This is a genomic window from Acinetobacter sp. (assembly GCF_045628685.1).
Lineage (GTDB): Bacteria > Pseudomonadota > Gammaproteobacteria > Pseudomonadales > Moraxellaceae > Acinetobacter.
The window spans coordinates 1-57,671 of the sequence record NZ_JAZQPV010000117.1; the positions used below are offsets into that span (position 1 = coordinate 1).

General features: G+C 38.9%; 58 protein-coding genes and 3 pseudogenes (1 of these 61 running past the window's edge). 33 read left to right on the forward strand and 28 right to left on the reverse strand.

Translation table 11 applies throughout. The features are described 5' to 3' along the window. On the reverse strand, nucleotides 1-916 hold a 916-nt coding region (locus ACKI4H_RS14815; protein WP_407307059.1), incomplete at its 3' end, for an AraC family transcriptional regulator. Between the two features lie 192 nt (nucleotides 917-1,108). On the opposite strand from ACKI4H_RS14815, the gene ACKI4H_RS14820 reads away from it, so the two are divergent. Beyond that, on the forward strand, nucleotides 1,109-2,332 hold the full coding sequence (locus tag ACKI4H_RS14820; RefSeq protein ID WP_407307061.1) for an alkane 1-monooxygenase: 1,224 nt from the start codon (nucleotides 1,109-1,111) through the stop codon (nucleotides 2,330-2,332). Nucleotides 2,333-2,426: 94 nt separating this feature from the next. Here the strand turns inward: ACKI4H_RS14820 and ACKI4H_RS14825 are convergent, their stop codons facing one another. Continuing rightward, on the reverse strand, nucleotides 2,427-3,020 hold the full coding sequence (locus ACKI4H_RS14825; RefSeq protein ID WP_407307063.1) for a DUF4142 domain-containing protein: 594 nt from the start codon (nucleotides 3,018-3,020) through the stop codon (nucleotides 2,427-2,429). 684 nt (nucleotides 3,021-3,704) lie between these two features. On the opposite strand from ACKI4H_RS14825, the gene ACKI4H_RS14830 reads away from it, so the two are divergent. From ACKI4H_RS14830 to ACKI4H_RS14865, 8 genes are all read left to right on the forward strand, one after another. Beyond that, complete coding sequence (locus tag ACKI4H_RS14830; RefSeq protein ID WP_086194801.1) at nucleotides 3,705-3,815, forward strand: hypothetical protein; 111 nt, start codon at nucleotides 3,705-3,707, stop codon at nucleotides 3,813-3,815. 351 nt (nucleotides 3,816-4,166) lie between these two features. Next, the gene (gene ybaK, locus ACKI4H_RS14835) at nucleotides 4,167-4,637 is read left to right on the forward strand and encodes a Cys-tRNA(Pro) deacylase (RefSeq protein ID WP_407307065.1); all 471 of its coding nucleotides are present in this window, start codon (nucleotides 4,167-4,169) and stop codon (nucleotides 4,635-4,637) included. A gap of 371 nt (nucleotides 4,638-5,008) precedes the next feature. After that, nucleotides 5,009-6,238 (forward strand): MFS transporter, encoded by a 1,230-nt coding sequence (locus tag ACKI4H_RS14840; protein WP_407307067.1) that lies wholly within the window; start codon nucleotides 5,009-5,011, stop codon nucleotides 6,236-6,238. Between the two features lie 193 nt (nucleotides 6,239-6,431). After that, complete coding sequence (locus ACKI4H_RS14845) at nucleotides 6,432-7,061, forward strand: 2'-5' RNA ligase family protein (RefSeq protein ID WP_407307070.1); 630 nt, start codon at nucleotides 6,432-6,434, stop codon at nucleotides 7,059-7,061. Beyond that, a complete protein-coding gene (gene cobU / locus ACKI4H_RS14850) occupies nucleotides 7,058-7,579 on the forward strand; it encodes a bifunctional adenosylcobinamide kinase/adenosylcobinamide-phosphate guanylyltransferase (protein WP_407307072.1) in 522 nt (173 codons plus the stop codon). Before ACKI4H_RS14845 ends, cobU begins: the two co-directional genes overlap by 4 nt. Beyond that, on the forward strand, nucleotides 7,576-8,628 hold the full coding sequence (gene cobT, locus ACKI4H_RS14855; protein WP_407307074.1) for a nicotinate-nucleotide--dimethylbenzimidazole phosphoribosyltransferase: 1,053 nt from the start codon (nucleotides 7,576-7,578) through the stop codon (nucleotides 8,626-8,628). The genes cobU and cobT overlap by 4 nt, the downstream gene beginning before the upstream one ends. Before the next feature lie 29 nt (nucleotides 8,629-8,657). After that, nucleotides 8,658-9,287: a histidine phosphatase family protein gene (locus ACKI4H_RS14860; protein WP_407307076.1), complete on the forward strand. Its 630-nt coding sequence runs from the start codon at nucleotides 8,658-8,660 to the stop codon at nucleotides 9,285-9,287. Further along, nucleotides 9,284-10,039, forward strand: coding sequence for an adenosylcobinamide-GDP ribazoletransferase (locus tag ACKI4H_RS14865; protein WP_407307078.1), 756 nt, complete (start codon nucleotides 9,284-9,286; stop codon nucleotides 10,037-10,039). The genes ACKI4H_RS14860 and ACKI4H_RS14865 overlap by 4 nt, the downstream gene beginning before the upstream one ends. A 61-nt stretch (nucleotides 10,040-10,100) precedes the next feature. Here ACKI4H_RS14865 and ACKI4H_RS14870 read toward each other — a convergent pair whose 3' ends face one another. Together ACKI4H_RS14870 and ACKI4H_RS14875 are read right to left on the reverse strand one after the other, a co-directional pair. Then, on the reverse strand, nucleotides 10,101-10,793 hold the full coding sequence (locus tag ACKI4H_RS14870) for an LrgB family protein (RefSeq protein ID WP_407307080.1): 693 nt from the start codon (nucleotides 10,791-10,793) through the stop codon (nucleotides 10,101-10,103). Between the two features lie 4 nt (nucleotides 10,794-10,797). After that, nucleotides 10,798-11,235 (reverse strand): CidA/LrgA family protein, encoded by a 438-nt coding sequence (locus ACKI4H_RS14875; RefSeq protein ID WP_407307082.1) that lies wholly within the window; start codon nucleotides 11,233-11,235, stop codon nucleotides 10,798-10,800. A gap of 96 nt (nucleotides 11,236-11,331) precedes the next feature. Between ACKI4H_RS14875 and ACKI4H_RS14880 the strand changes: the two genes are divergently transcribed. Beyond that, on the forward strand, nucleotides 11,332-12,231 hold the full coding sequence (locus ACKI4H_RS14880; RefSeq protein ID WP_407307084.1) for a LysR family transcriptional regulator: 900 nt from the start codon (nucleotides 11,332-11,334) through the stop codon (nucleotides 12,229-12,231). Between the two features lie 209 nt (nucleotides 12,232-12,440). Next, a pseudogene (locus tag ACKI4H_RS14885) lies at nucleotides 12,441-12,910 on the forward strand (winged helix-turn-helix transcriptional regulator). A 17-nt stretch (nucleotides 12,911-12,927) separates the two neighbouring features. Here ACKI4H_RS14885 and ACKI4H_RS14890 read toward each other — a convergent pair. From ACKI4H_RS14890 to tusD, 4 genes are read right to left on the reverse strand one after another with little or no spacing between them, the layout of a single operon-like run. Next, on the reverse strand, nucleotides 12,928-13,239 hold the full coding sequence (locus tag ACKI4H_RS14890; protein WP_407307197.1) for a TusE/DsrC/DsvC family sulfur relay protein: 312 nt from the start codon (nucleotides 13,237-13,239) through the stop codon (nucleotides 12,928-12,930). Between the two features lie 13 nt (nucleotides 13,240-13,252). Further along, nucleotides 13,253-13,537, reverse strand: coding sequence for a hypothetical protein (locus ACKI4H_RS14895; protein WP_407307086.1), 285 nt, complete (start codon nucleotides 13,535-13,537; stop codon nucleotides 13,253-13,255). A gap of 20 nt (nucleotides 13,538-13,557) precedes the next feature. Further along, nucleotides 13,558-13,908, reverse strand: coding sequence for a hypothetical protein (locus ACKI4H_RS14900; RefSeq protein ID WP_407307088.1), 351 nt, complete (start codon nucleotides 13,906-13,908; stop codon nucleotides 13,558-13,560). A 43-nt stretch (nucleotides 13,909-13,951) separates the two neighbouring features. Further along, the gene (gene tusD / locus ACKI4H_RS14905; protein ID WP_407307090.1) at nucleotides 13,952-14,320 is read right to left on the reverse strand and encodes a sulfurtransferase complex subunit TusD; all 369 of its coding nucleotides are present in this window, start codon (nucleotides 14,318-14,320) and stop codon (nucleotides 13,952-13,954) included. A 71-nt stretch (nucleotides 14,321-14,391) separates the two neighbouring features. Between tusD and ACKI4H_RS14910 the strand changes: the two genes are divergently transcribed. From ACKI4H_RS14910 to ACKI4H_RS14925, 4 genes are all read left to right on the forward strand, one after another. Next, the gene (locus ACKI4H_RS14910; protein WP_407307092.1) at nucleotides 14,392-15,399 is read left to right on the forward strand and encodes an SDR family NAD(P)-dependent oxidoreductase; all 1,008 of its coding nucleotides are present in this window, start codon (nucleotides 14,392-14,394) and stop codon (nucleotides 15,397-15,399) included. 116 nt (nucleotides 15,400-15,515) lie between these two features. Then, nucleotides 15,516-16,910: a class II fumarate hydratase gene (gene fumC / locus ACKI4H_RS14915; RefSeq protein WP_407307094.1), complete on the forward strand. Its 1,395-nt coding sequence runs from the start codon at nucleotides 15,516-15,518 to the stop codon at nucleotides 16,908-16,910. Between the two features lie 101 nt (nucleotides 16,911-17,011). Continuing rightward, a complete protein-coding gene (locus ACKI4H_RS14920; protein ID WP_407307096.1) occupies nucleotides 17,012-17,503 on the forward strand; it encodes a hypothetical protein in 492 nt (163 codons plus the stop codon). A 281-nt stretch (nucleotides 17,504-17,784) separates the two neighbouring features. After that, nucleotides 17,785-18,387: a nitroreductase family protein gene (locus ACKI4H_RS14925; protein WP_407307098.1), complete on the forward strand. Its 603-nt coding sequence runs from the start codon at nucleotides 17,785-17,787 to the stop codon at nucleotides 18,385-18,387. Nucleotides 18,388-18,500: 113 nt separating this feature from the next. Here ACKI4H_RS14925 and ACKI4H_RS14930 read toward each other — a convergent pair whose 3' ends face one another. Together ACKI4H_RS14930 and ACKI4H_RS14935 are read right to left on the reverse strand one after the other, a co-directional pair. Then, nucleotides 18,501-19,706: an MFS transporter gene (locus ACKI4H_RS14930; protein ID WP_407307100.1), complete on the reverse strand. Its 1,206-nt coding sequence runs from the start codon at nucleotides 19,704-19,706 to the stop codon at nucleotides 18,501-18,503. Continuing rightward, nucleotides 19,703-20,143 carry a MarR family winged helix-turn-helix transcriptional regulator gene (locus tag ACKI4H_RS14935; RefSeq protein WP_407307102.1) on the reverse strand — a complete coding sequence of 147 codons (441 nt, stop codon included), beginning with the start codon at nucleotides 20,141-20,143 and terminating at the stop codon, nucleotides 19,703-19,705. Before ACKI4H_RS14935 ends, ACKI4H_RS14930 begins: the two co-directional genes overlap by 4 nt. A gap of 714 nt (nucleotides 20,144-20,857) precedes the next feature. On the opposite strand from ACKI4H_RS14935, the gene ACKI4H_RS14940 reads away from it, so the two are divergent. From ACKI4H_RS14940 to ACKI4H_RS14965, 6 genes are all read left to right on the forward strand, one after another. After that, a complete protein-coding gene (locus ACKI4H_RS14940) occupies nucleotides 20,858-22,297 on the forward strand; it encodes a cytochrome ubiquinol oxidase subunit I (RefSeq protein WP_407307104.1) in 1,440 nt (479 codons plus the stop codon). Beyond that, a complete protein-coding gene (cydB, locus tag ACKI4H_RS14945; RefSeq protein ID WP_407307106.1) occupies nucleotides 22,294-23,298 on the forward strand; it encodes a cytochrome d ubiquinol oxidase subunit II in 1,005 nt (334 codons plus the stop codon). The genes ACKI4H_RS14940 and cydB overlap by 4 nt, the downstream gene beginning before the upstream one ends. Nucleotides 23,299-23,307: 9 nt before the next feature. Then, entirely contained in the window at nucleotides 23,308-23,418 is a 111-nt protein-coding gene (locus ACKI4H_RS14950) for a DUF2474 domain-containing protein (RefSeq protein ID WP_407307108.1), read from the forward strand. 133 nt (nucleotides 23,419-23,551) lie between these two features. Beyond that, entirely contained in the window at nucleotides 23,552-23,836 is a 285-nt protein-coding gene (locus ACKI4H_RS14955) for a hypothetical protein (protein ID WP_407307110.1), read from the forward strand. Nucleotides 23,837-23,917: 81 nt separating this feature from the next. Further along, nucleotides 23,918-24,388: a hypothetical protein gene (locus ACKI4H_RS14960; protein WP_407307112.1), complete on the forward strand. Its 471-nt coding sequence runs from the start codon at nucleotides 23,918-23,920 to the stop codon at nucleotides 24,386-24,388. Nucleotides 24,389-24,608: 220 nt separating this feature from the next. Continuing rightward, nucleotides 24,609-26,069, forward strand: a complete 1,461-nt coding sequence (locus ACKI4H_RS14965) for a PLP-dependent aminotransferase family protein (protein ID WP_407307114.1) — start codon at nucleotides 24,609-24,611, stop codon at nucleotides 26,067-26,069. A gap of 78 nt (nucleotides 26,070-26,147) precedes the next feature. On the opposite strand, the gene ACKI4H_RS14970 is transcribed toward ACKI4H_RS14965, so the two are convergent. Continuing rightward, nucleotides 26,148-26,759 carry a thermonuclease family protein gene (locus ACKI4H_RS14970; protein WP_407307116.1) on the reverse strand — a complete coding sequence of 204 codons (612 nt, stop codon included), beginning with the start codon at nucleotides 26,757-26,759 and terminating at the stop codon, nucleotides 26,148-26,150. Nucleotides 26,760-26,915: 156 nt separating this feature from the next. Further along, entirely contained in the window at nucleotides 26,916-27,845 is a 930-nt protein-coding gene (locus ACKI4H_RS14975) for a LysR family transcriptional regulator (RefSeq protein ID WP_407307118.1), read from the reverse strand. A 94-nt stretch (nucleotides 27,846-27,939) separates the two neighbouring features. Here ACKI4H_RS14975 and ACKI4H_RS14980 point away from each other — a divergent pair, with 94 nt between their 5' ends. The 4 genes from ACKI4H_RS14980 (at nucleotide 27,940) to ACKI4H_RS14995 (ending at nucleotide 31,903) form a co-directional block, all read left to right on the forward strand. Then, nucleotides 27,940-29,178: an acyl-CoA dehydrogenase family protein gene (locus ACKI4H_RS14980; RefSeq protein ID WP_407307120.1), complete on the forward strand. Its 1,239-nt coding sequence runs from the start codon at nucleotides 27,940-27,942 to the stop codon at nucleotides 29,176-29,178. 131 nt (nucleotides 29,179-29,309) lie between these two features. Further along, on the forward strand, nucleotides 29,310-30,437 hold the full coding sequence (locus ACKI4H_RS14985) for a phosphotransferase family protein (RefSeq protein ID WP_407307122.1): 1,128 nt from the start codon (nucleotides 29,310-29,312) through the stop codon (nucleotides 30,435-30,437). Continuing rightward, nucleotides 30,434-31,132, forward strand: coding sequence for a histidine phosphatase family protein (locus ACKI4H_RS14990; protein ID WP_407307124.1), 699 nt, complete (start codon nucleotides 30,434-30,436; stop codon nucleotides 31,130-31,132). The genes ACKI4H_RS14985 and ACKI4H_RS14990 overlap by 4 nt, the downstream gene beginning before the upstream one ends. A 27-nt stretch (nucleotides 31,133-31,159) precedes the next feature. Next, nucleotides 31,160-31,903: an SDR family oxidoreductase gene (locus ACKI4H_RS14995; protein ID WP_407307126.1), complete on the forward strand. Its 744-nt coding sequence runs from the start codon at nucleotides 31,160-31,162 to the stop codon at nucleotides 31,901-31,903. 197 nt (nucleotides 31,904-32,100) lie between these two features. Here ACKI4H_RS14995 and ACKI4H_RS15000 read toward each other — a convergent pair whose 3' ends face one another. After that, nucleotides 32,101-32,412 (reverse strand): hypothetical protein, encoded by a 312-nt coding sequence (locus ACKI4H_RS15000; RefSeq protein ID WP_407307128.1) that lies wholly within the window; start codon nucleotides 32,410-32,412, stop codon nucleotides 32,101-32,103. A gap of 465 nt (nucleotides 32,413-32,877) precedes the next feature. Here ACKI4H_RS15000 and ACKI4H_RS15005 point away from each other — a divergent pair, with 465 nt between their 5' ends. Next, complete coding sequence (locus tag ACKI4H_RS15005; RefSeq protein WP_407307130.1) at nucleotides 32,878-33,588, forward strand: SGNH/GDSL hydrolase family protein; 711 nt, start codon at nucleotides 32,878-32,880, stop codon at nucleotides 33,586-33,588. Nucleotides 33,589-33,618: 30 nt separating this feature from the next. Beyond that, nucleotides 33,619-34,212 (forward strand): uracil-DNA glycosylase family protein, encoded by a 594-nt coding sequence (locus ACKI4H_RS15010; protein ID WP_407307132.1) that lies wholly within the window; start codon nucleotides 33,619-33,621, stop codon nucleotides 34,210-34,212. A gap of 6 nt (nucleotides 34,213-34,218) precedes the next feature. Here the strand turns inward: ACKI4H_RS15010 and ACKI4H_RS15015 are convergent. The 3 genes and pseudogenes from ACKI4H_RS15015 to ACKI4H_RS15025 all read right to left on the reverse strand — a co-directional run bounded on the left by ACKI4H_RS15015 (nucleotide 34,219) and on the right by ACKI4H_RS15025 (nucleotide 37,190). Continuing rightward, nucleotides 34,219-34,647, reverse strand: a pseudogene (locus ACKI4H_RS15015) (pyridoxamine 5'-phosphate oxidase family protein). A gap of 264 nt (nucleotides 34,648-34,911) precedes the next feature. Further along, nucleotides 34,912-35,349, reverse strand: coding sequence for a hypothetical protein (locus ACKI4H_RS15020; RefSeq protein ID WP_407307134.1), 438 nt, complete (start codon nucleotides 35,347-35,349; stop codon nucleotides 34,912-34,914). Nucleotides 35,350-35,636: 287 nt separating this feature from the next. Next, nucleotides 35,637-37,190, reverse strand: coding sequence for a phospholipase D family protein (locus tag ACKI4H_RS15025; protein ID WP_407307136.1), 1,554 nt, complete (start codon nucleotides 37,188-37,190; stop codon nucleotides 35,637-35,639). A 121-nt stretch (nucleotides 37,191-37,311) separates the two neighbouring features. Here ACKI4H_RS15025 and ACKI4H_RS15030 point away from each other — a divergent pair, with 121 nt between their 5' ends. Next, on the forward strand, nucleotides 37,312-38,427 hold the full coding sequence (locus ACKI4H_RS15030; RefSeq protein WP_407307138.1) for an S-(hydroxymethyl)glutathione dehydrogenase/class III alcohol dehydrogenase: 1,116 nt from the start codon (nucleotides 37,312-37,314) through the stop codon (nucleotides 38,425-38,427). 53 nt (nucleotides 38,428-38,480) lie between these two features. Here the strand turns inward: ACKI4H_RS15030 and ACKI4H_RS15035 are convergent, their stop codons facing one another. Both ACKI4H_RS15035 and ACKI4H_RS15040 read right to left on the reverse strand, forming a co-directional pair. Beyond that, nucleotides 38,481-39,686, reverse strand: coding sequence for an aromatic amino acid transaminase (locus ACKI4H_RS15035; protein ID WP_407307140.1), 1,206 nt, complete (start codon nucleotides 39,684-39,686; stop codon nucleotides 38,481-38,483). 32 nt (nucleotides 39,687-39,718) lie between these two features. Then, nucleotides 39,719-40,618: pseudogene (locus ACKI4H_RS15040) on the reverse strand (aromatic amino acid transporter AroP); the annotation flags it as partial. 667 nt (nucleotides 40,619-41,285) lie between these two features. On the opposite strand from ACKI4H_RS15040, the gene ACKI4H_RS15045 reads away from it, so the two are divergent. Next, complete coding sequence (locus tag ACKI4H_RS15045; RefSeq protein WP_407307142.1) at nucleotides 41,286-42,347, forward strand: 3-deoxy-7-phosphoheptulonate synthase; 1,062 nt, start codon at nucleotides 41,286-41,288, stop codon at nucleotides 42,345-42,347. Nucleotides 42,348-42,634: 287 nt separating this feature from the next. Beyond that, nucleotides 42,635-43,831: a PilT/PilU family type 4a pilus ATPase gene (locus tag ACKI4H_RS15050; protein WP_407307144.1), complete on the forward strand. Its 1,197-nt coding sequence runs from the start codon at nucleotides 42,635-42,637 to the stop codon at nucleotides 43,829-43,831. Nucleotides 43,832-43,926: 95 nt separating this feature from the next. Here the strand turns inward: ACKI4H_RS15050 and ACKI4H_RS15055 are convergent, their stop codons facing one another. The 5 genes from ACKI4H_RS15055 to ACKI4H_RS15075 form a co-directional block, all read right to left on the reverse strand. Then, on the reverse strand, nucleotides 43,927-45,105 hold the full coding sequence (locus ACKI4H_RS15055) for an MFS transporter (RefSeq protein ID WP_407307146.1): 1,179 nt from the start codon (nucleotides 45,103-45,105) through the stop codon (nucleotides 43,927-43,929). Nucleotides 45,106-45,424: 319 nt separating this feature from the next. Beyond that, nucleotides 45,425-45,799 (reverse strand): glycine cleavage system protein GcvH, encoded by a 375-nt coding sequence (gene gcvH / locus ACKI4H_RS15060; RefSeq protein ID WP_407307149.1) that lies wholly within the window; start codon nucleotides 45,797-45,799, stop codon nucleotides 45,425-45,427. 71 nt (nucleotides 45,800-45,870) lie between these two features. Beyond that, nucleotides 45,871-46,899, reverse strand: coding sequence for a helix-turn-helix domain-containing protein (locus ACKI4H_RS15065; protein WP_407307151.1), 1,029 nt, complete (start codon nucleotides 46,897-46,899; stop codon nucleotides 45,871-45,873). A 110-nt stretch (nucleotides 46,900-47,009) separates the two neighbouring features. Then, the gene (locus ACKI4H_RS15070) at nucleotides 47,010-47,459 is read right to left on the reverse strand and encodes a MaoC family dehydratase (protein ID WP_407307153.1); all 450 of its coding nucleotides are present in this window, start codon (nucleotides 47,457-47,459) and stop codon (nucleotides 47,010-47,012) included. After that, nucleotides 47,459-49,312 carry an ABC transporter ATP-binding protein gene (locus tag ACKI4H_RS15075; RefSeq protein WP_407307155.1) on the reverse strand — a complete coding sequence of 618 codons (1,854 nt, stop codon included), beginning with the start codon at nucleotides 49,310-49,312 and terminating at the stop codon, nucleotides 47,459-47,461. The genes ACKI4H_RS15070 and ACKI4H_RS15075 overlap by 1 nt, the downstream gene beginning before the upstream one ends. Before the next feature lie 876 nt (nucleotides 49,313-50,188). Between ACKI4H_RS15075 and ACKI4H_RS15080 the strand changes: the two genes are divergently transcribed. Then, a complete protein-coding gene (locus tag ACKI4H_RS15080; protein WP_407307157.1) occupies nucleotides 50,189-50,713 on the forward strand; it encodes a hypothetical protein in 525 nt (174 codons plus the stop codon). 455 nt (nucleotides 50,714-51,168) lie between these two features. Next, nucleotides 51,169-51,330, forward strand: coding sequence for a hypothetical protein (locus ACKI4H_RS15085; RefSeq protein WP_407307159.1), 162 nt, complete (start codon nucleotides 51,169-51,171; stop codon nucleotides 51,328-51,330). Nucleotides 51,331-51,587: 257 nt separating this feature from the next. Here ACKI4H_RS15085 and ACKI4H_RS15090 read toward each other — a convergent pair whose 3' ends face one another. Further along, the gene (locus tag ACKI4H_RS15090; RefSeq protein WP_407307161.1) at nucleotides 51,588-52,859 is read right to left on the reverse strand and encodes a mechanosensitive ion channel family protein; all 1,272 of its coding nucleotides are present in this window, start codon (nucleotides 52,857-52,859) and stop codon (nucleotides 51,588-51,590) included. Between the two features lie 349 nt (nucleotides 52,860-53,208). Between ACKI4H_RS15090 and ACKI4H_RS15095 the strand changes: the two genes are divergently transcribed. Continuing rightward, nucleotides 53,209-53,856, forward strand: coding sequence for a ParA family protein (locus ACKI4H_RS15095; protein ID WP_407307163.1), 648 nt, complete (start codon nucleotides 53,209-53,211; stop codon nucleotides 53,854-53,856). 75 nt (nucleotides 53,857-53,931) lie between these two features. On the opposite strand, the gene ACKI4H_RS15100 is transcribed toward ACKI4H_RS15095, so the two are convergent. From ACKI4H_RS15100 to ACKI4H_RS15115, 4 genes are all read right to left on the reverse strand, one after another. Continuing rightward, entirely contained in the window at nucleotides 53,932-54,468 is a 537-nt protein-coding gene (locus ACKI4H_RS15100; protein ID WP_407307165.1) for a DUF2058 domain-containing protein, read from the reverse strand. Between the two features lie 14 nt (nucleotides 54,469-54,482). Next, nucleotides 54,483-55,157, reverse strand: coding sequence for a YoaK family protein (locus ACKI4H_RS15105; RefSeq protein ID WP_407307167.1), 675 nt, complete (start codon nucleotides 55,155-55,157; stop codon nucleotides 54,483-54,485). A 33-nt stretch (nucleotides 55,158-55,190) separates the two neighbouring features. Next, nucleotides 55,191-56,384, reverse strand: coding sequence for a serine/threonine transporter SstT (gene sstT, locus ACKI4H_RS15110; protein WP_407307169.1), 1,194 nt, complete (start codon nucleotides 56,382-56,384; stop codon nucleotides 55,191-55,193). 313 nt (nucleotides 56,385-56,697) lie between these two features. Next, nucleotides 56,698-57,671, reverse strand: partial view of a SulP family inorganic anion transporter gene (locus ACKI4H_RS15115; protein WP_407307171.1) — the 3' portion only. It continues 760 nt past the right edge of the window; the window shows 974 of its 1,734 coding nt (coding positions 761-1,734); its start codon lies beyond the right edge, outside the window; its stop codon occupies nucleotides 56,698-56,700.

Below are 57,671 nucleotides of genomic sequence, written 5' to 3' on the forward strand. Positions count from 1 at the left end.
ATTGTTGCCGATACTGGCTGGGAGTTAAATCAAATAGCCGTTTAAAGGTTTGGCTAAAAGCCGTTTCAGAAGAATAGCCAACGCGATGGGCAATTTGTTGAATTGATAATTGTCCTTCGCGTAAATGCTGCGATGCCAGACGAAAACGATATTGCTGTAAATATGCCAACGGTGTTTCACCCACAATATTGCTAAATAAAGGGGCAAATTTCGAGCGCGACATAAAGCATTGTTCTGCCAAGCTTTCCACTGTCCAGGCCTGTTCTGGTTTACCGTGAATAGCAGCCAAAGCATTCGCCAGTTCGGTATGTGCCAACGCTCTGAGCCAATTATTGGAATCTTGAAGTTGGGTAATATAGTCACGGACACATTCAATAAATAGAATACTCACCAGATGGTCGAGAATTTTGTCGCGACCCGGCCGAATTTGATAGGCTTCAACTGCCAAAAAATGTAAGCCTATTTGTAGCCATTCTGGTGCGGTACTGCCAGTAATATGGTGAATATGAATATAGTCGGGCAGGGCATTGAGTAAAGGACGCGCCATAATCGTATCGATATGGCAGCGGATCGCTAAAATGAGCGCAGGCTCACCGCTAGAACTTCCAAACTCGACAGTTTCCTGTCTTTTTTGATCAAAAAGTTCTGTAATATTTAAGGCTTCAACCAAGTTGTTTTTATTATTGCTATGGCAAGAGTGGTTTTGTCCTGAAGGAATCAGCACCAGATCACCCGCTTCGACCTGAAGTTGGGTGTGTGGATTCAGTTGAATCGTCATATTACCCACCAGAACCACATAGCCAATCATGGCATCTTGTTTCTGATAAGAATATGCCCAGTCACCTTGCGGTTTTAAATAAATATATTCAGATTTATTAAGATGAATATCATCAAAAATTTTACTTAAGGCATCCATGTCTTATCGTACTGTCATCATCTAATAAAAATTATAAAAAGCTTTGATTCACTCAAGCATGTGTTTTCAGGTCAAATATTGGCTATTGATGCCAAGGACGTTTGCATAGCTTTTTTGGACGTTTAAAACTGTTCTTGATGACCCATTTCTAGAAATATAACGGTAGAATAGAAAATAGGGAAGATCGCCAGCATGAATGCGCCAGTAAATTTAAATCAAACAACAATTCAAACCCTTCCAGCAGCTTCAGGTTTAGCCCTCGATAAAAAACGTTATTGGTGGTTATTAAGCCCCGGTTTACCTGTGATTGGCATGGGTATTTTGTCAGGCTATCAGTTTGGTCCTAAAGCAACGAAAAAAATATTTGCTTTGGGTGGTCCTTTATTATTACACGTGATTATTCCCAGTCTTGATTCAATTGTAGGTAAGGACAATAATAATCCTAATGATGAGCAAGTTACATCCTTAGTCAACGATCCTTATTATGACCGTATTGTGAAATTGTTTATTCCTTTGCAAATGGCAGCCAATCTATTTGCAGGCTATGTGGTGAGCCGTAAAGAAACGTCTTTCGTCGATCAGATCCTGTTAGGAATATCCATGGGTGCCATTAATGGTATCGGGGTAAATACTGCACATGAGTTGTCGCACCGACCGAATAAAAAAGATCACTATCTTTCACATGCCACCTTAATGCCGTTATTTTACAATCATTTTAGGGTTGAACATCCTTATGGACATCATAAACGTGCTGCAACACCTGAAGATCCGGCATCTTCTAAAATGGGGGAAACTTTCTATGAGTTTTGGCCTAGAACGGTGTTTGGTGGTCTTAAATCTGCCGTAGAAATTGAAAAGAACCGTTTAAAACGCAAAGGTCTATCATTTTTTAGTCCAGAAAATGAATTGTTTCAAGGCTGGGCGATGAGTGCAGCTTTTCATGCCACCATGTTGAAGCTATTTGGTAAAGAGGTGATTCCATATTTGGCGACTCAAGCTTTTTACGGAGTAAGCTTATTTGAAGTCATTAATTATATTGAACATTACGGTTTAATGCGCGATAAAAAACCAGATGGTTCTTATGCGCGTACCATGCCAGAGCATAGCTGGAATAATAATAACATTACGACTAACCTGTTTTTGTACCAGTTGCAGCGTCATTCAGATCATCATGCCTATCCGACACGTCCATTTCAGGCGTTGCGTAACTTTGATGAAGCACCTGAGTTGCCAAGTGGTTATGCAACCATGTTATTACCCGCTCTAATTCCATCATTATGGTTTAAAATGATGGATCAACGCGTATTTGAGCATTACGAAGGCGATTTAAATAAAGCCAATATTCATCCGAAACGCCGTGCAAAAATTTTCAAGAAATTTGGCCTAGTTGATCGTTTATTGAATAAAAATTCATGAATAGGTAGGCTGAATTAATAAATTATTAAACAACCCTAACTTATCAAAGCTAGGGTTGTTAAGAATATTTATTAAATAATAATATGATTTTATATCATTTCATTTTTGCAACTATTTGTTCAGCCATTTGTAGATGTTTAGCAACTGCAGCACGAGTTTGCACAAGCATAGTTTTTAATTCAGAATTTTTGGCGTTTGGTATTAATTGCTTATCAATAATCATCAAAACTTCACGGTGTCCTTCAACTTGACTCGTCATATAGTCTTTATCGGTTGCTGATGATTGACCCAGCTTATTAACCACCTTATCACTATCATTTTGTAATGAGGTACTGAGGGTGCTCGCTTGTGGAGTTAACTTTAAACGACTTGCTAAGGCTTGGGCTTTTTTCTCATTCGATGAATGTTCATTAATCATTAACTGAGCATACTTACGGGCTTGATCCATTTTTAGCTTTGGTAACGCTGTTTTTGCCTGCTTAATCTCACCATTATTGGCTGTGCTTAACACCTTAATGACTTGATTGTCAGTTAAATTTTCACGATTATCATTCAATATTTTGGGTTGATTTTTGTTGTCGTTTATAGATTGCTGATCCGGAGCCGCCATAGTTAGAGAGGCGGCAAAACTCAATACGCTACTAACAGCAATACAGTTAATCATTTTCTTCATTGGAATAGTTTTCATAGTGGCATCCTTTAAAGTTTATTCATTAAATTCGCCTTTATAAGATAGGTTAAGGGGATTAAAAACAGTGTATCTTTTCCGTAGATTTGTTAGATAAATATATAAATTGGTTATTGATTTAAGTAAAGATGATGCATTATTGATTTATTTGAGGTCAGTACAGAAAAGAGAAAAAATAGGACCGTATAGTGCACTACCTGAATATGATAGGAATGAATAACATTTTGAGGATTTTTCAGTGTTCTTGATCTTGGCAGAGTAAAAGTATCCCCTAATCTTTGTATATAAGAATATGAATTTTTTTAGCCAAATGTGCATATATGATCACATCCATTACAGCCCTTTACGGCTACAAGATCTTGCTAAAATTCCTTAGGATGGATTCATCATGAACAGGAATTCCCACATAATAAAAGACTAGATCGCACAAGGCTTGCAAAGTACGACAGGAGTCATATCGAGCTAACCAATACGAAAAACCCCTGCAGAATGCCAGAGTTTTTTATTATCTGTCTTTAGCATTCATAAAGATTGGATGATTAGATTAACTAATATGTCAATTTGCATTACAGCAAGGATAAGTGGTGGTATAGCAGATCATTATTTTTGAAACGATTAATGTTTAATACGCTCTAAATTAGTGCAATAATATAATGCAATTTAGACTGAGCATTGAGTATCAATATGAATTTTTTAAAAAAGAAAAATAAAGCGAGTTTTGTATTTTTCATCATCACACTTTATTCATTCATTGGATTCGGTTTGGGATATGTCATTTGGGAATATTTTTTATAAATGGCCGGAACGTCATTAGTAGGGGGAACTCTGCATTGAGGTAGAGTTTCCCGCAAAAATATAAAATTCAATGTTGAGTAAAGACTGAATCTTTGGTTTTTTCTGTGAATTTTTATTTATAACATAATCATTATCAAAATATTTAAATATCTTTATTCAATCTTTAAATACAGATTTTATAACAGACTATCTTTTACCATAGCTACTCTTAAATGAAGCGGTTCAAAATTAATTAGATTACAAGATGAAGTACAGCCGCAATGATTTAAACCCAAATAGCCTAAGTATGCTAAACATTAACTTTAAAAAAGCTTATAATTTATTTATCCAGATTTTTTATATACTCGAAAAATGACACCTGCTTGCAAAGTTTTAAAATCAAATAAAATCGAATTTTCTATCCATGAATATGAACATAATGCCAATGCAAAAAGCTTTGGATTAGAAGCGGCTGAAAAATTAAATTTAGAAGTCAATGAAGTCTTTAAAACCTTATTGGTAACTGATGACAAGAATTATTATGTAGCCGTTTTGCCTGTTGCACATCAATTAAGTTTGAAAAAAATAGCTGCAGCAGTAGGGGCTAAAAAATTACATATGGCAGATCCAAAAGATGCCGAGCGCTTAACTGGCTATTTGGTGGGTGGAATCAGTCCAGTCGGGCAGAAAAAGCGTTTAAAAACGGTAGTAGATGCTTCTGCAGAATCATTAACCAAAATATATGTTAGTGGTGGCAAAAGAGGTTTAGATATTGGGGTAAAACCACAAGATTTAGTCAAAGTCTTGGGTGCACAGTTCGCAGATGTTTTAGATCAAGATTAAAACTGACCATTGTAACCAGAAAAGTTCTTATAACGTTGCATATAGTCTGGTTGCTATTATTTTTCACAAGTTTTTCCCGCTCAAAAAATTAAGCTATAAGTGGGCTGCAAATTTATCTTTAGGTGTAATGATCTGCGATCTGCGCCATTCTGCATATTTTTATCAAAAGAAAAATGATCACATTGGCTGATGGCTGATGGCTGATGGCTGATGGCTGATGGCTGATGGCTGATGGCTGATGGCTGATGGCTGATGGCTGAAATTATTAAAAATTTAGAAAAAAGAAAAATATGGTTTGAATATAAAATAGACAAAATTTATCAAACTGCTATTGTTGCATGTATAAAAATAAAATTTGGTTATATTGACTAATGAATCAAAACAATAAGATTTTGATTGCCGCAAGCTTGGCAAATGGTGCCTGTTTCTCGATGATTTTGCCCATACTTGCACCTCTGGTTCGTCAAATGAAAATGACAGAACTCCAAGGCGGAGCTTTAATTTCAGTAGGTGCACTATTGATGGCAATTGGGGCCATCTATATTTCTAAACAGCAAAATAAATACAGTATTTATGGTTTATTAAGTGTGGGTTTTATTGGGATGACCCTCACTTGGGGGATATTTACTGCGATTTTGGCATATGGACTTGAATATCATCTTGCGACGATATTTCTGTTTGCTTTGTTATTGTTGGCTCGGGCAAGTATGGGCATCTTTATGGCGATGCCACAAATTGCTTTACAAACCTACGTCATGACCAAATATACCCAAGAACAACAGCGTAGCCAGACCATGTCCAAGTTTGGCGCGTTAAATAGTGCAGGTTTAGTGCTTGGTCCATTTTTAACTACGCTTTTGTTGGCCTGGGGCATGCTTATGCCGTTATGGGTTGCCTTTATTATCTTTGCGTTCATTAGCCTTTATATTGTATTGAAATTTGATCGCCAAGAAGCTGGTTGTTCTCACACTCAAGAGCTGGCTATACCTACTGAAAATACGACATTTTCCGACAATGAAGCATTTTCTTTACGTAACAGTATAGGGTGGTTTGGATTAGGATTTAGTCTCTATATTGCGATTGTTACCGTAAATCTAACTGCGGGCTTTTATATTCAAGATCAATTTAAAATTTCGACGCAGCAGAGCGCAATTTATTTTGCCCAATGTTCTTTAGTTGCCGGAATATCATTAGTGATGATGCAAACAGCGATTTCCAGATTTCTACAATGGTCTGTACAGCGCCTATTGTGGGTTGGACTGGTATGTATGATGCTGGGCTTACTGACCTCTATTCGTACCACAGATATTCATATTTTTCAAAGCGCTTATATTTTATATGGCGTGGCTGTGGCTTGCCTTACTCCTGCATTTACCACAGGTGCGGCCCAATCTGCACCCCGGCATTTACAGACTAAAATTGCCAGTTTTTGTACGGCAACCCAGGCTTTGAGTTTTGTATTTGGCCCATTGGTCAGTACCGGTTTGTATCAGTGGCACAGTGATTACCCATTTTACTTGTTAATGATCATGTTTATACTTCTGGCTGTTTATTTCCTGCGTTATCAAAAGAATATGCAGCCCTCTTCTATGCCGGCGTGATTTTATGAAAAGTTGAATTTCCAGATTTGATTTTAGCGCTTTATGGAGGAAGCAATGATGTTGGCGAGATGCTTTAAATAGATGAAAGCTGAATATAATTCATTATTGGCTGAATATTCCTAAATCAACCCGGCAAGAAAATTAATATCATTCATGCTTTAATAAGCTGATTGAATTTAAAGTGATTTAATGTGTGTTCTTGAAGCCTTGTACGCCCGTTGTTCCTACACTTGCAGGGGATTATCCTGAATGGCATCGCGGACGCGAGCATTTTTCGTTATGGTATATCGAAATTGAACATCCAGAATTATTAGATTATTTAAATCAACTGCGTTCGGTTTTTTCAGATTTTTTATACATGCCCAATACCCGCCAATTTCACATCACTTTATTTATTTGTGGCTTCCTCACTAAACAAAACCCGGTTTGGGATGATGATTTTTGCATTGAAAAGATGCATCAACACATTCGTCATTTAACAGAGCATTCTCAGAATAAAATTCAGCTAAAAACAGGTCGTATCAACAGTTTTGAAAGTGCCTTATTTGTCGAAATTATTGATGAAAATGATGTGCTTTTAAAATTACGTCATCTGCTTGGGCAAAGTTGCGATGAAATTGCACCGCTCGACTATTGTCCACATCTGACTTTAGGTTTGTATGATCAAGCATTTAACAGCGATTTAATTTTTAAGCGTATCAACAGCATCGAACAAAAAAGCTTTGAATTTTCAGTCGACCAACTGACTTTTGGTACATATAACGCGAAAATATTGCAAGGTCAGCTCTCTCCATTTCATCAATTTCAACTGGGTGACGTATGATGCAACTCATTTTAGGTGGCGCACGTTCGGGTAAAAGTCGCCTTGCAGAACAAACTGCGCAAGATTCGGGTTTGGTGGTCACTTATATTGCCACCGCACAAGCGTTTGATGCCGAAATGCAAGATCGGATTCATCATCATCAAGCACAACGTCCAAAGCACTGGACTGTGATTGAAGAGCCATTATATCTGGCCAATTGTCTAATCGAGCTGGATCAACCTAATCAAGTGATTCTTGTCGATTGTTTAACCTTGTGGATGAGCAATTTGTTGATGCATGAAAATCCTGACTTACAGATGCAGCAATGCCAACAACTGCTGGATATCTTACCGATATTAGAGTCAGACGTTATTTTAGTCAGTAATGAAACCGGCTTAGGCGTGATCCCAATGGGTGAGATCAGCCGCAAGTTTGTCGATGAGTCAGGGCGTTTGCATCAGCAGTTGGGGCAGATTGCCGATAAAGTTGTGTTTTGTGTTGCGGGTTTTCCCATGATTTTAAAAGGAGCGAAAGAATGAATTGGTGGTTGGATGCGTGTAAAACGCCAAGTAAGGAAGTAAAAAAACTGGCGGAAGAACGTCAATTACAACTGACCAAACCAACAGGCTCATTATCTGAACTTGAAAATACTGCGGTGCAACTGGCAAGTTTGCAAGCAAATCCACATCCCAATATAGACCAGCCCTGGATCACGATTTTCGCTGGTGATCATGGTGTGATGGAAGAAAATATTTCTGCCTATCCACAAGCCGTGACGCGTCAAATGCTGCAAAATTTCACCACGGGTGGCGCTTGTATCAGCGTGATTGCCAAAGAATACAATGCCAAATTACAAGTCATTGACTGTGGTTCTGTGGGTGATGCCTATGATTATGCAGGCGTAGAATGTCATTGCATTATTCCCGGTACAGCCAACTTTGCCAAACAGGTCGCGATGACTGAAGCCGAGTGTATTGAAGCGATGAATCTGGGGCGTCAAAGTGTAGAAGATGCACTTGCTTATGGCGCGTCTATTTATGTCGCAGGGGAAATGGGCATTGGCAATACCTGTTCTGCCTCAGCAGTTGCCTGTTTTTTACTGAATGATCCTGCAGAACAGCTTACAGGGGTGGGTACAGGTATTCGTGAAGAACAATTGATTCATAAAAAAAATGTCATTAATCAAGCCATCGCTTTACATACAGATTATGTCGCTCAGGATGCTTTTAAAGCACTTTGCGCAGTTGGTGGTTTGGAAATTGCAGCAATGGTGGGTGCCTATATCCGTTGTGCACAGCTCGGTTTGCCTATGGTGGTTGATGGTTTTATTACCACAGTTTCAGCGCTTGTGGCGGTACGTTTAAATCCTGCAGTTCGTGAATGGATGTTGTTTGGCCATCAGTCGGCAGAATATGGACATCGCCGTTTATTGCAGGAACTGAATGCCAATCCTTTATTAAAGCTAAACTTGCGTTTAGGTGAAGGTAGTGGTGCAGGGGCAGCTTTAGGGGTGATTAAACTGGCATGTAATCTGCACAACAATATGGCAACTTTTGCCCAAGCTGCCGTCATTGGCGAAAAGGTTTAATCCTAAAAACATTCAACAGGATATTGAGCATGTTAAAGATTGATCTGCTTCGTCATGGTGAAACGACTTTAAGTCATACCTTGCGCGGTTCTACAGATGACGATTTGACCAAGTTGGGTTGGTTGCAGATGCAGCAAACCATAGATCAATCTGGGCATGCTGTTAAGCTCAATTCTATGCAAAAACCGGTGCAATGGGACGTCATCTTTACTTCGCCCTTAAAACGTTGTCGTTTATTTGCAGAAGCGATAGCTGAACAAAAGCAACGACCGATATTCTACGATGCAGGTTTGCAAGAAATGCATTTTGGCGATTGGGAAGGCGTATCTACCCGGATTATTTATGAAAATCAGCCTGAATTACTGGCGAATTTTTGGCAGCAACCCACTCAATTTACCCCCCCTAATGCAGAAAACATGCAGGATTTTTATCAACGCATTTTTAATACTCTTGAACACATACAGCAGCAAATGCAGGAAAATGGTTGGCAACATGCTTTAGTGGTGACACATGGCGGCGTGATTAAACTTTTAAAATGTATCGCTTTAAATCATTCACTGGATGATATTTTAAAAATGACTGCAGAATTAGGTCAACTCAATTCTTTTTTAATACATAAAGATGCTTCCATTCATTTGGTTCAGGAAAAACAGCAATGACACCATTTTTTATTGCCTTGCAGTTTTTGACCATATTTCCGATTCAGTTGAAAAAAATGCCGAGCAAACTGCAAAATGGTCAATCTCTACTGTTTTATCCACTGATTGGTTTGATGATCGGTGTAATTTTATTTGCCATCGCCACAGTCCTGCATGCATTGCCGGTAATCTTGCTGAGCAGTCTGATTTTAGTGGTCTGGATTTGGCTGACCGGTGGTTTACATCTGGATGGTTTAGCGGATACAGCCGATGCCTGGGTGGGTGGTTTTGGTGATAAAGAACGCACTTTAACAATCATGAAAGACCCGAGTTGCGGACCGATTGGGGTTTTAAGTTTAATTATTCTGTGCCTGATTAAATGGTCAGTACTGTATGTATTATTAGAAAACCAACTGTATTTAGCGCTGCTTTTATTTCCGGTATTGGGACGTTTAGCACCACTATTTTTATTTTTGACTACACAATATGTACGCGAAAAAGGTTTAGGAGCTTCAATCGCAGAATTTATCCCTAAAACAGGTGCAGTCATCATATTTGCCTTGTGTTTGGTTGCATCTGCATATTTTGCATGGGGAGGTATTTTAACTGCCCTAATATTTATAGGGACCTTAATCTATTTACGCTATAAATTTATCCAGCGGATTGGTGGCATTACTGGAGATACAGTCGGAGCAAGTATAGAGATTTGTGAAACGGTGAGTCTTTTAAGTCTGGTGATATTTAGTTTTTATTTCTCTCTAGCTTGGCTTTAAATATTCTTGCGTGATTTAGCGCTATAGAATCAAGCATATATAAGTTCAAACTCTATAATTATTAAAGATAAGTCACTACAAATCGAATAATCACAGGTCCAAATAACATCATAAATACCCCAGCAAGTACCATGGTTAAACAGGCAATCACACCTTCTTCACGATGACGAATAAAGGCTTTACTGGTGCCGAAACCGTGTGCTGAATTACCTAAAGCTGCTCCTTGCGCAAAGCGTGAGTTTAACTTTAAGGCAAGTAAAATCATATCGGCCATGGCAACCCCGGCAATACCGGTAATCATGGTGAATAAAATCACCAGTTCAACCGAACCGCCAATATTTGAAGTCAGTTCCATGGCAAATGGTGTAGAAATAGAACGCGCCATTAAGCTATACGTGGTTTCTTGATTAAAGCTGAATAACTTTGCCAAATAAAATGAACTCATCACGCCAGCAGTCATTCCGACAACAATACCTAAACTAATTGATAGCACATGTTTTTTAATGACTTTTCGATATTCATAAATAGGCATAGCAAAAGCAAGGGTTGCAGGGCCAAGCATCCAGATCAGCCACTGGTTTTCAATCATGTAGGTATCATAAGAAATATTAAAAATCACCATTAATAAAATAATAACAAAGGGCACAAAAATTCCAGGCGCTAAAAGCGTATAGGGATATTTTTGATACAGTTTTTTACCTAAGATATAGGCAATAAAAGTACCAATAAAGCAAAGAATAGCAATTAAGTTCATCTCACTATCCCTGCTTGAGCAGTTGGTCAGAATAAGGCTTATGTTTTTGCTTTAGACGTACTTCCAGTTTAAAACCGAAATACACGCTATATGCAGTTGCAAGCATCACACAAATTGTGCCGATAAATACAGCAAGGATCAGTTGCCAACCTTGGGTTAAAAAGAGAGCTTTATATTTAATGATTCCAACCACACAGGGAATAAATAATAAGACCAATTCTCCCAAAATAAAATCCGAACCCGTTTTGATCCATTGCAATTTAAATAGACCGCTCAGCAAAGCCAATAAAACCAGCAAAAGACCAATAACCCCGGCAGAGACAGGTAAATTGAATGTGTGCTGTATAATTGAAGCGACCCACCAAATAATGACCAGAAAACTCAATTGCAGAATAATTTGAGCAATATGAAGCAGCTTAAGTGAGAAGGATGACGTAGACATAATAAGGAGAAATAAAAGCGTAGGTGTATTCTAGATTTGACCGATGATCCATATTATGAATAATAAAAAAAAGATTATGCCTAAATGGAATGTTTTGTGGATATTAAAAGCTTGACGATGTTCGTTAAAATTGTACAACTGCAAAGTTTTACCCGCACGGCTGAAGAAATGTGTGTCACGCAACCCACCATTAGTAAGGCCATTCATGCTTTAGAACAAGAAATTGGCGTACCATTGTTTCATAAGGGTGAAGCAGGTCGAAAACGCGATGTGGTTCTGACTTATATGGGGCAGCAAATTTATCAACATGCTTTAGTGATATTGAAAGAGCAACAACGTATTTTTGCAACCGTTACTAAAGTACGGCATTTGAAACAGGGTAAATTAACCATCGGCCTTCCACCGGTCGGATCGGCATTATTGAGTAGCCTGATTGCCAAATTCCACAAGCAATATCCCGATATTGAATTAAGTTTTCTAGAAGTCGGTGCAACGGGCATTGAAGATGCCATTCTGGCTAAAAAAGTAGATGTAGGAATATTACTGGGGCATTTAAAGCCCATTTTAAGTGGCATTCCGATTATTGATTCGCCTTTATGCTTACTTTCACGTAAAAACACACAATGGAAAAATAGAGCAAAAGTTTCTTTAATCGAACTCAAAGAAGAGTCTTTTCTGCTTTATGCCGATACGTTCAGCTTAAATAATATGATTATACAAGCAGCCAATTATGTCGGATTTGAACCCAAGGTGGTGTGTAAAAGTAGCCAATGGGACTTTATTGCAAAAATGGTGGAATTAGGGGTTGGAATCGCCTTGCTACCCAAAACCTATTGTGAGCAACTGGATCAGGAAAAATATAATATCAGTATCTTGGACAATCCGAATATCAACTGGACATTGAGTATGGCCTGGAATAACACGGTTGCCATGAACCCTGCAACTCGAGCCTGGCTCAAAATCATTGAAGAAAATCAGGACGAAATTCATTTTTAATTATTCAATCAACGATAAGATAAGCGGGATTTGGGTATAAGGATAAGATTGTAATAGACACTTTTAAAAGACCAAATATAATCAAACCTTTAATCTAATATTTTCTAGCTTCACATTGCTAGCCTTTCACTATCAAAATGAATGCGCTCACTTTTCTGGGTTAAAGCTAAACCTATAGTTAATGTTTTTTCTTTATGAAATAGGATGATATTGGAGAACAACCATGTTCAATCGCCAGAACCTTATCGGTCATTGGTGAGCGTTGGATATTGCTGATTCTACGCAGTTCTTTTTTAGAAAAAAACCGTTTTGAGTCATTTCAACAAAATTTAGGTTCTAACATGTCGGGTGGTGCTATCTGAGCGTCTAAAACGTGTGATTGAAATGAGATGTTAGTTAAATTTCTTTATGTACCAGGACACTAGCGATATGAATATCAGTTTAACTGAAAAGGATTTGCGCTTTATTCAATTTATAATATCTATGGCAAATTGGGCAGATGAATAAATAAATGAGGGGGTCGGAAAGCCGACGCAATATGTATAAAAACTGCGGTCATAAAATCACACCACGACTGGTATGGTCCGAATGCAATGAACCCCTTCATGCTAAGCAAGTCAAACCGGAATTAACTCAAGATTATTTCAATTATTTAGAACAATATAAAATACAGTCTTAAAAATTAACTCATCACATTTATAGACAATTTGGTGGTTTTGGAATGCCTGCCAAACGGCTTAAATGGCGTGCCACCAAACCCGTATTAAATTTATCTTGTAACACTGCATTATTAATGTCGGAACTGACTGTTTTCATCAGAAATTTAATCAGCGGACGCGTCGCAGGCGAATGACCAAACTGTTGGTAGAACTGGCGTACTGCATGCAAGACTTCAAAATGCCATGCTGTAAGCTCTAAATCTAAAGTATTTGCCAATTCTTGTGCAACAGTTTCATTCCAAAGGGTGTAATCGACTAAGTGACCATCTTGATCGAGCTTTAAATTCATCATAAATCTCAAATTAGTTCAAACGGATACAGCGGGTGTGAGACAGGCAAATATCGGCAAACTCCACATAAGAAATAATTTTCATATTCTCTGTCTTTTGTCCTGCCAAGATTTCAGCATCGCGATCCAAAACATAAATACAATTCAATTGTTGCAAGAAAGGCTGTTGAAACTGCAGGACAGATTCACCCATTAAAATCACGGTATCTTCAGGACTGTAGAGTTGTTCTAGTTTTACCAGTACCGATGGTGTAGCGGAAAAATTACTTTGCACTAAATATAAGCTTTTATTCGCCATGATCATTTCACTCTTCATCTTTACCAATACAGCACAAAATCAAAAAATTGAATCAACTCATTGTTTAAATCAACAAGTTCAATAGCCTGCTGAGATTGAGTGACAAAATGAGTATGCTGGTTTTTATTTTCCACTAAAACAGGAGTAAGGTCGTAAAACTCAAAGCTATCGACCATATTGGATGCAATTTTAAAGGCATGTTTAAGCTGTTCAAATTGCAGTTCTGAGTTGAGTAAACTCAAGGCTGCATCTTGTAGCAAAACTTTGACTTCACAGCCAAAAGTCGCCAGCACCATCGTAGCGGACAAGCTTTCATGTATTTGTAAATTGGCAAGATTGGCTTGAGTTAAAATAACGAGTACAGATTTCACACAATTCACCTTTTAAAAGCAACAGATTCCAAAAAATAACGTCTTAGAATTGAATCAGACGTTGTGCTGATTGGACGGCATCTGCAAGTTCACCCAGTCCAACCAATTCAAAACCTTGTGCAAGATTATGTTGGCTGATTTGATGTCGTTTTGCATTTTCCAGATCGGTAATCCCACGTGCTAATGCAGCACTGACACAAACCGGTAAGCGAATGGCTAACTTTTGCCACTCTGCAGTTAAATGACGTTGATCATCAGGAACCCACTGCAAGGCATTCGCAACAGAAACACCGTCCTGATAGAAAAACACGCGAAATTCCTGACTCTTAGTGTGTAAGGCCTGTGCTAAACCCAGAGCATGCCAGGCATAGATCGAGGTTGGAGCGGAGGTAATTAGTAATAAGGTACTCATCGAAATTCACTTGAGGAATGCTCAATCCAATGTTGATACATCCAAACTTCATAAGAAAAAGGTAGTATACAATGATTTTAGTGACTGGTGGTTTAGGCTTTATAGGTTCTCATATTGCTTTAAGCCTCATGGCGCATGGGCAAGAAGTCATTATTGTCGATAATTTATCCAATGCAAATTTACAAACGTTAGAACGACTCGAATTTATTTCAGGCATGTATGTGCCATTTGTCAAAATCGATATCCGAAATACCCCGGCTTTAAACAAAGTTTTTGAACAATATTCTGTAGAAGCGGTCATTCATAACGCAGGCTTTAAATCAATTGAAGAATCGGTGCTTAAACCGCTGGAATACTATAATGATAATGTCAGTTGTATCATGAGTTTGCTACGTGCCATGCAGCGCACTGGTGTACGAAATTTAATTCATTTATCCAGTTTGGCGGTATATGGGCAGTCAAGTTTAACTCTGTCAGAAGACATGCCTTTTAACTATTCCTATCCGAATCCTTATATCAAGTCGCAACAAATGGCAGAAGAAATAATCAGAGATACTGCACTAACAGACAGTGAATGGAAAATTGCAATTTTGAGAGTATGTAATATTGCAGGTGCATTTGAACATGCTGTTTTAGGGGAGTTTGTTGCCCCCTTGCCTAAAAATATTATTCCACTGGCATTGCAAGCTGCAGCCAAGCAACGCGACTATATTGAGTTACGTCAACAAGCTCATACCTTAGATCGTACTGTCGAGCGCAGTTTTCTACATGTGTTAGATTGCTGTGATGCGATTATCGCGACTTTACAGTGGTTAAGAAATCAGCCTTATACTTGTGATGCTTTTAATATTGCAGGGCAGAATATGTCGATTCGTGCCCTACTGAGTGAAGTCGCCAAAGTGACCAAGAGCGAAATTAAAACTATCGATGCACCGTTTTATGCCTATGCTGAATTAGACCAGATTGGAGCAACTTCAGACAAAGCACGGAAAATTTTAAAATGGCAGCCCAAACGCACGATGACCCAAATCATAGAAGATTCTTGGCGGTTTTATCAGCAAACACTTAAAGGGCGTTAAATAAAATACATGTAAATAATAATCATTTACAATTTAATGATGTTTGATTAAGATTATTAAACAGGTCAAAACAGATGAAGCTCAATTTATAAAACTATATGGAAATGAGGTTGAGGATGCAGACACGTATTGAATACGACACTATGGGTGAGGTTGACGTTCCGAGTGAAGCAATGTGGGGTGCGCAAACACAGCGTAGTTTGCAAAACTTTAAAATTGGGCAAGAGCGCTTACCACGAGCGATGATTCGTGCGATGGGGCTGGTAAAAAAAGCAGCCGCGATTACCAATGCGGAGTTAGATCAAATTCCTTATGAATTATCACATTATATTGTGAATGCAGCTGAAGAAGTGATTGCGGGAAAATGGGATGGGGAGTTTCCATTGGTAGTGTGGCAAACCGGTTCAGGCACACAAAGTAATATGAACTGTAATGAAGTGATTGCCAATATTGCCAACCAAAAACTGGGCAATCCTTTAGGTTCGCAAAAACCGGTACACCCGAATGATCATGTAAACCGAGCACAATCAACCAATGACTCATTTCCAACCGCTATTCATGTGGCAGCGAGCTTACAAATCAATGAATTACTGATTCCTGCAGTACAACATTTACGCAATACCTTAGACGAAAAATCAAAACAATTTTCAAATATTGTAAAAATTGGACGTACCCATTTACAGGATGCCACGCCGTTAACGCTGGGACAAGAATTTAGTGGTTATGTGTCACAGCTTGATCACGGATTGAAACGCCTTTATCAAGCGCTTGAAGGCTTGTATGAGCTGCCTTTGGGTGGGACAGCAGTGGGAACGGGTTTAAATGCACATCCGGAATATGCCGAAAAAGCAGCGGCAAAATTGGCGATATTAACCAATTTGCCATTTGTTACGGCACCAAATAAATTTGAAGCTCTAGCAGGGCGTGATGCAGCAGTTTTTGCTTCGGGTGCATTAAAAACATTAGCTGTCAGTCTCAATAAAATTGCCAATGATATTCGCTGGTTAGCCAGTGGACCACGTTGCGGTCTGGGTGAAATTCGTATTCCTGAGAATGAACCTGGCTCCAGCATTATGCCGGGCAAGGTTAATCCCACCCAGAGTGAAGCCATGACCATGGTGGTGGCACAAGTATTGGGTAATGATACGACCATTAATGTCGCGGGGGCATCGGGTAACTTTGAATTAAATGTATTCATGCCTGTGATTGCCTTTAACTTATTGCAATCGATTCAATTATTGGGAGATGTATGTAATAGTTTTAATGATAATTGCGCAGTTGGCGTTGAGCCAAACCATGAAAAAATTGATTATTTCCTGCATAACTCACTCATGTTAGTCACGGCTTTAAATTCAGTAATTGGATACGAAAATGCTGCGAAAGTGGCAAAAACTGCTTATAAAGAAGGCAAGACCTTAAAACAGGTGGCAGTTGAATTAAACCTGGTGACAGCAGAACAGTTTGATGCCGTGGTGATTCCCGAAAATATGGTTTCACCTAACGCGAAATAGACATCTCAAGGCTTGAACACTGATCTATTGATCATCAGTGGTTTTTATCTGCTGCATATATGCGTACAATATAGAGAGAAAATAACTGCTGATGATTGATTATGCTTGATGTTTATTTAACGGATGTTCAGAAAAAGGTGCAATTCAAGGATTATCCTGGCGAGCATCCTGTTAAATTTATTTTGAATTTTAAAAAGATTTTTCCGAGCGTGATGGAGCTGCTGCTTCCTGTGCTTCCTAACGATGAAAATCTGGATGAAATAACCTGGGAATCGACTACAAAAGATTTTGAGTTGTTCAAATTATTGTTAAGTGGCTGGGGTGTAATTGAATTACGTTTAAATGCGATTACCCAATTTAAAAATAAGAACTATGCAGACCAATTGGTAAAAGCCGCGCAGCAAAAACGTCGCGAGTTTGCAAAAGCCAATAAAATGCTGAAAACAGTTGAACTGGATTACTTATTTATGCACGAAATTCATGCATTAATTGATGCTGAACTGGTTGAAATTGGTGAGAAATTCTATTTACCAACCTTACGTGATATCTGGAAGCATAAGGTATCGCAAAGTGTCTTGAATGCTAAATTCTGAAACACCCTGAAATATAATAAGAATCCTCCAAATATTGGGGGATTTTTTATGGCTGGTTTGTTTATGAAAGGCATGTTTAAATTGTATGCAAGTTTTTATATAAAAAATTAAAGATTTAATTATCAATAAAATGTACTAGATATTGGAATTATTATTGCATATGGTAGGGCAACAACAAATTTGCATCTGCATTGTTATAAAAGTTGATATTTCACATTTTATTAACAGTGCAGGCAGGTTGTTACAAATCTTCCCGAGGAAATATCAAAGGATTTCATTCAATGTCGAATCAGTTTTTAGATTTAATTAATAAACGCCGTACCATTTATGCCGTGGGTAAAAATGTAGAGCAAAGCCCAGAATACTTAACTGAATTGATTCAACATGCAATTAAGCAAAGCCCATCATCTTTTAACTCGCAATCTTCACGTGCTGTGATTTTATTTAATGATGAGCATGAAAAATTTTGGGGCTTTGTGAAAGAAAAACTCAAGTCTTATGCAAAAGATGAAGACGCTGCTGCAAAAACCAGTGCCAAAATGGACAGCTTTGCTGCAGGTGTCGGTACAGTTCTATTTTTTGAAGATATGGATGTGATTCAAGGCCTGCAACAACAGTTCCCATCTTATGCCGATAACTTCCCGATTTGGGCAGAACATTCAACCGCGATTGCGCAGTTCGCGACTTGGACGGCATTACATACCGATGGTCTAGGTGCCTCACTTCAGCATTACAACCCAATTGTAGATGAACAAGTTCAGGCAGAATGGAATATTCCTGCAAGCTGGAAACTGCGTGCCCAGTTGGTGTTTGGTTCCGTAGAAGGTGAAGCCAAAGCCAAAGGCTACATAGATGATGCAGTGCGTTTTAAAGTATTTAAGTAATTATTGATTTTAAAAGAAAGAAAATGAAAAGAGAGGTCATATTGACCTCTCTTTGTTTGAATCCCGTTTTATAAAAGGAGATTTTCAATTAACCCTATTTTTTAGATTTATTCTTAAGCTGAGGCATGGTAGTGTTTGCTTGCTTTGCGACCATGTAATAGATAGTAAATGACAATACAAACCAAAACGCACATGGCGCTGTAGAAATACAGTTGGGAATAGTCAATATAATCCAAGGCCTGACCAATAAAATAAGGACCAAAACCTAAACCTGCATCCAGAAAAATAAAGAAGGTTGAGGTCGCAAAACCCATTCGTTCAATACTGGCACTTTTTACTGCGACAGTTTGGCAAACCGACTGAATATTGCCATAACCTAAACCGAGTAAGCCTGCGCAAACCAGCAACATAAATGAACTTTGTACCTGGCTTAATAAAATCATGGCAATCGCCATAATAATAAAAGCAGGATACATAATGATATTTTCGCCCTTACGATCCATCAGTGGGCCGGTAAATGGACGAGAGATCAAGATTGCAATGGCATACATCAAAAAGAAAAAGGATGCAGTTTCTACCAGATCAATTTCTTTGGCATAAAAGTTGATGAACGACAATACACCTGAATAGCAAATAGAGGCCAATAACATAATGAATGAAATGGGTAGGGCTTTGTGTTCAATAAATTGCGAAACCCACTTGGGTTTTTCAGCGGGCACAGAAATATCAAGTGACTTGCTTTGTTGCGGAAGATTCGGAACCTTGATCAAAAAAGCAACCACAAGACAACTCACTGCGATAATGCTTGAAACAATGAAAATAGCATGATAACCAATATGCAGCATCATCCAGATAGCCAGGAAAGGGCCGATTGCTGTTCCCAAAGTACTGCTCATGCTGTAGTAACCAATGCCTTCGCCACGACGAGTGGGCGGCAATATTTGTGCAATAATGGTACCTAAAACCGTAGAGGCCATACCCATCATAAAACCGTGCATAAATCGCACAAGTAATAGCATGCCGACATCGAACTTCATAAAGTAGAAGCCGGAAAAAATCAGAAAACCTGTTAAACCTACAATAAGTGTGGTTTTACGTCCAAAGCGTTCCAGAAATTTACCGACAAACAAACGCCCAATCAGCGTACCCACAATAAATAAACCCGAGACCAGACCTGCTTGCGCCGTGGTGGCACCGAGCTCAGCTACGGCATAACCGACAATCACCACCACCAGCAGATAAAAGGTCAGGACCAGCTGAAAGTTAATGGAACTGACAAGAATAAAATTTCTTGACCATAAGGGAGCATTTTCATTCATGGTTGTGTACCTGATTTAAGGTCTTGCAGATGATCCATCAGTGCATGAAGGGTGTTCAAGGCGCAATTCTGCGAATTTTGATCCAGTGGCAAAAGCAGTTGTTGCTCAAACATATCCATTTTTTTAGAGCAGATTTGAAAAAGCTCTACACCTTTTTGACTCAGGATCAGTTTCTTTTGCCGTTTATCTTCAGTATCGACTTGTTCCAAAACTTCCAGTTGCATCAGTGTATGAATGCGTTTTGCAATCGATGGCTTGGACACATTGAGATATTCCGCAATGTCTATAGAGGTGCAGCCGTGTTTTAACTGAATCACATATAGCACTTGCCACAACGAGTAGTTCAATTGATGGGGTAATAAAATGATATTGATTTCATCGCTCATTAAACGCGCACAGCGTAATAATGAAGCACGAAATTTAAGTGGGTCCGGCATAATAGTTAGCTAGGGTAACTAAATTAATTGAACTTTACGCCTCTTTAAAGAGTTGTTCAAGTATTAAGCAGATTGAAAGTCGCTTTTCTAGACAAAAAACCAATCACATAAAGGAATTCAGACCAGTTTAAAAATACAGTTTTATAACTTGGAGAAGTAAATAAAAAGTGAATTGAGGTGTATGGAATTTAAAATATATCTTTAGATACGTTCACTGAATTGCCAGATACATATAAATGTAAGATTGAATTTTAATTCTACGTCGTGGGTTGTTACTTGCTCTTACAACAGTATTTTCAAAGATTGCGGTCTATTTACAGCCCTTGCTATTGGCAAGTACGAGGTTACTCTGATCTGTCCGTCCATAATCTATTATTTTATAAATATTTGTATTTAAAAACTAAAATAGCGCATTTCAAATGTCTTAGGGTGAAGCGTTACTTCTATCTCTATAAAAAATTAGACGTGATGTTTTAGGTATTGTTCTAACAAACTATTTTTATAGAGATCACTATGCATATATATTTTTTCAAGAGATGAGTAAACAGATGAAGTCTGTCCAGATTTTAAGTCTTTTTAAATGAGCTTGAAATAATAAATCAACATACTTTACTGAAGTTTCGAGAGTATTCTGACAGGACAAAACAACAATATAGCGCGATTGTGTATCAGCGTGCTCAATCACCACATCGACGAATTAAAAAAGGTGATGTTATGAATCTAGGTTTAACTGCACTTGAACTGGCACGAATTCAATTTGCATTTACAGTCTCATTCCATATTATTTTTCCTGCCATTTCCATTGGCCTTTCAAGCTTCCTTGCTGTTTTAGAGTGGCGCTGGCTCAGAACTCAAAATCCGGTCTATCAAGACCTGTTTAAGTTTTGGGTCAAAATATTTGCCATCGCATTTGGTATGGGGGTGGTTTCTGGTGTAGTCATGAGTTACCAGTTCGGAACCAATTGGAGTGAATTTTCACGCATCTCCGGCAGTGTAACCGGACCGCTTTTAGCTTATGAGGTACTGACTGCCTTTTTCCTGGAAGCCGGATTTTTGGGCATTATGCTGTTTGGCTGGGGGCGTGTGGGTCCTCTGGCACATTTCTTTGCCACGGTCATGGTGGCACTCGGTACCTGTATTTCCATGTTCTGGATTCTGTCTTCTAACAGTTGGATGCACACTCCACAAGGGTTTAGCATTGAAAATGGTATTATCGTTCCGCAGGACTGGCTGGCCATTATATTTAATCCTTCTTTCCCGTATCGCTTGGCACATATGGCAATGGCTGCATTTTTGGTGTCGGCCTTGATGGTTGCCAGCACGGCAGCATGGCATTTACTCAAAGGCCGCCGGGATGCGTTGGTCAAGAAATCTTTTTCTATGGCTTTATGGATGATTTTGGCGCTTACCCCTTTGCAGGTTCTGATTGGAGATCTGCATGGTATCAATACCTTGAAGTATCAGCCTGCTAAAATAGCGGCCATAGAAGGGCACTGGGACACCAATCAGGATGAAGGCATGCCGCTGTATCTGTTTGGGATTCCCGATATGAAGGCAGAAGAAACCAAATATGCAATTGGTATTCCAAATGCAGGAAGCCTGATTTTAACCCACTCCATGGATGGGAAAGTTCAGGGGTTGAAAGAGTTTGCTCCTGAAGACCGGCCGAATTCAACTATTGTATTTTGGAGCTTCCGAATCATGGTTGGTCTGGGTCTGTTGATGCTGTTATTAGCAATCATCGGTTTATGGTTAAGACGAATAGGTCGCTTTTATGAAAGTTCGGCCTTCCACCGTTTTGCTTTAATTATGGGACCTTCCGGCTTTATCGCAATGTTGGCTGGTTGGTTTACCACAGAGATTGGGCGTCAACCTTGGGTAGTCTATGGGGTAATGCGGACTAAAGATGCCTTATCGCCGGTATCGGCAGAACAAGTCGGATTAACCCTGATTATTTTTGTAGTGGTGTATTGCGTGGTCTTTGGTATTGGCATTTATTACATGTTGCGAATCATGCATAAAGGTCCGGAATTTGTTCATTCAGTACCGCATAGTGATGAAAGGGTCATTCAAGCTTCGCATCGTCCATTGGGAAGTACCGATGAAGAGCTGGATGGTCCTCCTCTCGACAATCACCAGGAGAATGACAAATGATTGATTTATCTTTTATCTGGATTGTAATTATTGCCGTTGGTGTACTGATTTATGTGGTACTAGATGGTTTTGACTTAGGTATTGGCATCTTGTTCCCTTTCTTTAAAGCGCAACAAGAACGTGATGTGATGATGAATACCGTGGCTCCAGTGTGGGATGGCAATGAAACCTGGATGGTATTAGGTGGAGCAGGCTTATTTGCTGCCTTTCCCTTGGTGTATTCAACGGTACTTTCTGCACTATATCTACCCATTATTCTGATGGTGGTTGCACTTATTTTCCGCGGCGTGGCTTTTGAATTCCGTTTTAAATCCAGACGTAACCGGCATCTTTGGGATCTGGCCTTTATTGCTGGCTCCATTTTAACCGGATTTTTTCAGGGCATCATTTTGGGTGCCTATATTCAAGGAATTAAAACTACAAACGGAATATATACCGGTGGAGGGTTGGACTGGTTAACGCCATTTTCAATCTTTACGGGCATAGCAGTAGTGGTCCTTTATGCCACGTTGGGTTGTGGCTGGCTGATTTTTAAAACTGATGCAGATTTGCAAAATCGAATGTATCAGCTCATGCCGAAGTTGATTATTGCATTATTTATTATTTTCGGCTGCGTCAGTATTTATACGCCTTTGGCCCATCCGGCAATTGCAGAGCGATGGTTCAGTCAACCGCAACTCACCTATTTCAGTCCTGTACCAATTCTGGTTCTGGTTTTTACTTTTCTGGCTTTACGCGCCTGTAAGCAGCGCAAAGAACTGAGTCCGTTTATCTATACGCTGGCTTTGGTAGTTTTGGCTTATACCGGTTTTCTCATTAGCTTGTGGCCTTATATTATTCCTCCATCTGTCACCATTTGGGATGCAGCCGCACCGCACAGTAGCCAGCTATTTACCTTGATTGGTGCGCTGCTTCTGATTCCAATTATTCTAATTTATACAGGAGTATCCTATTGGGTATTCCGCGATAAAGTACGAATTGGTGATAAAGGCTATCATTAAGGAGTAACTATGAAACTCTCACAAACCTTGTGGTTTATTGCTTTGTGGTTAGGTGGATTTTTTGCTTTAGCCTTGGTGGCTGGAGCATTTCGATTCCTAATCCAGTTGGCATATATTTAACCACCAAAGAAAATTCCTTAACAAGTGGTCTGAAAAACAGACCACTTTGTTTTTTTAGGGCAGACCACTTCATTGCAGTTTAAGCTCTATATTATGCTTATTCATTTTATAGCGCTTATTGTTCGAGGCGATCATGCTGCGAAGCCCGAGCTTCCATTTTATTTTAAATTTTTTTGAAGTTAATCAAATTGATTCTACAAAAATTTTGCAACGACTGGGAATTAAATCGATTGATGAATTTGATGATATTCTTCAGCACAGTTTGGCGCTTCGATCTGCACAGCAATCCACCTATACTTACATTATTCAAAGCTCGACTTTAGAAAATAGCCTAAGCTATTTATTCACGCCTTTTATTCACGCAGTCTTGAATCAAGAGACAATTTATGTCGCACCCAGACAAAATATTGTAGAGTAGGTCTATGCCCATTATTTCCGACTCGATGCTTTAGAATTAAAAAACCAGCAATCAGTTACTGAAATGAATCTATGTCTGGATTTGGTTTCTCCAGAATTTAATGCGGCTGAATTTAAAATGTATGCTTTAGCTAAAGCCTTGCTCGATCCTGCTAGTCAGCATCTGACGATGATTGGGCAAAGTGGACTGAATCCGTCTACCAAACAAAAATTAGAAACTGTATTCCAAGTTCACATAGATGAAGTTTTACCGGATCAAAAACAGTTTGCTTTGTCAAAAATTGATTTTAAAAAATTCTTGTGGAAAAGAAAGACAGCTGAATTGGCACAAGTCTGTCAAAGCATTGCACAAGAAAATGCAGTTCTAGTCAGCTGCCAGTTTCATATAAAATTAAATGATGCAGAACATTTGATTGATGACTTAATGTACAGCGAACATCTCTTTGAAAAATTATCTGTCTTTGGTGAATTTACCGAAACCATCTTTAAAAACAAGCTTGAATTGGAATCGAGAAAGGCTCAGGCAGGAAGTAAAAAACTTTCTCCTATCTAGTTGTAGGAATCAGGCTGCATGTTTCTGGGTTTTTCTTTTTAGCAGTAATCAATGAGCTAGTAATCCATTAACATCAGAAGAAACTGGCTGAAGTAGTCCGAGTACAGAAGTAAATAATTCGCTAAAGAAACTAGGATTTTTAGAAGATAATACCTTGTTGCGATAAAGAACTTTAAATTGTGGGAAAATATATGTCAGCTGGATGTATACCGGTTGCGAAATGAAACAGAATGAATTTATCCAATTATTAAGTCAGAATCTTGCACAAAATAATGAAAGTAAATTAAGAACCAAAATATATTTAGCTATTAAAGCAATTTTGCCCCAATTAAATCTACAGTCTGATTTTAAATGTCCGTCCACACGGTTTTTATCCGAACATTTAGGTATATCTCGTGACACGGTAGAAAAGGTGTATGGCCAATTAGAACAAGAAGGGATATTCGAACGAACCAAAGGGAAAGGCACTTTTATTAAAGCATTTCTAAAAATAGAGCTGCTAGCCTCTGAGACGGTGGAATACCGACTTCCGGAAAATACCGAGCAATTAGAGAATCTGTTCTTTGATCAAAACCTGAATTTTTTTACCGATGGCATGCCTGAAATTCGTAATTTTCCGTTTAAAAAATGGTATGAAACTGAAAAAAATGCGCTGAGTCAAAATGGTTTAAATATTTTTTTAAAAGATAATGTAGCGGGTGATGATTTATTGTGTCAGCAAATTGCACAACATATTAATTTAAACCGTAATACCCAAATATCTTCAGAGCAAGTACTTATTGTGAATAGCACACAGCAAGCTTTATATTTGTGTGGGCGGGTATTATTTAATCCAAATGATAAAATTATCATGGAAAATCTATATTATTCGAATGCGTATCAACTTTTTAAACATATGAGTCTGGATTTAAAATGTATTGGCCTGGATCATGAAGGTTTAAAAATACAGGCTTGTGCCGACATTCAGGATGCAAAAGCAATTTACGTCACGCCAGCCAGTCAGTATCCGAGTGGCATTCAAATGATCCCAAGACGAAAAAAGCAAATTATTGAATATGCAGAGAAAAATAACAGTTATATTGTGGAAGATGATTACGATGTGCTGTTACTGAACAAAACCCCAAATACCCCCGTTTTAGGTTTAGATCCTTACCAACGAACAATTTATCTGGGCTCTTTCAGTAAATATATTTTACCGAGTTTAAGACTGTCTTATCTGATTTTACTTAAAGCATTAATTGAGCCTTTTAAGCGCTATCGTAATTATATTGATGGCAGTGCGCCATCTCAGTATTCTCAAGTATTGCTTGGAAATTTTATGCAACGTGGCCATTACGCTGAATATTTAAGACAGATGCAACAACTCTATTTAAAATGTTATCAAATGTTTATGACGTGTTTTGAGCAGTATTTATCTGAATTCTGTTTTATGAAACAGCATCATCCGAGTATGCAGGTCGCATGTTATTTCAAGTCCGCGATTCCCCCTACATTTGAACAGGCTCTGATAAAGGGTGCAAAACTCAATAATATTAAAATAACTTATCTAAGCCAGTTTTATGAATATGATCCAGAATATGGGTTCGTACTGGGGTTTAGTTCGCTCAACGATACTGAAATTAAACTGTGTATGAAACAATTACGCCAGCTCATACAAAATGAATTGGGGCGTTGGATATAAGTATTTATTCTAAAAATTTAAGCGCATTTAAAAATTGACTTTAAATGCATCCCTCTTAATATTTAGCTTTATCTTATATTATTTGCCCTGTTTACGATAAACACTGGGGCGTACCGGACGTGAACTTTTCCATAAACCCTTTTTCTGTTTTTTGGCTTTATTTTGCAACTCCAACATATAGCGCAAATGGGTTTTATCCTTAATATATTCTTCATATACCCATGCAGCACCACGTTTAACAATCTCGTCATTAATATTCTTACGATAGCGATATACCACACCGACACAGCGTCCATAACGGTCAATATCGGTAATTTTCACACGAACCATTTTATTTTTTACCATACCTTGGACGAGGCGCTGAGATTCCTTGCCATAGCTTTGGCTAGATTCAGGTGCATCCACATAAGCAAAACGTAATTTGGTTTCAGAACGTCTTATATTGAAACGGTAGCAGGTAAGGGTATCACCGTCGCTTACTGCACTCACACGACACCAGTATTTTTTGCCTTTCTTGAAAGGACGAAATAAATCCTTCAGATAAACAGTGATTTTATGCAGTAAATAATAGGAAAAACAGAGGGCGAGTAGTCCCAGCACAATTTGCCAGGTCGTAGAGAGATGCAACAAAATTATGATCCAAATCCTTAAAAATGAGCCGTATAGAAACACAGCTAGGAGATGCATCATTGTAGGTGAAAGCCAGATTCTGTACGGCTTAAAAGCTAAACAGTCAGTGTTTCATTTTGTAGTGTCAGGAATAGCCTAAGCATTTTTATAAGCCCAAAAACTGTATACGATTGGATGAATAGCCTAAGCTAAATAAATTATCCTGAATAAAATAGCCTAAGCAAAAATTTTAGAAATTTCGCTTCGCAAAAAACTATGACGTAAATTTAATTGCAAATCCTTATGCCAATACATCCCCAAATCAATATTCGGCAGTTCCACAGGAACATCAAAAATATTCAGATCTTGTGCCAGTTGTAAATGAACCAATATATTTCTAGGAATGGTGAGAATGGCTTGAGGCTGCTGAGTTAAAATTTGCAGGGCGGTTGAATAATGCTGACAACGTAAAAAAATCTGACGAGAAAACTGCTTTCGGTTCAAGTAAATATCTTCAACCAAAACTCCGGTACGTCGTGATGAAACACCAATATGTGGCGAGGCCAGATAAATATCTTTGGTCATGCTCTGCTGTTGAGTACACACTACAAACTGGTCTTGCACCAGTTTTTCAAATTGAATTTTTTCCCCAAAGTTTTGTTCTAGATCAATCACAAAATCAATTTGCTGAGTGGCAAGATCGCTAACGATATTTTTACGGTCTAGCTTAATACTGGAAAATTGAATCGTTAAATTAAGTTGATGAAAATGTTCCACCAGTTTAGGAAAGATAATCGGTTCAATTTCATCATGCACTGCAATTTTTAAGCTCTGTACCATGCTTGGGTCAAAATTTTGTTTTTGGATTGAAATAGCTTGAATTGCAATCAAGGCATTTTTAATTTCAGGATAAATTTGCTCAGCGAAGGGCGTGGGAAGCATTTTGCTGCCTGTACGGACAAATAAATCATCCTGCAAATGTTGTCTTAAACGTTGTAGGGCATGACTGGCTGCGGATTGGCTAATACATAAAATTTGCGCAGCTTTTGAAATACTTCTTTGCTCATAAATCGCAATACAAAGTGGATATAAATTAATATCGATACGGTGGAAAATTGCCAGATCAACGCTACTACCTATCGGACTTTTATTATGAATACTGTTCATAGTGTTGTATTGAATTAAATCATTTTGTTCATAGTAGTTTTCAAGCTAAGGTGTTGTAAAGAGCAGTAATGACAATATTGAGAGGGAAGTTGCCATGTTTGAATTATCAACACGTGCACAAGATTTTGTAGAACGAACCAAAACCTTTATAAAAAATGAAATTGAACCGATTGAAACACAGTTTTGGAATGATGTTCATGCGCTGAATCAAGGGGGTGACTGGACAACATGGCAATGGCCAGCACAAATTGAAGTGCTTAAAGGTAAAGCCAAAGCAGCAGGGCTTTGGAACATGTTCCTACCTGATCCTGTATTAGGACAAGGGCTTTCGGTGCAGGAATATGCACATATTGCCGAACTGACAGGGCGCAGTCTAATTGCACCCACTTTATTCAACTGTAATGCACCTGACAGCGGCAACATGGAAGTATTATGGCGTTATGGTTCTGATGCGCAAAAACAACAGTGGTTAAGTCCTTTACTCGCAGGCAAAATCCGTTCTGTATTTTGTATGACTGAACCAGATGTGGCTTCTAGTGATGCAACCAATATGCAGGCGACGGCGGTCATTGACGGTGATGAAATTGTCTTGAATGGGCGTAAATGGTGGTCGTCTGGTTTAGGCGATCCTAATGCAAAAATCATTATTTTTATGGCACACACGCCAGATGAAAATAAAGACCGTCACCATCAACACTCCATGGTTTTAGTACCCATTGATACGGTAGGCGTGAAAATTGAACGAATGTTACCGGTGTTTGGTGATTACGATGCACCGCATGGTCACGGCGAAATCAGTTTTAATAATGTCCGTGTTCCAGTTGCCAATTTTATTGGTGGTGCGGGGCAAGGTTTCGAAATTGCTCAAGGTCGTTTGGGGCCGGGACGTATTCATCACTGCATGCGTTGTATTGGGGCAGCAGAAAAATCGTTAGAGTTGATGATTGACCGTGGTATGAGCCGAACTGCATTTGGTAAAGAAATTTTAAAACTGGGTGGTAACCTGGAACGTGTTGCCGAAGCACGGGTTGGCATAGATCAAGCCCGCCTTTTAACTTTGTATGCTGCCTATAAAATGGATACTTTAGGCAATATGGCGGCTTTGACTGAAATTTCTGCGATTAAATTGGTTGCGCCCAGGGTACTGGAAAAAGTGGTTGATATGGCAATCCAGATTCACGGCGGTGCAGGAGTTTCACGAGATACGCCATTAACGGGTTTCTTTGCCCAAGCGCGTAGCCTTCGTTTGGCCGATGGTCCCGATGAAGTGCATAAAGGCATAATTGCCAAACTTGAACTGGCAAAACGTGGTTACGGTTCACGTCGTAAATAAGATTTAAAATATAGCGTAGATTAGAGTTCTTACAACTTTATGCAAATTTTCCTATCAATGGAAAATGAAAAAGGTATAAATGAGTAGAGTAAGAAGTCTGTTTAAATTATTGATGATTTAGGGAAATAATCATGTCGGTGATTGATGTCAGTGGAAATGTCCGTGAAGGTGAAGAACTGGACGTTGTCGCGGTAGAAAATTGGCTTAAACAACAAGGTATTGATCTGCAAGGGCAAGTCGCTGTCACCCAATATTCAGGTGGGGCATCTAACTGGACTTACCGTTTGAAATATGACAACGCCGATTTAATTTTGCGTCGTCCACCTAAAGGTACCAAAGCCAAATCTGCCCATGACATGGCACGTGAATACAATGTGCAAAAAAATCTGGCACCGTTCTATCCTGTCTTGCCTGAAATGGTGGCACTGTGTCAGGATGAATCGATCATTGGCTGTGATTTTTATGTGATGCAGCGGATTGAGGGTATTATTCCTCGTGCCAATTTGCCCAAAGAACTGCATTTTAATGAAGTCCAAGTTCACGAACTGTGTATCAATGTTATTGATAAACTGATTGAGTTACATCAAGTACCTTATCAAGGGACAGAGCTGGAGAAACTGGGGAAAGGAGACGGATACTGTCGTCGTCAGGTGGAGGGTTGGGATGCACGGTATGAAAGAGCCAAAACCTTAAATGTACCTTCATTTAAATATGTACGTAACTGGCTCAAAGACAATATTCCTGCTGATTCGACCATCTGTATCATTCATAACGACTGGCGTTTTGATAATCTAATTTTAGATCCGCATAACCCAACTCAAGTCATTGGTGTGCTGGACTGGGAAATGGCAACCTTGGGCGATCCGCTGATGGATTTGGGTTCGGCTTTGGCATACTGGGTTGAAGAGACGGATCCCCAGATTTTTAAAGCGACACGTCGTCAGCCCACCCATTTAAAGGGCATGTTTAGCCGTAAAGAAGTGGTCGATTACTATTTAGAAAAAACGGGTTTGCAACCTGAAAACTGGACCTTTTATGAAGTGTTTGGCATTTTCCGTCTAGCCGTGATCGCCCAGCAAATTTATTACCGTTATCACCATAAACAAACCAATAATCCTGCATTTAAGGATTTTTGGATCGTGATTCATGCCTTACATATTCGTGCATTAAAATTGATTGGTGAACAAAAGCTCGAGGCCAATGACATTGCACAAAAATATAAAGCAAAATTTCAGGAAATTTTAGGAAAAGTAAAATGACTACGATTTATCTGATTCGTCACGGACAGGCGTCTTTTGGGGCAGAAAGTTATGACAAGCTTTCACCGAATGGGGAATTACAGGCAAAATTGTTGGGTCAGTATTTCAACCAAATTTTGAAAGAAGAACCTTATGTTATTGCAGGTTCGATGCAGCGCCATCAACAAACAGCCAATCTGGCTTTGGCTGAATGCTTTCCAGAAGCTGAGATTCGGATCGACAGCGCATGGAATGAATTCAACCATCAACAGGTTTTTGCCCATTATGAACCGCGCTTTAATGAGCCACATTTGCTAAAACAGGATGTCGAAAATGAAGCCAATCCACGTGCATATTTAGCCAAAATTTTTGAAGGTGCCATTGAACGCTGGACGGATGGCAACTATCACCATGAATATGACGAATCTTGGCCAAATTTTAAAAATCGTGTAGAAACAGCCCTACAAAATTTAAGTGATGAACTGGCAAAAACCAAATCTCGTTATGCTGTGGTGTTCACCTCGGGTGGTGTAATTTCAGTGGCTGCAGGAAAATTGCTTGAATTAAATGTGAATCGTACTTTTGCATTGAACTGGGCGATTACCAATACCAGTATCACCACATTACGTTTGGTTGGAAATGAACCGCAATTACTGAGTTTAAATGAACATCATTTTATTAAAGCTGTAGATCCTCAATTACTCACATGGATTTAATATTAGAAAAAAGGGAGGGCATAGATCATGGCAAGAACGATATTAATTACTGGGGCAAGTTCGGGAATTGGGGCAGGCATGGCACGTGAATTCGCACAAAAGGGCTATAACCTTGCGATTTGCGCACGTCGTCTGGAACGCCTTGAGATCTTAAAACAAGAACTGGAAAGCAAATATGGCATTAAGGTGATTGCAAAAACTTTGGACGTCACCAATTACGATCAAGTTTTTGAGGTATTTAAAGCATTTCAGGCGGAATTTGGCATGATTGACCGTGTGATCGTAAATGCAGGGGTTGGAGAGGGCCGTCGTATTGGTAAGGGGAATTTTGCAGTTAACCGTACTACGGTAGAAACAAACTTTATTTCTGCTTTAGCGCAATGTGAAGCCGCGGTTGAAATTTTCCGTGCGCAAAATTCAGGTCATCTGGTCATGATTTCATCCATGAGTGCAATGCGCGGTATGCCAAAACATTTAACTGCATATGCAGCAAGTAAAGCAGCAGTTGCACATTTGGCTGAAGGTATTCGTGCCGAACTGATTAATACCCCCATTAAAATCAGCACCATTTTCCCAGGCTATATCCGCACTGAACTGAATGAAGGTGCGAAAAAACTGCCTTTTGAAGTGGATGAAAAAACTGGTTCACATTTACTTGCCCAAGTGATTGAGAAAGAGCCAGTAAAAGCATATGTACCCCAATGGCCATGGTTACCCTTGGGCTTGGCGATGAAAGTATTGCCTTTAAAGTGGCTAAATAAGCTAAGTTAACCGTTAAATACTCAATTTAATAAAATAAGGGCTCAGTAATGAGCTTTTATTGTTTTGATTTTTGAATAATATTTTAAAAAATTATAATAATAAAAAATAATAGATGTACAAAGTGCTGATTTATATTGAGCAAATATGAAAAAATTTAAAAAACAGTTTTAAAATCGCTAATAGGGAAGCGATTCACTGTTATTTAATTAACTGTTATTTTTAGAAATCAGAATACCTAACATGATAATAAAGGTGCTCACTCCACCTATGACAAAACTCATGAGTCCCATTTCCATAGTCAATATTTCATTCCAAAGATTATTTTTGCTCCAAGGAATGTAAACGCCCTGTCTCCATAAAAAGCTAATAGCACATAAAATAAGAAAGCTGATAATTGTTGAAATAATAAGCGTAACAAAAAGATTTTTCCAGATTTTACAGCCGACAATTAAGGTAATAATGCTAAGGCCAACGATTGCAATTATTGATATGAATAAAACACTATTCCAATAGTCCATTTCGATTACTCTTGGCTAAGTCAATAATAAAATTATGCAAGTATGGTATTTAAATTCTATGGATTACTTTAATATGAATCGCGTATATAAAGTAGGCATTTTATTCCAGGAAATATTGTTATTTGACTTTTTTATAAATAAATTCTTATTAACTTACTGAAAAGCGGTTTTTTTTAATCTACTCAGATAAAACTGATTTCTTAAAAAAATTGAAAGAAGATATGTACTGGATAAACCTTCTGCTTTATCTGTCTAAGCACCTGGGAACGGTTATTGTTATTCTGCCAGGACCTGAAAATAGCTTGAATGGGAGATTTTCCCTGCACCAATAAATAAAATATCCAAAATTTTAGCAATGTTCAGCAATGGGTATAACAATATGCCCATTCAATTAATGATTTTATCAAGCTAAAATCGTATATTAATCAGGATGCTTTTCGCTCTTTGCTTATTTATGACGTATTTATGTTTTTAAAAATTTCAACCATCGCCCTTATTCCCTCCCTGATTATTCAAGGCAATGCAGTCAAAAAAAATACCTTACGCTTGCCAGAACCAGAAGGAAACCGTCAGGGAACGGCCGGAAAAGGAAAAGTACTGTCTATTTTAATTTTAGGCGATTCGGCAGCAGCAGGTGTGGGAGTCGGAATTCAAGAAGATGCTTTATTGGGCGCTGTGTTGAGCCAGTTGAAAGATCAATACCAAATCAGTTATATGCTGGAAGCAAAAACAGGATATGCCACTGGACAATTAATTAAAACCACCAAAAGGATGTCGGCTCGACATTTTGATGTGGTTATTACCTCGGTAGGGGTAAATGACATTACCAAACTGACCCCACCTAAAAACTGGATTAAAAAACAACAGCAACTTTATGCAGAAATTAATCAGAAATTCACACCTGAATTGATTATTGCTTCTGGTGTGCCGCCTATGAATATGTTTCCCGCTTTACCTAATCCATTAGCATGGTTATTTGGGCAATATGCCAAAGCCATGAATGAAGTGCTTGATAAATTTGTTCAAGGACAAATTAACATGCAATGGATTGAGTACGATCTAGAACAATTTAAAGTTCTTAATTTAGAAATGGCAGAAGATGGTTTTCATCCCAGCAAGGAAATTTATACACTTTGGGGACAACAAATGGCAGATAAAATCCGTCAAATGTTCTAAATTAAGCTAAAAGCTGATCAATGGGCTGTTATGACCACCGAACTGGAAATTGAAACTCATCCACTTAAACCCTTTTTACCAGAAAATGCCAAATTGCTCATGATGGGCAGTTTCCCACCCCCTAAAAGCCGTTGGAAAATGGAGTTTTACTATCCAAACTATCAAAATGATATGTGGAAGATTTTTGGTTTAGTCTTTTTTAAAGATAAAGAATACTTTTTAGATATCGCCAACAAGAATTTCAGGGAACAACTAATCCGGGATTTTTTAACTGAAAAAGGTATCGCGATTTTTGATACGGCGTATCAAATCGTTCGCTTAAAAGGCAATGCTTCGGATAAGTTCCTGCAAATTTCCAAACCAACTGATTTAGCCAAGCTGCTACAACAGATTCCAGAATGTCACAGCATTATGACCACAGGTGATAAAGCGACAGATACACTCATGCTTTCTATGCCAGAACATACTAAAAAACCGCAAATTGGACAGCCTTCAAAAGTACATTTTGCTGAACGTGACCTCACTTTATATCGCATGCCTTCATCTTCAAGAGCTTATCCTTTAGCGGTGGAAAAGAAAGCTGAAGCATATGCTCAGTTATTTAAAGAAATAGGCTTACTATGAGTAAGTCTATTTATTAAAAGGCATCATTTTAGGATATTTCACCCATCGAAAAGTCTGCACGCTAAAATCCCGTACATGGGTAAAATTAGATCAAATGAGTTTACTGCCTTTGGTCCATTTCAGGCTTTGAATACGCTGTGCAATTTGAGTTAACTCTTCATGACTGGCAGGACGTAGCTCGCCAATTTCCACCTAGAGCCGCACACCAGGATAATCACTGAATTCACCTTTCAATAGTAGAGATTTTAACCAAAATAACCGACTGCTATTAATCGCTTGAATACAGGCTTTGTTATTCTTTGGCAAATTTTCTTTAAAAGATTCTGCATAGGCATCAAAGAAAAATCCGGGTTGGTCTTCTTTAAGAAATACAGTACCTATAGGGGTGATCGCGGGTTGTAACTGGTTATCAACAGTGGCAATAGAGCAGTGCATGGCAGCTTTTTGAGCATCATTCACTACTTTACGAATATGCTGCCATTCTTGCTTATTCCCTGTTATTTTTCTTCTTATTATTTTTTAATAGTATTCAATAGGATGAAAGTAATTGGAATACAATTATATCTATCTGACTGGTCATCCGTAATAATACTTCATTGGAAAGTTAAGTATCTTGATCAGAAGCTTTTGATACTTTGCAAAGCTTACCGAAGCCGATTTAAATGAAAGGTTTTGAATCGGTTTGAATAACACCAAAATCTATCCGTCATATTCCACATAATCCCAAAGATTTAAACGGGATTTAATTTCACGGCGAATATCGGGCAGCATGGGTAACAATGTGCCATCAATCCATAGACTTAAAGCCTGAGCAGAAATTTTCTTTTGATCATCACCTACAATTTGAGCACCTTTCACCAAAAGCAAGGTTTCTTCATGGACTGTAGTTTCAATACCTTTAAATAAAACTTGTAATTCCGTACCGGTATCCTGAATTAGCCATTCTAGTTCCAGTTGAACATTTTCACTGGATTTCAAAACAGCTTGACCTTCAAGAATTTCAGCGTCAGTCGAGCAGTCATATTCCACACGAACTTTGGTTAAAAACCATTCTTGATGTTCAAGTTCATTTAGTGTTTGGTAGGGTATTAAAATATCACTTAAATTAAATTGACGACTTAAATCAAAAAATTGCATTGCAGAGGGTCACGATCGGGAGAGAGGGAATTAAAAACTCGAAAAGGGAATATTAAAGCAAATCAGGAAATGAGTAAAAGCATTGTGGTTACTCATCTAAAATATGTATAAATAGCATCTAATATCTTATTAGTCCTCATCATTTTAATTAAAGAAGTGCCAAGCCCTAGTCGATGGAAAACAATCGCTCGATAAAGTCCAGATTAAAAGCCCATGCATGATTTATAAAAATTAAGATAACTATGTCAATAAAAGCTTTATGTATTTTGAATGTCATTCAGTTGTCATTACATCATCCATTCAATCGGGAAATAAGACACTACTTTCATGGCAAATCTTTGGAATTTTGTGCTTTCAGGGTCATGGATATATTCAATGATAGATCCATCTTTCTGATGATCGAGCCAGATTACTTCCCCTTGTGGATTAAGCTTTAGCTGATAAGCAATTTGCGGTAAGTATTGATTAAGTGATGTTGAAATTTGGTTTTGAAGGATCGGGGATTCAATCACCAATCCTAATTCAGTATTTAAATTGGCTGAACGCGGGTCGAAGTTAAACGAACCAATAAATACCATGCCGTCACTATCAAAAAACTTGGCATGCAAGCGGGAAGCATTTTTATTTTTGGCAGGAATTACATTGCCTGTTACCACTTCATACCATGTACGCTTATTGCGCTCAATATAGGGCTTAAACTCATACAGTTTGACCCCGCTTTGCAATAAATCATGACGATATTTTTTATAAAATGCATGCACGAGAGGGACGTCATTGGCCATAAACGAATTAGTCAGCACTCGAACTTGAACATTATTTTTCACCAGTTGGGCTAAATAATCTGTACCTGGACGGGTCGGCACAAAATAGGCAGAAACCAGTTCAAGATGGTGTTTCGGTTCACCCATAATCAGTGACATCTGATGATACATCAGTTGATCACCTGATGCCTTTCCACGAACTTTATCCGGCGAGTCTGCAACAAAATGTGCTTTAGCCCAATTGATGGAACGGTCTTTCAAGTGTTGATTGATTTGTTTTTCGGCCAATTCAATCCGCCTTTTTAGCTGATCTTTTTGTAAAGCCGTCAGTTCGTAATATTTGCGCAATTTGGCAAGTTGGTCTTGAGTGGCATTGCCCAGCAGTTGCGGAACTGAATAGCTTAAATCATCATTCCAGAAGTCCTGAAAGACTTGATTGGCCTGATCGACTACATTTCCATAGAACAAAATATCCAGATCGCTAAACTGAAAATTTTCGCCAGCATCAAAGTATTCACGGCTGATGTTGCGTCCCCCCGTGACCGCTATCGCGCCATCTGCAATAATCAGCTTGTTATGCATACGATGGTTAATGGTCTTGAAGCGGAATACGTAATCCATTACACGTAGCTTTCTAAATCTATAAGGATTAAAGAGCCTGATTTCAAAATTTGGATGTTTTGCCAGATGTTTTAAGGTGAAATCCAGTTTGGTTCCGTTCTGGTCATCAATGAGTAACCGAACCTTGACTCCACGATCTGCGGCTTTTAACAGCTCTGCTAGCATCAGGTGTCCAATAGAATCGTCTTCCCAGATGTAATACTGTAAATCGAGATTGTATTGCGCTGTATTAATTAGATAAAGTCTTGAGGCAATGCTGATAAAGGCATCATCCAGAGTTAAATAAGCTGTTAGGCCTTGAGCCCTTTGTGTATGGGTATTGGAACCGTTTAACCAGTGCTCAGCATGAACTTGAATAGGAGATTGCTTTTTTGATTCATTCATCGACAAACTACATCCTGTCAAGGTGATGACTGCAAATGAAAGTAAGACAGCTTGAGTAGAGTGTCTGATTTGCATAATTATTATGAAGTCATAAAGTTATACGTACATATTATCATCATGTTAAAGGTTGAATCGGACAATAAAAAGCGGTTACTGTAGCTCATCTGTTAAAGAATCAAATAAAGGATGGTATTTCATGAAATCACGTGCTGCAGTCGCATTTGGTCCTGGTCAACCTCTTCAAATTGTTGAACTGGATGTTGCTCCACCAAAAGCAGGTGAAGTCCTGGTCAAAATAACCCATACCGGTGTATGTCATACCGATGCCTTTACTTTATCGGGTGATGATCCGGAAGGTGTTTTTCCGGCGGTATTGGGTCATGAAGGTGCCGGTATTGTTGTAGAAGTTGGAGAGGGCGTGACCAGTGTTCAACCGGGCGATCACGTAATTCCTCTTTATACTGCTGAATGCGGTGAATGTTTATTCTGTAAATCGGGTAAAACCAATCTTTGTGTAGCGGTACGTGCGACGCAAGGAAAAGGTCTAATGCCAGATGGCACAACCCGTTTTTCTTATAATGGTCAGCCGATTTACCATTACATGGGCTGTTCAACTTTTAGTGAATATACCGTGGTTGCTGAAGTCTCTTTGGCGAAAATTAACCCGGATGCAAACCCTGAACATGTATGTTTATTGGGGTGCGGCGTAACCACAGGTATTGGTGCGGTACATAACACGGCAAAAGTTCAGCCAGGCGACTCGGTTGCCGTATTTGGTTTGGGCGGTATTGGTCTTGCTGTTGTGCAAGGGGCTCGCCAAGCCAAAGCAGGCCGTATTATAGTGGTCGATACCAATCCAGAAAAATTTAAACTTGCTGAAGAATTCGGTGCGACAGATTTCTTAAATCCAAAAGATTATGACAAACCGATTCAGGAAGTGATTGTTGAAATGACTGGGTGGGGTGTAGATCATTCATTTGAATGTATTGGTAATGTCAATATCATGCGTTCTGCGCTTGAATGTGCCCACCGTGGCTGGGGGCAATCTATAATTATTGGGGTAGCGGGTGCAGGTCAGGAAATTTCGACCCGTCCATTCCAATTGGTAACCGGTCGTAAATGGATGGGTACAGCATTTGGTGGTGTGAAAGGCCGTTCACAACTTCCAGGCATGGTTGAAGATGCAATGAAAGGTGAGATTCAACTTGAACCTTTTGTCACGCATACCATGGGTCTAGACAAAATTAACGAAGCCTTTGACCTTATGCACGAAGGTAAATCAATTCGTACAGTGGTACATTTTAAAGATTAATCTTCTGCAAAATAAAAAAACGGGCATATCGCCCGTTTTTTATATCAGCGTGTTTAAGCAGTTGCTTTAATGACTTCTGCAATAGACTCCGCGACATAATCAATATTGCTTAAATTTAAGCCCGCAGCACACATACGACCACTACGAACGAGATAGATAGCGTATTGATCTTTTAAGATATCAACCTGTTCAGCCGTTAAACCGGTATAGCTAAACATACCTTGCTGTTTGACCAGATAACTAAAGTCACGTTCAGGTAGAGCTTGGCTTAATTTTTCATTCAACATTTGACGCATTTTAATAATACGTTCGCGCATTTCAGTCAGTTCAGCTTGCCATTGTGCAGTCAAATCAGCATCATTCAGCACATTATCCACCAACAAGGCTCCAGTCGTTGCCGGGCTTGAGTAAATACGGCGTACAGTGGCTTTTAATTGACCCAATACTTTTTGAGCAGTGGCTTGATCATCACATACAAATGTTAAGCCACCGATACGCTCTCCATAGAGCGAGAAAATTTTAGAAAATGAATTGCTGACAATAAAATTCATTCCTACCTCGTCTAAGGCACGAATGGCATAGGTATCTTGTTCTAAACCTTGACCAAATCCTTGATAAGCAATGTCTAAAAATGGAATCAGATCCTGTTTTTGCAAGACTTCAATCACTTGATCCCATTCAGCCGTTGTTAAATCGGCACCTGTCGGGTTATGGCAACAAGGGTGTAATAGCACAATACTTTTTGCCGGTAGCTGGCTCAATTTTTCAAGCATCGCGAGCACATTGACGCCATTGGTTGCTGCATCAAAATAAGGATAGAAATGCGTGTGAATACCAGCACCATTAAAGATAGCAATGTGATTTTCCCAAGTCGGTTGGCTGACCCAAACATCAGATTCAGGAAAATATTTTTTAAGAAAATCTGCACCGACTTTTAGTGCACCTGAACCGCCCAAAGTTTGAATGGTCACAGCACGTCCATCACGACATGCCTGGCTTTCTTGTCCCAAAACGAGAGCTTGAGTGGCTTGGTTATAAGACTTCAAACCATCCATCGGTAAATAGAGCTTGACCTGATCATTGCTCGCTTCAATATTTTTATAAGCCGCTTTAACGGCATTGAGTTGAGGAACAATATTGTCTTCATTGTAGTACAAGCCAATACTTAGATTAACTTTATGAGAGCGTTGGTCTTTTCCAAACTCTTCCATCAGAGAAAGAATCGGATCTCCTGCATAAGTATCAACATGTTGAAACATGAATACATCCTTCGTTATATGTAGTAAACAAATCAAGCCTTCTGAACAAATCGCATTTTATCTTTTAATGCCAATTGAGGGTCGGTTATTTTTTTATTTTTAAAATAATAGGCAATCGACAGAAAGCTAATCCAGATAGGAATCGTCATCACAGCACTGCGCATATCTGGAGTTTGGCTCATAATCAGAAAAATGCCGCACATAAAGATAATGTAGATATAATTTGTAAAAGGATAGGCAATACTTGGAAATTGCGTCGATGCATTTATCGCGATCTTATGTTTCTTAAATTTCAGATGCGTATATAAAATGATCACCAAGTTAATCACAATTGCTGCAATCATCAGGCTAAACGCTTTTTAAAGCTTAAAACCGTCGCGACGGTTTGACTGCCTAGCAAGTCAAAGATCAGCACAAAAGGACTCCATTTGATTCCATGGATAAAGCGACAAAATAATCACCAGACTTAATATATAAAATAACAGGACCCGATACACAATCTGGTTGATGGCTTTAGGTGAGGTTTTTTGCGGATTATCCGTTTCTGTAGCGGCAATGCCGACCAATTCAATGTTACCAAAAGCAAATATAATCATCACCATTGCCATGACCAATCCCATAACACCATTCAGGAAGAAGCCGCCTAATTCCCATAAATTTTGCAGACTCGATTGTATGTCACCACTTCCAGTTGCGAGTAAATAACTGCTAAAAGCAATCATGGCCAGTACTTTAATAATGGCGAGCCAAAACTCCATTTCACCAAATAATTTAACGTGTAAAAGATTAATCATATTGATGAAAATAAAGAATCCCAGTGCAGAAACCTAAGTCGGAATTCCCGGCCACCAGTAATGAATATAAAGACTAATCGCGCTGAGTTTCGCCATACAGACCAGAATATTCAAAACCCAGTAATTCCATCCAGATATCCGTAATTGTTTTTTTGTAACTGAGATTTTTTAAACATCAACCTGCGAAAACAAAAACTAATTTTATTTTATTTATTAATATTTTAAATCATTCGTTTTGAGAGAAGAGATGAAAATTATTAAATCAAAATTAACCTTGGTACATAATTGAAGCTAAATGATTAAGGCATCAATCTGTTATAAGGCGTTCTCGTCTACATATAAAAGTATAAAGCTCAATCTTCTAATATTTTTTAAACAATATATAAGTAAAAGTTGACTGATTTATGTATTTTTATTTTGTATAAAACGCTTGTCAAATGTATGAATACAGCGTATTTTAATTTTAAGACACATACTTTTTTGAAGAAATAAAGATGTTAAAGCAACCAGTCATCTCAAACGTACGTTATTATTTTTGGCAATTTAGATAGTTGCCTGAACGCGTTCGGGCAAGAAATGGTTGCCCACCAAGTTTTATAACCTGATCGGCAACCCTGATCAGGTTTTTTTATACTTTATTTTTTATACATTTTTGGAGTTACTTCATGAAAACATTAAATTACTCATATTTTAGCAACTCTTATTGGTTTTATTTTAGTCAAGTAATGACTTTTGCCTCGCAATCCATTAGACCCATAACGCTCAAATAAAAGATTGGACTGAAAAAAGTCCTCAGGAAAGACCAATGAATGCTTTAAATAATGCTTTACAACAAATGCAAACGACTGTAAACGAAACCATTTTAAGTTTGCCTCATCAATTGAAGGCACAATTGCCTTTATCAGCAAAATTAGCTCAACAAATTGCCGAGCAGCGTCAAACCATTCAAAACATTTTAGATGGCAAAGATCATCGTTTGATGGTGATAACAGGTCCATGTTCAATTCACGATCCTATCTCTGCACTTGAATATGCTGAAAAATTAAAACAATTACAATGCCAAGTCGCTGATCAAATTTTTCTGGTGATGCGAGCATATATCGAAAAACCACGTACCACCATTGGCTGGAAAGGTTTTCTGTATGACCCAAATTTAGATGGTTCATCAAATATGCAATTGGGCTTAGAAAAATCACGCGAGTTATATTTACAAATTATAGAAATGGGGTTGCCCATTGCCTCGGAAATTTTAAGCCCGATGGCGACTGCATATTTCGATGATTTACTGACTTGGGGCGCAATTGGTGCACGTACCAGTGAATCGCAAATTCACCGTGAAATTTCAAGCCATATGCCGTACAGCATTGGGTTCAAAAATGGCACAGATGGCTCTATTCAAATTGCACTTGATGCTATTCAATCGGCTACACATCCACATCAATTTTTAGGCATGAGTCAGTCAGGCTTACCATGTATTTTAGAATCTAAGGGCAATCGCAAAGCACATTTGATTTTACGCGGTGCAAATTCGGGGCCTAACTACGCATTGGCTGAAATTGAGAAAATTAAAGAAAAAGCCAAGGATGAATTGCCGGCTTTAGTGATTGACTGTAGCCATGGTAACAGCCACAAAAACCCATTATTACAACCCGAAGTTTTGCGTACCATTGTGGATGAACGCACACAAACCCATGTTCGTGGCGTGATGTTAGAAAGCCATCTGGTCGATGGTCAGCAAAAGATTTCTTGTGAAATGACCTATGGTCAATCTATAACAGATGGTTGTTTAGGTTGGGATAAAACACAACAAATTTTACTGGAGGTTACCAATTCTCTACGCGTTGCTCAATTAAAGCGTAGTGCTTAATATTTCAAAAAGCACGATTATTTAATGATGCAGCCCTGTTGATCTGGGCTGCATCATTGCGCATAAGCACATTTGTGTTATCTGTTTAAATTTAAAACAATAATTTATTGATGCTCTATACATTTTTTATAAATTGTTTTAACTAAGTGGGATTAACAAATTTGAGTCATATGGTTTCCTTAGGCACAATAATAAAAAATACTGCCAAGTACTAAATAATTGTTTAATAAATACAATTTACTGTATTTGTTACTGGGTAGTGGAAATAATTTTAAACGGGGAAAAATATGTATAGTGCCGAATTAGTGGAAGAAGCGCGCAAAATAATATTTCATATGCTGACCAAAGTGGTGGAATATGGTGGCTCGGACTTATTTATTTCAGCGGATTTTCCGCCTAGCATTAAACATCAAGGTCTGATGAAACCCATTGGTCAACAAGTATTGACAGCAGATAAAACTAAACTTTTTGCCCATAGCTTAATGAATGAAACACAGCGGCAGGAATTTGAAAAAGAACTTGAATGTAACTTTGCCATTAGCGTTCCCAACGTTTCGCGCTTTCGTATTAATGTGTTCCAACAGCAGCTACAAGTGGGTATGGTGATTCGTACCATTACCGCTGAAATTCCAAATTTTTCCAAGTTAAAGCTCCCTGAATCCCTCAAAGAGGTGATGATGGCAAAGCGGGGACTAGTGCTCGTGGTGGGTGCAACAGGTTCGGGTAAATCGACATCTTTAGCTGCCATGATTGATCATCGTAATGAAAATTCAGCCGGGCATATTATTACGGTTGAAGATCCGGTTGAATATGTACATAAACATAAGAAATCTATGATTACTCATCGTGAAGTCGGTGTAGACAGTCACTCATGGCACAATGCCTTGAAAAATACCTTACGCCAAGCACCCGATGTGATTTTGATTGGTGAAATCCGTGATACTGAAACCATGGAACATGCGATTGCTTTTGCGGAAACCGGGCATTTATGTTTGGGAACGCTGCATGCCAATAATGCCAATCAGGCGCTAGACCGGATCATTAACTTTTTCCCTGAAGAGCGGAAAAATCAGTTGTTGATGGATTTATCTTCCAACATGAAAGCGATTATTTCCCAGCGTTTGGTGCGTACTCAAGATGGTCGTGGACGTCGTGCTGCCATTGAAATTTTGCTCAATACCCCGCTGATTGGCGATAATATTCTCAAAGGTCAGCTTCATGAACTGAAAGAAATCATGAAGAAATCCCGTGAATTGGGCATGCAAACTTTCGATCAGGCATTATTTGATTTATACAATGAAGGGGCGATTGGTTATGAAGAAGCCTTGCGTAATGCGGATTCCATGAATGAATTACGTTTACAGATCAAATTAAAAAGTTCGAGAGAAGATCAATCTGTGCCCGGTTCAGCCTCATCCTTTAGCATGGTGCAGGAAAACAAGCCAGACGAAGGTGAAACCAAGGCAGATCAGGAAGCTTCCTGATTCTAAGAGTCTGATTTTTTATCTCATTGAGTAAATAAATGGGCATGATCCAAATATTGGTGAATGCCCATTTTTTTCTAAAGAATTATTTTTTTCTAGGCTTGAGCGGGACGATCTACAAATATCTTATAAAAAACCAGACTCAATGCCGTGATAAATGCACAGAGTAGATAGGCAAAGCTGTAACCCTGATGAGCAATCAGCACACCCAGCAAAATTGAACCTAGCGCAATACCAATGTCATAACAGGTAAAAAAGGTTGAGGTTGCATGTCCAATTCTGGCTTTCGGTGAACGCTGAATGGAAAGGGTTTGTAAGCATGGCTGTGCCGACCCAAAGCCCATACCGACAAATACCGCAGCAATCATCAAGCCCGTCACGGTATTGATCTGACTTAAAATAATCAGTCCAAGGGAAAATAGCGCAATAGCAGGGTAAACCACATAGTTTGGCCCTTTACGATCATAGATTTTCCCGGTAATCGGTCGCAAGCTCATCATTGAAATGGCAAAGACCACAAAGAATAAACTGGCATAGGCAAGCAAATTTTTTGATTCGGCAAATGTTGCAATGAACGACATAATGCTGGCATAAGAAAAAGAGATAATCATGGCCATAATAGAAACAGGCACGGCTTTCTTTTCGACAAAATCCTGAATGGATAATTTACGCTGAATGGTCTCAACTTGGGTTTTTAGAGTCTCTTGAACTGGAATCAGAAAACAAAATGCAAAACCCAGACAGATAATACCGGCTAAAATTGCGGTTACTGTCTGATAAGAAAATTGCTGAATAAAGCTCAGACCAATTAAAGGGCCCAGCACAATCCCCAGGTTGACCGACATGACAAAATATCCCATGCCTTCACCTCTACGGTTTGCAGGAATAAATTCATTGGCAATCGGAACGGTAACCGTGGTTAAAATACTAAACCAGATCCCATGAAACAGGCGGATGATTAAAAGAAAAGTTAAATTATCGGCAAAAATATAGGCAAATGAAAAAAGACAGAACAAGGTCTCTGAAATATACAGCGCTTTTTTGCGTCCAATTTTCTCGATAATCAAACCACTAAAGGGCCGAACTGCAATTGAGGATGCCATAAATAGCGTCATGGCTAAACCTGCTTGCGCCAGGGTTCCATGTAACTCGTTTACAATATAAATAGGTAAAATTGTGGTTTGGGCAAAATAAAACACAAACAAGAACAGATTATTAGCTAGACATAAAATAAAGGACTTATTCCATAACTGTTGTGTATTTACAGGAGACATAATTGACCTAGATTCGTAAGAAGTAGACGAGTCATCAGGCTTATCAATGCAATTATTTTTGTAAGTTAGGAAAATGCTTTTTTATAATGATTGAAGATAAGTCAGAACATCGTTAGATTGTACGAATTTTAGATGATTGTTGCTGAAAAGTATAGATTTATTAATAATAAAAGGTCTCTATTGGTTTTATATTTTGGTTTTGTTTGGCGTTAATCTCATATTATGATTTTTAGAGATAATCTTTCTGTGTCTGACATTTATTGGCTTAAAATAAAAAAATCAGCCATAACGACTGATTTTTTTATGGATATAAACAGGATTATAAGCCTGCTTCATATTCATTGCTTGAAAGTAACTTTTCGACATCCGCCATATTATTTGGCTTAATTTTATAAATCCAGCCCTTACCATACGGGTCATCATTGACAAAGTCCGGATCATCTTCAAGATCTGGATTCACTTCAACCACTTCGCCTGAAACAGGTGCATGAATATCAGAAGCTGTTTTAACCGACTCTACCACACCGGCTTGTTCACCGGCATTGATTTGCTGACCGACTTCTGGCGCTTCCACATAGACCAAATCCCCTAAAGCATCCTGTGCATGGTCGGAAATACCAGTAACGACCAGATCACCTTCAATTTTGACCCATTCGTGCGTACTGGCGTACTTTAATTCTGAAGGATGATTCATTGATGACTCCTTTAAAATATTCAAATCATTTTTGCCATGTTTTATACAGGTTTTTTGATCAAAACAAAAGTTTATAAATAAGGATCTTTACGCCAATTGCTTGGACTACGGCCACTCCAGCGTTTAAATGCCCGACTAAAATTGGCTACATCACTATAACCAAGTTTATCTGCAATCAGTTCTAAGGTGTAATCCGTTCGTGAAAGCAGCGATGTTGCATGACGATAACGCACTTCATCGACGAGGGTTGAAAATGACGTACCTTCGGCAGCCAATTGTCGTTTTAAAGTCCGGTCAGACATATGCAACCGATCTGCGACATTTTCGATACTTAAATAATGCTGTTCTGAATGGGTTAAAATATCACGAACCCGCATAGCCAAGCGGCGGCGTTCACCCAGTGCAGAGAGTTCAGCTTCACATTGGTTAATCGCAATCTGACTGGCAAGGGGGTCGGCATTAACCATTTTTAAGCTCAAATATTTTTTATCAAAACTTGAAAGTAAATGCGGTTGTTCAAAACGGAAATGATGCGATGGAAATTTTGCCATATAACGCTCAAAACCGGGCGGTTTTGGGAAATCAAAATCAATCTCGCCAGACAGATCATCACAGCCCGTCAAGGCTTTTGCCATGGTGACAATCCCAAAGGTCAGGGCAATGGCAATTTCAGTCCTGAGCGGCTCGATGTCAAAATCGCATTGCAATTGCAGCGTTGCTTTGTCACCAAAAGTGGAAAAATAAAGTTGTAGAAAGGGCAAACGTAGCTGAATAAAGCGGTTGGCCAAAACCAGGGCATCACTAATATCATGTGCCGTCATGATGGCATAGCCGATAAAACCATGAATGGAGATTCGCATTTGGGTACCCAAATGGAAACCTAGGGTCGGTTCACCGGTTAGACGTAATGCATGTTTAACCAGTTCATTTGCGACAGGGGTCGGAATGCGAAAGTTCGGCTCCGCCAGCTGTTCACTGTTTAAATGAAAGGGGGTAAACAAGGCTTCTGCATTGTAGCCCCAGCGTGACACCACATCGAGGAGCAATAAGCCGTAAACCCCCGGTATTCCCTGATCCTGTCTTGGAGAAATCGTTTTCATGCGCTATCCATTGCACTTAAGTCGTTTTTCTATTTGTTGGTTTTTCATATTGACATGAAAATAAGCAGTATCCTGTTAAAATTGTTAGACAATTTTCTAAAGCCCGTAAATTAAGCAGGTTTGAATTCTTTCTTAAAGACCACGATTTTCGTTGTAGAGATAAGCAGCACATCATAATTCTGATTCAATGCCTGAGTCACATAACTCACTATAGCGCGGTCCGTTTTGCTTTTTGATGGCGTAATCGCAACAATTTCAACTTCTACATGAACTTTATCGCCAGGACGGGTCGGTCGTGGCCAGCGCAAATTGGATTTTGAACCAATCAGGCCATAAGCAACAGGAAAACATTCTGTCCATAAACGCATGGTCACGGCACACGTATGCCAACCACTTGCAGCAATACCTTGAAAAATGGGATGCTCTCTGGCTTGATCTTCATCAGTATGGAAAACTTGTGGATCATATGCCTGCGCAAATTGCTTAATTTCTTCCAAGGTCATTTCATATTCACGGCTAGTGAAACGATCACCAATTTTTATATCTTCTAAATACAGCATTAATGGGCTTCCTTTTTCTTTAATGCTTGTTGTTCTATCAAGAAACTGCCAGTTTGTCTTTGCCACAACTGCGCATAAATACCATTTAGGGCCACAAGTTCATCATGCGTGCCTTGTTCCACTATTTTGCCTTCATCCAGTACAACCAGACGATCCATTTGAGCAATGGTCGACAGGCGATGAGCAATGGCAATAACGGTTTTACCTTCCATCAAGTCATCTAAACTGGATTGAATTGCAGCTTCAACTTCGGAATCTAGTGCACTGGTCGCTTCATCTAAAATAAGGATTGGGGCATCTTTTAAAAATACCCGTGCAATGGCTACGCGTTGACGTTGCCCCCCAGAAAGTTTGACACCACGTTCCCCTACATAAGCTTCGTAGCCAGATTTACCGCGTGAATCGGTTAGTTGGGGAATGAAATCTTCTGCTTTGGCTTTGCGGACGGCCTCAAACATTTCTTCATCAGTTGCATGCGGACGACCATATTTAATATTTTCAGCCACAGTACGGTGCAATAAAGAGGTATCTTGAGTCACCAATGCAATGCTTTTACGCAAACTGTCCTGAGTCACATCTGCAATGTTTTGACCGTCAATCAAAATACGACCTTGGTTGAGATGATAAAAATGCAATAACAATTGAATCAGGGTGGATTTACCTGCACCGGAACGGCCAACGATGCCAATTTTTTCACCCGGTTTGATGGTTAAATTTAAATGATCAATCACGTTTTTATTGTTATAGGCAAAGCAGACATCTTCAAACTTGATTTCACCTTGGTGTACCTGTAAAGGCTTGGCATCTTTCTTGTCTTGAATGCTGATCGGGCGGCCCATGGTTTTCATGCCGTCTTGAATGGTACCGACATTTTCAAATAAAGCAGAAGATTGCCACATCATAAATTCAGCAATGCTGTTAAGCTTTAATATCATGGCAGTCGTGGCTGCAATAATACCGAGTTGAGCCTGTCCATTGATCCAGAGCCAAAGAGCGGTTCCCAAAACACCCACATATAAAACTATACTGAGTAAATTAATGCTGATTTCATACTGCACACCTAAGCGCATTTGCTTATAAACGGTGATCATGAAGCCTTGCATGGATTCTTTGGCATATTGACTTTCACGCCCCGCATGGGCAAAGAGTTTCACGGTCTGGATATTGGTATAGGCATCCGTCACGCGACCGGTCATTACCGCACGTGCATCCGCCTGTTTATTGGAAATTTGGCTTAAACGTGGAATAAAATAGCAGGCTGCAACAATAAATAGCACTAACCACAGCATGAGTGGCAAAATCAGCAGCGGAGAGATCGCACCCAAAACAAAACTGATGGTCACAAAGTAAATCAGCACATATGCCAGCATGTCACCTAAAATCACCCAGAATTCACGTATCGCTAGTGAAGTTTGCATGACTTTGGCAGACAAACGGCCGGCAAAATCATTATGGAAAAAATCCAGACTTTGCAGCAGAAGCAAGTTGTGAAAGCGCCAGCGCAGACGCATGGGGAAGGTACTGTATAAAATTTGATGCTTGATAATGGATTGCATGCTCGCGAATAAAATATTGGCCAACAAAATACAGGTCAAAATAGTCAAATTTTGCGTATGTTCCGCTAAAAATGTTTCAGGCTGGCTCTTGCTCAACCAGTTTACTAAATCCCCAATTTTTGAATACAGTACGGCTTCAAAACTTGCCGCACCTGCAGTACATAACACCAGTAACAGTAAATAGCGGCGAACCCCCATTGCAGCTTGCCATACAAAAGGGAAAAAGCGCGTTGGAAGTGGCTCGTTTAAACCTTTGGATGGGTAAGGATCGACCAGTTTTTCAAACCACTGCAACATGGGTTACGCTCCATTTTATTTAAACGATTCAATATCAGTATTATGCAATTTTTACACTATAAACAATATTCTATATTAACGCTTAAAGCCTGATTTTTTAGCTGCAAAAAAAGCTCTCATGCAGGATAAACGTATTAAAACATTATGTAATCTTGAATTATTATGTGCTGTATTCCTTGAATGTTGTTATGTATTTGGTAATAAATGTTAATAAACTCACCATATATTTAATGAAAATCATATATATATATTTATCCGGCTTACATTGAATGAAATTGAAACAGATACAGGGTTGGTATAAGAAAGATAAAGAGTAGAGTTAAAAGAGTCGTAATGATTACGATCTATCCCTAACGATAGGAGGTAAATATAAATGATGACTCGAGAACGGGTTAGACAAAATCCGAGAAACAGATCAATTAACAACAACATCCGTATAAACAACAGAAATAAAACTTTGATCGACTCCTATCCTGAATATTAATGCCTATTCATGATTTTTTATCCTGTTCAAAGTTTTGCCAGATTTATAGTTTCATTATTTATATTTATCCTTATTGATCAAAAGGGAAGAATAATATGAACTCAAAAGACGTAAAAATCATAATCGCTGTCATAGTTGTCGTAATAATTGCAGTCATTCTTTATTCTCTATATGAAAGAAATAAAGATGAAAATATGGGAAATTTGAGAAATGACCAAAGTCTGGTTAGCCCTATGCACAAAATAGGCTCCAGCTCGGACCATCCGAAAGATGGATGATCTCTACAGTTAATTTACACAAAAAGCTTTTTGAAGGTAAGCAGCCTTGATGAGTGAAACTGGCTAGAACCAGCCACTTTCCCTAAACACCCTATTGTTATAAGGAGAAAAAAGATGGCCTATCCTGATGATGATCGTAATAAAAATACTCCAAATCAGACCAGAAAGGATTTAAATGATGATCCAGACATTAATGAACGAGATGCACATCCCGTGGGAACAGGTGTAGGTGCAGCTGGTGCCGCAGCAGCTGGTGCCGCAATTGGGAGTGCAGGTGGCCCGATCGGAGCCTTAGTCGGTGGAGCAGTGGGTGCCATCGTCGGTGGTGTAGCTGGTAGCGCAGCAGGTGAAGCAATGGATCCTACTGTGGAAGATACCTATTGGCGTGAAAACAGTGCCCATCAACCTTATTATAAATCCACACAAAATACCTATCCTGATTTGGATTATGATAGAGATTATCGGCATGCCTATCGGGTAGGTTATGAAGATTCATCTGCGTATGATTCATCCAAACGGTTTGAAGATGTAGAGCCAGATCTTCATTCTAAATGGGAACAATCAAAAGCAGAATCTCGCCTAAATTGGGAAGAAGCCAAGCATGCTTCACGTGATGCATGGAACCGTTTACGCCCCTAGTTTCACGCTTGAATAACCTCAATCACATTTAAACCAATCTTTTGATTTTAAAAGGTTGGTTTTTTGATCGTGTATTCAATTTGATCATGTATCCAAATAGAAGTTAAAGTATATTTTTATGTTGTTTGCTCATGGGTTTAATAGCCCTTAAATGAGGGCTGATTTTTGCTTTAATTAGGAAATGAAGTTACATATAAATTAAACAGTGAACCCAATTTAAGTGAAGGTAACGTATATTACGAATGGTCGGTACAGGGTTAAAGAAAAGTGAGCTGAAATAAGAATTGTTAATGTATCGAGTACAGTGCAATGATGAATCAACCATATGCAGTTCTCGTGTTTACAATGAAGGAAACTGACACAAACTGAGGCTGGAATAACGCAAGAGAAAGCGTAAATTGAAAGTGTCATGATCAAGGTGATTTAGATTTTAAATTTAAAGGAGGGATATATACATGACCAGTCAACTACGGATTCCACAGCCCGACCAGCCAAACCTGCATATCGAATCTCATCAACAACTTGATGAAGATAAAGAACCCAATCCTTCTAGTCCACAGCCTGATCAACCCAATCAGCATCTTCAACAATCAAATCGACAGAAGCAAGTCAAATAGTAATTTGAAAATTCTATCAAAATAAGAAAAATGAAAAAATTTCCTTAGAATGTTCAATTCAGATATTTAGTGCTTTTTTTAAATTAAAAATAAGAAATGGGAAAAATGAAAATCTTAAAAAACCCTCGATCGAGGGTTTTTTAAGATTTTCATAAGTGAGGGACTTAAAGCCAGTACAGAGGATTAACGCTTATAAAAAGGTAATTACTGACTGGTCTTTTAAAGATGGGCACTGCACTTACTCTTTATCCTCAAGCTTAAACCGATAGACGATTTGATTCTGCTACTGATGCTGAAACAGCCGCGAATTGTTTAAAATCGGCCCCAGAAGGAGCCTGATAAACCTTCAGGCCAAACTCTGGAATAATCGCAATCAGGTGGTCAAAAATGTCTGATTGTATTGCCTCATAATCCTTCCATACCGTGGTGTTTGTAAAAGCATAAATCTCCAGCGGTAAACCTTCACTGGTCGGCTGTAATTGGCGAATAATTAAAGACTGATTTTGCGCGATACCGGGATGCTGATTTAAATAAAATTCCACATAAGCTCGAAATGTCCCTAAATTGGTTAAACGTCGCTGATTATAGGATGCCTGATTCGACAATTGCTGATTAAAGCTTTCCAGTTCACTATGTTTGGTATTTAAGTACTGATCGAGCAATAGAAATTCTTTGAGTTTCTGCTGTTCTTTGTGGGTCATAAAATGCACGCTACTCTGGTCAATATAGAGCGATCGTTTAATACGGCGTACACCGGCAGTGGCCATGCCACGCCAGTTTTTGAAGGTATCTGTCACCAGTTTGTTGGTTGGAATGGTGGTAAACGTCTTATCAAAATTCTGCACGGTAATGGTATGTAATGACATGTCAATGACATCGCCATCTGCATTTAGGGTTGGCATTTCAATCCAGTCACCTATACGCACCATGTCATAAGATGAAATCTGGACTGAAGCGACCAAAGACAGAATAGTATTTTGGAACACCAACATCAGCACAGCTGCCATGGCACCAAAGCCTGCGAGCAAGGTAAAGACATCTTTTTTGAGGAAGGTGCCTAAGATCATCAAGCCACAAACAATAAAGATAATCAGCTTAACCAGTTGTAAGTAACCTTTAATCGGCTTATTTCTAGATTTCGGATTACGTTGATAAATCAGGTTGAAAATACTTAAAAATTCACTGATGGCCAGTGCCAGAGTCAGGAAAATAAAGGCTTGTGCACCCATTTGAACCAAGGTGACTACTCTTTCTGAAATGTGAGGAACAGTCACTATGCCGTTCATAATCACAATCGCAGGCACGATATTTGAAATACGGCGGATGACGCTATGTTCAGCGAAAACACTCGAATTAGCCCATTTCATCTTTGAAACGAGCTTGCGAATACCCCGAACCACCACTTGCTTGGCAATAAAGTTTGCGAGAACTGCCAGTAGAATTAGAATACTTAAGGAGGTCAGCATCTCTAACCACGGATATTGATCTGACCAATCCTGAATATTCTGGATAAATGAAAACTGTTGCAACTGATCTTTCTCTTTAATATAAGAATTTTATACAGTTTATAGGTTTATTGATTATTTATTAACCTTGGATAACGTATTAAAACATATCTATTTCAGCGCAGCATCCTAATCTTTAAATATTAGCCTTGTAAAAGATGCAGAAATAGTGAGAGCACTAGTTTCTGATTCTTAGAAATTTATTCATCTGGGCATACTGACTACTTATTTAAATCGTCAGAAATCTCTTAATGGGTAGTTATTACATCATCTAAATGAATTTTGACTTTTTGAGTGAAATCATTCATTTTAAAACCATAATTATTTTAAGTATTTAATACATTATTTTTAAATTAAAAAGTGGGGAATAAATATGACAATTTTTGTAGTGACAAGTCCGAAGCGAGGTTCAGGAAAAAGTACCTTGGCGATGAACCTGACAGAATATCTGCGTCTTCAAGGCATCACACTTTACATTGATACCGATGATAACAAACAAAATTTTGAATGGGTTGCCTTGCATCGCAAAGGTTTTGGCTTTGAACATATCTCTTTAAAAGACCATCCAGATGAGTTAGTGCATCGCGTTGAGAGAGCAAAAGCTCAATATGATGATATCGTCATTGATATTGCCGGGCATGATACTTATGCGTTGCGCTCGGTACTGATGCAGGCAGATAAACTGATTATTCCCATGTCAGTAGATTCTGAAGATCAGGATATGTATAGCGAGATGCTGCAGCTGGCAATCAGTGTTTCGCAGTTCAATACCCAGTTAAAAGTGTATGGAGTACTGACGCGTGTACCTCAGCAGATCGAAATAGAGCAGATTGCAGCGAATCAGAATTTGCTTAAAGACATTCCAGGCTCACATTTTCTGAATACCATTATTTATGAGGATGAAGCTTTTAATGAAGCTAAGGACTTGGGGCGCAGCATTTGGGAGCATTCGCCTGAACAGGGTAAGCGCTTTGATCAATTTATTCTTGAGTTGATGGCGAATACAGTGCAGCCAGCTTGATTTTCTGCCTCGCGAATAATTGTTTTAATTGATATTAAAAAGCTCCCGGTTTGGGAGCTTTTTTGTTTTAACTGATTACCACATCAAATCATCAGGGATCACATAAGCGGCATACGGATCTTCTTCATCGGTGATCTGCTCATTCTTTTCAGAATTATTGACAATAATAAAGCCTTCCATTTTGTCATTGATACGATCTGCCAGGGCTTTCGGCAAAACTGCATAAGCTTCGCCTTCTTTGGCAATTACCAATGAACCGGAAACCAGCGCATTATAAATTTGCTGATTGAGATAAATTTTTTTGATTTTACTCTCATCAATAAATTGATAAGACACTTCGCCGTCTATGTCATGAATTTTGTGCTGATTGATCATTTGAATAATGGCAGCTCTTAATTCTTTACCCTGCAATAGACGTTTTTTCTCTAAATCCAAAGCTTGATCTTTCGCGAGTTTTTCTTGTTTATCTTGCGCAATTTTCGCTTTTAATTCAGCTTCGTTGCTTTGTCCAGTACGTTGCTCATGAACTGCCTGTTTAGACAATTTTTTAGCCTTTTTATTATCGACTAAACCGGCTTTTAGCAATTGAGCCTGTAATGCATTTTTGACCATAATAAATTCCAAAATTACTCTTGAATACGTCGATAACGAAAATAAATAATCCAATATACGATGCTAAGCGTCCAACTCAACAGCGCAGGGATAAGGAATGAATTTAATTTTAAATAAGGATAAATCATGCTGGCAACTAAGCCACCCACGAAAAATCCAAAAAATATGGCTAAATGGAGAATAATCCGTCTACGATCTACATCTAAGCCACGTAAGCGATAACCTAACGCTAAACCTAAATCGGTCAAAACGCCAGACAAATGGGTGGTCCGAATAATTGCGCCTTTATAATGACTGACCATGGCATTTTGTACACCCATCGCCACAGATGCCCAAAGTAAGGCATAACGCGGGAAATAGGGCAACAGAACCCAGCACACGAGAATAAAAAAAGCCACCAGGCTTAAAGGCAAACCATAACGGCGCCCTAAGCTAAAGTGGCTATTTCCCAGTATCAATCCGCTATAACATGAACCGATTACATAACATAGGATAACCAGGCCTAAGTAGACGATCTGTTCAGGTTGCCAATGCAGAAAAGCCATGGCTAACATGCTGACATTACCGGTCATATGTGAAACGGACTGATGTAAAACGGTCACCAATCCGAGGACGTTAATCATTCCTGCATTCATTGCAAGAAAAAAGGCACCTAATTGAACCCAAAGCGGTAAAGTTTGAAAAGGCATAACGTCATAGAAACATTCTTAATAATGACTATCTTAATCTAAACTGCGGTCTACAGCAGTAGTAAATAGCACATCTGTAGAAGAATTTAATGCCGTTTCAGTTGAATCCTGTAATACGCTGATGACCATACCGATGGCAACGACCTGCATGGCAATATCTGAACTAATACCAAATAAGCCACACGCCACTGGAATAAGCAGTAAAGAACCACCGGCGACTCCAGATGCTCCACATGCTGAAATAGTCGCAAGAACCGATAAAACCAGCATGGTGGTGAAATCGACTGAAATGCCCAAGGTATGCACAGTAGCTAAGGTAAGAACGGTAATGGTCACTGAAGCACCTGCCATGTTAATTGCAGCACCGAGGGGAATAGCAACACTGGCAGTAGATTCGCTCACACCTAAACGTTTGGCTAAATCCAGGTTCACTGGAATATTTGCAGCAGAGCTTCGGGTGAAGAAGGCGGTAATCCCGCTTTCACGTAGACATTTAAACACCAGCGGATAGGGGTTAGCACGGGTAACAAAGGCGACCATAACTGGATTGACCACCAACGCCACAAAGAACATTGTACCAATCAACACAGCCAATAATTGAGCATAGCTTTCAAAGGTACTTAATCCGGCTTCTGCAACGGTGACCGCCACCAGACCAAAAATACCGACTGGGGCAAAATTAATCACCAGACGAATCACGGTATTTACCGCATTTGCAGCATCGGTGAGCAAGACTTTTGTGGTGTCATTGGCATGACGGAATGCAGCCCCCAAAGCAACAGCCCAGGCCAAAATACCAATAAAGTTCGCTTCACTAATCGCAACAAGCGGGTTGGCCACAAAACTTAAAAGAAGATTTTTTAAGATTTCAATCAGGCTACCTGGCGGTTGCAAATCCGCATTTGCGGGGATATCCAGAAACAAGGTGCTTGGAAAAATGATACTGGCAATCACTGCACTTAATGCAGCCAAGAACATCCCAACAGCATACATCATCATAATTGGTTTGATTTTAGCGCTATGGCCGACTTTAAAATTAGCTATAGACGATAGAACCAGCACAAAAACCAATATAGGGGCAACAGATTTAAGCGCTTTAATAAACAAGTCGCCCAACAAGCTTAAATAGGGAGCCTGATTAGGGAAAAAAACAGCAACACCAATACCTAAAATAATGGCGATAATAATTCGGGAGACTAAACTTAAACGCATTAAAGCAGAGAACATAAAGGTGCCTTGTGACAAATACGAGGACTAAAAAATTTACAAATATGCTCGCCATTTTATACCTAAAACAGTTGCTGCTAAAAATTAATTTTTATATAAAAACTAAATACTTATTTTTAAAGTTGATATTTTTGTTTTTAAATATTTTCACACTTAAAGAAATTAAATATTCTGCTCTTACCTATACTTCAAACCGTCCTTATTGGATCGAAATTTCCCCAAAAGTTTTCTATTCATTGCTCAGCATTGACTAGGTTCCATCCTGTCAATGGCGGTGAATGGATATTATTAATATAGGATGGAGTAAATCATCTCATTCATTTAAAAAAACTTCAGGTGAAAGTTCTTGCATGGCTTGAAAGTGAGAGAGATAAATCTGACCAGTTAACTGTTTTAACAGTTTTGAATGCTGTAATTTATCCATCACTGGACCCTTGATTTCTGAAAAATGCAATTTGATATTGAGTTTTCTAAATTCAGCATTGATATCTTCGAGCATTTCTAATGCACTCAGGTCAATTGCACTAATACTCGAACAATTGATTACCACATGTTCTAAATCCTTATGCTGACTCACCGTATTAATCAGGAAACCTTTTAAAGTATTGGCATTTAAGAAGGTAAGATTTTCATCAATACGTATGGAAATGACTTTTGAAGAGGTCAGTACCTGATGACGCTGCACATTTCTGAAATGCTGCGTGCCTTCAACCAAACCAATCACGGCAATATGGGGGCGGCTAATTCGCCACAATAGAAGGATAAAGGTGGACACAATACCAATGATTAAACCCGTAGTAATATCAATGCAGATCACGCCAAAAAAGGTAATCCACATGGCAATCCCATCAGCTTTTGAATAGTGCCAGGTTTCAATAAAAGGTTTGAAATCGACCAACTTCCAGATAGAAACAATAATCGTAGCGGCCAAAATCGACAAAGGTAAATCGCGGAAAAACCCGGTAAAATAAAGGCTAACCAAAACAATCAGCAGTGATGAAAAAACACCTGCCATTGGGGTTTTAGCACCCGAGTCCGCATTAACCACGGTGCGAGACAGGCTGCCGGTGACAGGAAAGGCAGAACTAAGACCGGCACTTAAATTGGCCAAACCTAAAGCTACCAGTTCCTGATTGCTGTTTAAGTTACTGCGTTGTTGTAATGCAGTCGCCTGCGCGATCGATAAAGACTCGACAAAGCTAATCATGGCAATCATCGCCGCACCCGGCAATAAGGTGATGACCAGGTCCATATTCCAAAATGGCATCATCAAAGGAGGAAATCCAG

Coding starts and splice junctions, on each gene's coding strand:
- ACKI4H_RS14820 (WP_407307061.1), top strand. CDS start 1,109: ATGAATGCGCCAGTAAATTTAAATCAAACAACAATTCAAACCCTTCCA.
- ACKI4H_RS14825 (WP_407307063.1), bottom strand. CDS start 3,020: ATGAAAACTATTCCAATGAAGAAAATGATTAACTGTATTGCTGTTAGT.
- ACKI4H_RS14830 (WP_086194801.1), top strand. CDS start 3,705: ATGAATTTTTTAAAAAAGAAAAATAAAGCGAGTTTTGTATTTTTCATC.
- ybaK (WP_407307065.1), top strand. CDS start 4,167: ATGACACCTGCTTGCAAAGTTTTAAAATCAAATAAAATCGAATTTTCT.
- ACKI4H_RS14840 (WP_407307067.1), top strand. CDS start 5,009: ATGAATCAAAACAATAAGATTTTGATTGCCGCAAGCTTGGCAAATGGT.
- cobU (WP_407307072.1), top strand. CDS start 7,058: ATGATGCAACTCATTTTAGGTGGCGCACGTTCGGGTAAAAGTCGCCTT.
- cobT (WP_407307074.1), top strand. CDS start 7,576: ATGAATTGGTGGTTGGATGCGTGTAAAACGCCAAGTAAGGAAGTAAAA.
- ACKI4H_RS14860 (WP_407307076.1), top strand. CDS start 8,658: ATGTTAAAGATTGATCTGCTTCGTCATGGTGAAACGACTTTAAGTCAT.
- ACKI4H_RS14865 (WP_407307078.1), top strand. CDS start 9,284: ATGACACCATTTTTTATTGCCTTGCAGTTTTTGACCATATTTCCGATT.
- ACKI4H_RS14870 (WP_407307080.1), bottom strand. CDS start 10,793: ATGAACTTAATTGCTATTCTTTGCTTTATTGGTACTTTTATTGCCTAT.
- ACKI4H_RS14875 (WP_407307082.1), bottom strand. CDS start 11,235: ATGTCTACGTCATCCTTCTCACTTAAGCTGCTTCATATTGCTCAAATT.
- ACKI4H_RS14890 (WP_407307197.1), bottom strand. CDS start 13,239: ATGAATTTAAAGCTCGATCAAGATGGTCACTTAGTCGATTACACCCTT.
- ACKI4H_RS14895 (WP_407307086.1), bottom strand. CDS start 13,537: ATGGCGAATAAAAGCTTATATTTAGTGCAAAGTAATTTTTCCGCTACA.
- tusD (WP_407307090.1), bottom strand. CDS start 14,320: ATGAGTACCTTATTACTAATTACCTCCGCTCCAACCTCGATCTATGCC.
- ACKI4H_RS14910 (WP_407307092.1), top strand. CDS start 14,392: ATGATTTTAGTGACTGGTGGTTTAGGCTTTATAGGTTCTCATATTGCT.
- fumC (WP_407307094.1), top strand. CDS start 15,516: ATGCAGACACGTATTGAATACGACACTATGGGTGAGGTTGACGTTCCG.
- ACKI4H_RS14920 (WP_407307096.1), top strand. CDS start 17,012: ATGCTTGATGTTTATTTAACGGATGTTCAGAAAAAGGTGCAATTCAAG.
- ACKI4H_RS14925 (WP_407307098.1), top strand. CDS start 17,785: ATGTCGAATCAGTTTTTAGATTTAATTAATAAACGCCGTACCATTTAT.
- ACKI4H_RS14930 (WP_407307100.1), bottom strand. CDS start 19,706: ATGAATGAAAATGCTCCCTTATGGTCAAGAAATTTTATTCTTGTCAGT.
- ACKI4H_RS14935 (WP_407307102.1), bottom strand. CDS start 20,143: ATGCCGGACCCACTTAAATTTCGTGCTTCATTATTACGCTGTGCGCGT.
- ACKI4H_RS14940 (WP_407307104.1), top strand. CDS start 20,858: ATGAATCTAGGTTTAACTGCACTTGAACTGGCACGAATTCAATTTGCA.
- cydB (WP_407307106.1), top strand. CDS start 22,294: ATGATTGATTTATCTTTTATCTGGATTGTAATTATTGCCGTTGGTGTA.
- ACKI4H_RS14950 (WP_407307108.1), top strand. CDS start 23,308: ATGAAACTCTCACAAACCTTGTGGTTTATTGCTTTGTGGTTAGGTGGA.
- ACKI4H_RS14955 (WP_407307110.1), top strand. CDS start 23,552: ATGCTGCGAAGCCCGAGCTTCCATTTTATTTTAAATTTTTTTGAAGTT.
- ACKI4H_RS14965 (WP_407307114.1), top strand. CDS start 24,609: ATGAAACAGAATGAATTTATCCAATTATTAAGTCAGAATCTTGCACAA.
- ACKI4H_RS14970 (WP_407307116.1), bottom strand. CDS start 26,759: ATGATGCATCTCCTAGCTGTGTTTCTATACGGCTCATTTTTAAGGATT.
- ACKI4H_RS14975 (WP_407307118.1), bottom strand. CDS start 27,845: ATGAACAGTATTCATAATAAAAGTCCGATAGGTAGTAGCGTTGATCTG.
- ACKI4H_RS14980 (WP_407307120.1), top strand. CDS start 27,940: ATGTTTGAATTATCAACACGTGCACAAGATTTTGTAGAACGAACCAAA.
- ACKI4H_RS14985 (WP_407307122.1), top strand. CDS start 29,310: ATGTCGGTGATTGATGTCAGTGGAAATGTCCGTGAAGGTGAAGAACTG.
- ACKI4H_RS14990 (WP_407307124.1), top strand. CDS start 30,434: ATGACTACGATTTATCTGATTCGTCACGGACAGGCGTCTTTTGGGGCA.
- ACKI4H_RS14995 (WP_407307126.1), top strand. CDS start 31,160: ATGGCAAGAACGATATTAATTACTGGGGCAAGTTCGGGAATTGGGGCA.
- ACKI4H_RS15000 (WP_407307128.1), bottom strand. CDS start 32,412: ATGGACTATTGGAATAGTGTTTTATTCATATCAATAATTGCAATCGTT.
- ACKI4H_RS15005 (WP_407307130.1), top strand. CDS start 32,878: ATGTTTTTAAAAATTTCAACCATCGCCCTTATTCCCTCCCTGATTATT.
- ACKI4H_RS15010 (WP_407307132.1), top strand. CDS start 33,619: ATGACCACCGAACTGGAAATTGAAACTCATCCACTTAAACCCTTTTTA.
- ACKI4H_RS15020 (WP_407307134.1), bottom strand. CDS start 35,349: ATGCAATTTTTTGATTTAAGTCGTCAATTTAATTTAAGTGATATTTTA.
- ACKI4H_RS15025 (WP_407307136.1), bottom strand. CDS start 37,190: ATGCAAATCAGACACTCTACTCAAGCTGTCTTACTTTCATTTGCAGTC.
- ACKI4H_RS15030 (WP_407307138.1), top strand. CDS start 37,312: ATGAAATCACGTGCTGCAGTCGCATTTGGTCCTGGTCAACCTCTTCAA.
- ACKI4H_RS15035 (WP_407307140.1), bottom strand. CDS start 39,686: ATGTTTCAACATGTTGATACTTATGCAGGAGATCCGATTCTTTCTCTG.
- ACKI4H_RS15045 (WP_407307142.1), top strand. CDS start 41,286: ATGAATGCTTTAAATAATGCTTTACAACAAATGCAAACGACTGTAAAC.
- ACKI4H_RS15050 (WP_407307144.1), top strand. CDS start 42,635: ATGTATAGTGCCGAATTAGTGGAAGAAGCGCGCAAAATAATATTTCAT.
- ACKI4H_RS15055 (WP_407307146.1), bottom strand. CDS start 45,105: ATGTCTCCTGTAAATACACAACAGTTATGGAATAAGTCCTTTATTTTA.
- gcvH (WP_407307149.1), bottom strand. CDS start 45,799: ATGAATCATCCTTCAGAATTAAAGTACGCCAGTACGCACGAATGGGTC.
- ACKI4H_RS15065 (WP_407307151.1), bottom strand. CDS start 46,899: ATGAAAACGATTTCTCCAAGACAGGATCAGGGAATACCGGGGGTTTAC.
- ACKI4H_RS15070 (WP_407307153.1), bottom strand. CDS start 47,459: ATGCTGTATTTAGAAGATATAAAAATTGGTGATCGTTTCACTAGCCGT.
- ACKI4H_RS15075 (WP_407307155.1), bottom strand. CDS start 49,312: ATGTTGCAGTGGTTTGAAAAACTGGTCGATCCTTACCCATCCAAAGGT.
- ACKI4H_RS15080 (WP_407307157.1), top strand. CDS start 50,189: ATGGCCTATCCTGATGATGATCGTAATAAAAATACTCCAAATCAGACC.
- ACKI4H_RS15085 (WP_407307159.1), top strand. CDS start 51,169: ATGACCAGTCAACTACGGATTCCACAGCCCGACCAGCCAAACCTGCAT.
- ACKI4H_RS15095 (WP_407307163.1), top strand. CDS start 53,209: ATGACAATTTTTGTAGTGACAAGTCCGAAGCGAGGTTCAGGAAAAAGT.
- ACKI4H_RS15100 (WP_407307165.1), bottom strand. CDS start 54,468: ATGGTCAAAAATGCATTACAGGCTCAATTGCTAAAAGCCGGTTTAGTC.
- ACKI4H_RS15105 (WP_407307167.1), bottom strand. CDS start 55,157: ATGCCTTTTCAAACTTTACCGCTTTGGGTTCAATTAGGTGCCTTTTTT.
- sstT (WP_407307169.1), bottom strand. CDS start 56,384: ATGTTCTCTGCTTTAATGCGTTTAAGTTTAGTCTCCCGAATTATTATC.